Source organism: Pseudomonas sp. G(2018) (assembly GCF_005502415.1).
Taxonomy (GTDB): domain Bacteria; phylum Pseudomonadota; class Gammaproteobacteria; order Pseudomonadales; family Pseudomonadaceae; genus Aquipseudomonas.
In genome coordinates, this window is record NZ_SCOO01000028.1 from 1 (window position 1) to 56,447 (window position 56,447).

The 56,447-nt window shown below is 51.7% G+C and carries 55 protein-coding genes and 5 pseudogenes (1 of these 60 running past the window's edge); 43 read left to right on the top strand and 17 right to left on the bottom strand.

Annotation, left to right across the window (positions count from 1 at the left end; genetic code table 11):
- Positions 1-384 precede the first annotated feature (384 nt).
- The 4 genes from FFS64_RS22530 to FFS64_RS22545 all read left to right on the top strand — a co-directional run bounded on the left by FFS64_RS22530 (position 385) and on the right by FFS64_RS22545 (position 4,310).
- Positions 385-2,046: a DUF4942 domain-containing protein gene (locus FFS64_RS22530; RefSeq protein WP_137807234.1), complete on the top strand. Its 1,662-nt coding sequence runs from the start codon at positions 385-387 to the stop codon at positions 2,044-2,046.
- Positions 2,047-2,215: 169 nt separating this feature from the next.
- Positions 2,216-2,935 carry a MarR family transcriptional regulator gene (locus tag FFS64_RS22535; RefSeq protein ID WP_171017119.1) on the top strand — a complete coding sequence of 240 codons (720 nt, stop codon included), beginning with the start codon at positions 2,216-2,218 and terminating at the stop codon, positions 2,933-2,935.
- The gene (locus FFS64_RS22540; protein ID WP_137807236.1) at positions 2,932-3,636 is read left to right on the top strand and encodes a hypothetical protein; all 705 of its coding nucleotides are present in this window, start codon (positions 2,932-2,934) and stop codon (positions 3,634-3,636) included. Before FFS64_RS22535 ends, FFS64_RS22540 begins: the two co-directional genes overlap by 4 nt.
- Positions 3,633-4,310 (top strand): serine/threonine protein phosphatase, encoded by a 678-nt coding sequence (locus FFS64_RS22545; protein WP_137807237.1) that lies wholly within the window; start codon positions 3,633-3,635, stop codon positions 4,308-4,310. Before FFS64_RS22540 ends, FFS64_RS22545 begins: the two co-directional genes overlap by 4 nt.
- Before the next feature lie 375 nt (positions 4,311-4,685).
- On the opposite strand, the gene FFS64_RS22550 is transcribed toward FFS64_RS22545, so the two are convergent.
- Positions 4,686-4,913 (bottom strand): hypothetical protein, encoded by a 228-nt coding sequence (locus tag FFS64_RS22550; protein ID WP_137807238.1) that lies wholly within the window; start codon positions 4,911-4,913, stop codon positions 4,686-4,688.
- Positions 4,914-5,384: 471 nt separating this feature from the next.
- On the bottom strand, positions 5,385-6,032 hold the full coding sequence (locus FFS64_RS31460; RefSeq protein ID WP_202879040.1) for a hypothetical protein: 648 nt from the start codon (positions 6,030-6,032) through the stop codon (positions 5,385-5,387).
- Positions 6,033-6,238: 206 nt separating this feature from the next.
- Here FFS64_RS31460 and FFS64_RS22560 point away from each other — a divergent pair, with 206 nt between their 5' ends.
- From FFS64_RS22560 to FFS64_RS22570, 3 genes are all read left to right on the top strand, one after another.
- Positions 6,239-6,556 carry a hypothetical protein gene (locus FFS64_RS22560; RefSeq protein ID WP_137807239.1) on the top strand — a complete coding sequence of 106 codons (318 nt, stop codon included), beginning with the start codon at positions 6,239-6,241 and terminating at the stop codon, positions 6,554-6,556.
- Between the two features lie 1,683 nt (positions 6,557-8,239).
- Positions 8,240-9,142, top strand: a complete 903-nt coding sequence (locus FFS64_RS22565) for an ATP-binding protein (RefSeq protein WP_137807240.1) — start codon at positions 8,240-8,242, stop codon at positions 9,140-9,142.
- A gap of 531 nt (positions 9,143-9,673) precedes the next feature.
- Positions 9,674-10,288, top strand: a complete 615-nt coding sequence (locus FFS64_RS22570; protein WP_137807241.1) for a hypothetical protein — start codon at positions 9,674-9,676, stop codon at positions 10,286-10,288.
- Between the two features lie 117 nt (positions 10,289-10,405).
- On the opposite strand, the gene FFS64_RS22575 is transcribed toward FFS64_RS22570, so the two are convergent.
- A complete protein-coding gene (locus FFS64_RS22575) occupies positions 10,406-10,816 on the bottom strand; it encodes a hypothetical protein (RefSeq protein WP_137807242.1) in 411 nt (136 codons plus the stop codon).
- 773 nt (positions 10,817-11,589) lie between these two features.
- Between FFS64_RS22575 and FFS64_RS22580 the strand changes: the two genes are divergently transcribed.
- The 4 genes from FFS64_RS22580 to FFS64_RS22595 all read left to right on the top strand — a co-directional run bounded on the left by FFS64_RS22580 (position 11,590) and on the right by FFS64_RS22595 (position 12,954).
- On the top strand, positions 11,590-11,826 hold the full coding sequence (locus tag FFS64_RS22580; protein WP_137807243.1) for a hypothetical protein: 237 nt from the start codon (positions 11,590-11,592) through the stop codon (positions 11,824-11,826).
- 73 nt (positions 11,827-11,899) lie between these two features.
- Complete coding sequence (locus tag FFS64_RS22585) at positions 11,900-12,118, top strand: hypothetical protein (protein WP_137807244.1); 219 nt, start codon at positions 11,900-11,902, stop codon at positions 12,116-12,118.
- Positions 12,119-12,212: 94 nt separating this feature from the next.
- On the top strand, positions 12,213-12,527 hold the full coding sequence (locus tag FFS64_RS22590; RefSeq protein WP_238347424.1) for a hypothetical protein: 315 nt from the start codon (positions 12,213-12,215) through the stop codon (positions 12,525-12,527).
- A 13-nt stretch (positions 12,528-12,540) separates the two neighbouring features.
- Complete coding sequence (locus FFS64_RS22595; protein ID WP_137807245.1) at positions 12,541-12,954, top strand: hypothetical protein; 414 nt, start codon at positions 12,541-12,543, stop codon at positions 12,952-12,954.
- 197 nt (positions 12,955-13,151) lie between these two features.
- Here FFS64_RS22595 and FFS64_RS22600 read toward each other — a convergent pair whose 3' ends face one another.
- Positions 13,152-13,817, bottom strand: a complete 666-nt coding sequence (locus FFS64_RS22600) for a hypothetical protein (protein WP_137807246.1) — start codon at positions 13,815-13,817, stop codon at positions 13,152-13,154.
- A gap of 230 nt (positions 13,818-14,047) precedes the next feature.
- On the opposite strand from FFS64_RS22600, the gene FFS64_RS22605 reads away from it, so the two are divergent.
- From FFS64_RS22605 to FFS64_RS22640, 9 genes are all read left to right on the top strand, one after another.
- Positions 14,048-15,595, top strand: coding sequence for a phosphoadenosine phosphosulfate reductase family protein (locus FFS64_RS22605; protein ID WP_137807247.1), 1,548 nt, complete (start codon positions 14,048-14,050; stop codon positions 15,593-15,595).
- Positions 15,596-15,680: 85 nt separating this feature from the next.
- Positions 15,681-16,514: a thymidylate synthase gene (locus FFS64_RS22610; RefSeq protein WP_137807248.1), complete on the top strand. Its 834-nt coding sequence runs from the start codon at positions 15,681-15,683 to the stop codon at positions 16,512-16,514.
- Positions 16,474-17,127, top strand: coding sequence for a Pycsar system effector family protein (locus tag FFS64_RS22615; protein WP_137807249.1), 654 nt, complete (start codon positions 16,474-16,476; stop codon positions 17,125-17,127). The genes FFS64_RS22610 and FFS64_RS22615 overlap by 41 nt, the downstream gene beginning before the upstream one ends.
- Positions 17,124-18,470 carry an adenylate/guanylate cyclase domain-containing protein gene (locus FFS64_RS22620; protein ID WP_137807250.1) on the top strand — a complete coding sequence of 449 codons (1,347 nt, stop codon included), beginning with the start codon at positions 17,124-17,126 and terminating at the stop codon, positions 18,468-18,470. Before FFS64_RS22615 ends, FFS64_RS22620 begins: the two co-directional genes overlap by 4 nt.
- A gap of 46 nt (positions 18,471-18,516) precedes the next feature.
- The gene (locus FFS64_RS32245) at positions 18,517-18,714 is read left to right on the top strand and encodes a BPSL0761 family protein (RefSeq protein WP_372242181.1); all 198 of its coding nucleotides are present in this window, start codon (positions 18,517-18,519) and stop codon (positions 18,712-18,714) included.
- A gap of 346 nt (positions 18,715-19,060) precedes the next feature.
- Positions 19,061-19,393, top strand: coding sequence for a hypothetical protein (locus FFS64_RS22625; protein ID WP_137807251.1), 333 nt, complete (start codon positions 19,061-19,063; stop codon positions 19,391-19,393).
- Positions 19,394-20,301: 908 nt separating this feature from the next.
- The gene (locus FFS64_RS22630; RefSeq protein WP_137807252.1) at positions 20,302-20,985 is read left to right on the top strand and encodes a hypothetical protein; all 684 of its coding nucleotides are present in this window, start codon (positions 20,302-20,304) and stop codon (positions 20,983-20,985) included.
- 122 nt (positions 20,986-21,107) lie between these two features.
- Positions 21,108-22,022 carry a hypothetical protein gene (locus FFS64_RS22635; RefSeq protein WP_137807253.1) on the top strand — a complete coding sequence of 305 codons (915 nt, stop codon included), beginning with the start codon at positions 21,108-21,110 and terminating at the stop codon, positions 22,020-22,022.
- A 141-nt stretch (positions 22,023-22,163) separates the two neighbouring features.
- Positions 22,164-22,490, top strand: coding sequence for an HNH endonuclease (locus tag FFS64_RS22640; protein ID WP_137807268.1), 327 nt, complete (start codon positions 22,164-22,166; stop codon positions 22,488-22,490).
- Between the two features lie 344 nt (positions 22,491-22,834).
- Here FFS64_RS22640 and FFS64_RS22645 read toward each other — a convergent pair whose 3' ends face one another.
- From FFS64_RS22645 to FFS64_RS22660, 4 genes and pseudogenes are all read right to left on the bottom strand, one after another.
- Complete coding sequence (locus FFS64_RS22645) at positions 22,835-23,107, bottom strand: hypothetical protein (RefSeq protein WP_137807254.1); 273 nt, start codon at positions 23,105-23,107, stop codon at positions 22,835-22,837.
- 65 nt (positions 23,108-23,172) lie between these two features.
- Positions 23,173-23,763: a hypothetical protein gene (locus FFS64_RS22650; RefSeq protein ID WP_137807255.1), complete on the bottom strand. Its 591-nt coding sequence runs from the start codon at positions 23,761-23,763 to the stop codon at positions 23,173-23,175.
- A 664-nt stretch (positions 23,764-24,427) separates the two neighbouring features.
- Positions 24,428-27,328, bottom strand: coding sequence for an ATP-binding protein (locus tag FFS64_RS22655; protein ID WP_137807256.1), 2,901 nt, complete (start codon positions 27,326-27,328; stop codon positions 24,428-24,430).
- 219 nt (positions 27,329-27,547) lie between these two features.
- Positions 27,548-27,714 (bottom strand): annotated as a pseudogene (locus FFS64_RS22660) (transposase domain-containing protein); the annotation flags it as partial.
- A gap of 602 nt (positions 27,715-28,316) precedes the next feature.
- On the opposite strand from FFS64_RS22660, the gene FFS64_RS22665 reads away from it, so the two are divergent.
- The 5 genes from FFS64_RS22665 (at position 28,317) to FFS64_RS31800 (ending at position 35,999) form a co-directional block, all read left to right on the top strand.
- On the top strand, positions 28,317-30,050 hold the full coding sequence (locus FFS64_RS22665; protein ID WP_137807257.1) for a class I SAM-dependent DNA methyltransferase: 1,734 nt from the start codon (positions 28,317-28,319) through the stop codon (positions 30,048-30,050).
- Complete coding sequence (locus FFS64_RS22670) at positions 30,040-31,290, top strand: restriction endonuclease subunit S (protein ID WP_238347423.1); 1,251 nt, start codon at positions 30,040-30,042, stop codon at positions 31,288-31,290. Before FFS64_RS22665 ends, FFS64_RS22670 begins: the two co-directional genes overlap by 11 nt.
- Before the next feature lies 1 nt (position 31,291).
- A complete protein-coding gene (locus FFS64_RS22675; RefSeq protein WP_137807258.1) occupies positions 31,292-32,230 on the top strand; it encodes a COG2958 family protein in 939 nt (312 codons plus the stop codon).
- Between the two features lie 86 nt (positions 32,231-32,316).
- Complete coding sequence (locus FFS64_RS22680; RefSeq protein ID WP_137807259.1) at positions 32,317-35,448, top strand: type I restriction endonuclease subunit R; 3,132 nt, start codon at positions 32,317-32,319, stop codon at positions 35,446-35,448.
- Between the two features lie 251 nt (positions 35,449-35,699).
- Complete coding sequence (locus FFS64_RS31800) at positions 35,700-35,999, top strand: hypothetical protein (protein ID WP_232620239.1); 300 nt, start codon at positions 35,700-35,702, stop codon at positions 35,997-35,999.
- 141 nt (positions 36,000-36,140) lie between these two features.
- Here the strand turns inward: FFS64_RS31800 and FFS64_RS22690 are convergent, their stop codons facing one another.
- Positions 36,141-36,365 carry a helix-turn-helix domain-containing protein gene (locus tag FFS64_RS22690; protein ID WP_137807261.1) on the bottom strand — a complete coding sequence of 75 codons (225 nt, stop codon included), beginning with the start codon at positions 36,363-36,365 and terminating at the stop codon, positions 36,141-36,143.
- 674 nt (positions 36,366-37,039) lie between these two features.
- Positions 37,040-37,186 carry a hypothetical protein gene (locus tag FFS64_RS31325; protein ID WP_171017118.1) on the bottom strand — a complete coding sequence of 49 codons (147 nt, stop codon included), beginning with the start codon at positions 37,184-37,186 and terminating at the stop codon, positions 37,040-37,042.
- A gap of 177 nt (positions 37,187-37,363) precedes the next feature.
- On the opposite strand from FFS64_RS31325, the gene FFS64_RS32015 reads away from it, so the two are divergent.
- Entirely contained in the window at positions 37,364-37,564 is a 201-nt protein-coding gene (locus FFS64_RS32015) for a co-regulatory protein PtrA N-terminal domain-containing protein (protein WP_137807262.1), read from the top strand.
- A gap of 201 nt (positions 37,565-37,765) precedes the next feature.
- Here FFS64_RS32015 and merR read toward each other — a convergent pair whose 3' ends face one another.
- Positions 37,766-38,185: an Hg(II)-responsive transcriptional regulator gene (gene merR / locus FFS64_RS22700; protein ID WP_003160532.1), complete on the bottom strand. Its 420-nt coding sequence runs from the start codon at positions 38,183-38,185 to the stop codon at positions 37,766-37,768.
- Between the two features lie 71 nt (positions 38,186-38,256).
- On the opposite strand from merR, the gene merT reads away from it, so the two are divergent.
- The 12 genes and pseudogenes from merT (at position 38,257) to FFS64_RS22765 (ending at position 44,605) form a co-directional block, all read left to right on the top strand.
- Positions 38,257-38,607, top strand: a complete 351-nt coding sequence (gene merT, locus FFS64_RS22705) for a mercuric ion transporter MerT (protein ID WP_057977937.1) — start codon at positions 38,257-38,259, stop codon at positions 38,605-38,607.
- A 13-nt stretch (positions 38,608-38,620) separates the two neighbouring features.
- On the top strand, positions 38,621-38,899 hold the full coding sequence (gene merP / locus FFS64_RS22710) for a mercury resistance system periplasmic binding protein MerP (RefSeq protein WP_029380721.1): 279 nt from the start codon (positions 38,621-38,623) through the stop codon (positions 38,897-38,899).
- 12 nt (positions 38,900-38,911) lie between these two features.
- The gene (gene merC / locus FFS64_RS22715; protein WP_057977939.1) at positions 38,912-39,346 is read left to right on the top strand and encodes an organomercurial transporter MerC; all 435 of its coding nucleotides are present in this window, start codon (positions 38,912-38,914) and stop codon (positions 39,344-39,346) included.
- Positions 39,347-39,380: 34 nt separating this feature from the next.
- Entirely contained in the window at positions 39,381-41,063 is a 1,683-nt protein-coding gene (gene merA / locus FFS64_RS22720; protein ID WP_057977941.1) for a mercury(II) reductase, read from the top strand.
- A 20-nt stretch (positions 41,064-41,083) separates the two neighbouring features.
- Entirely contained in the window at positions 41,084-41,290 is a 207-nt protein-coding gene (locus tag FFS64_RS32020) for a hypothetical protein (RefSeq protein WP_082631585.1), read from the top strand.
- Positions 41,290-41,652 (top strand): mercuric resistance transcriptional repressor MerD, encoded by a 363-nt coding sequence (gene merD / locus FFS64_RS22730; protein WP_057977943.1) that lies wholly within the window; start codon positions 41,290-41,292, stop codon positions 41,650-41,652. The genes FFS64_RS32020 and merD (FFS64_RS22730) overlap by 1 nt, the downstream gene beginning before the upstream one ends.
- A complete protein-coding gene (gene merE, locus FFS64_RS22735; protein WP_057977945.1) occupies positions 41,645-41,881 on the top strand; it encodes a broad-spectrum mercury transporter MerE in 237 nt (78 codons plus the stop codon). Before merD (FFS64_RS22730) ends, merE (FFS64_RS22735) begins: the two co-directional genes overlap by 8 nt.
- A 115-nt stretch (positions 41,882-41,996) precedes the next feature.
- A pseudogene (locus tag FFS64_RS22740) lies at positions 41,997-42,254 on the top strand (DUF3330 domain-containing protein); the annotation flags it as partial.
- A 288-nt stretch (positions 42,255-42,542) separates the two neighbouring features.
- Positions 42,543-43,184, top strand: a complete 642-nt coding sequence (gene merB, locus FFS64_RS22750; protein WP_057977948.1) for an organomercurial lyase MerB — start codon at positions 42,543-42,545, stop codon at positions 43,182-43,184.
- Positions 43,181-43,540 carry a mercuric resistance transcriptional repressor MerD gene (gene merD, locus FFS64_RS22755; RefSeq protein WP_057977950.1) on the top strand — a complete coding sequence of 120 codons (360 nt, stop codon included), beginning with the start codon at positions 43,181-43,183 and terminating at the stop codon, positions 43,538-43,540. The genes merB and merD (FFS64_RS22755) overlap by 4 nt, the downstream gene beginning before the upstream one ends.
- Positions 43,541-43,586: 46 nt before the next feature.
- A pseudogene (merE, locus tag FFS64_RS22760) lies at positions 43,587-43,766 on the top strand (broad-spectrum mercury transporter MerE); the annotation flags it as partial.
- Positions 43,763-44,605 carry a patatin-like phospholipase family protein gene (locus FFS64_RS22765; protein WP_082631587.1) on the top strand — a complete coding sequence of 281 codons (843 nt, stop codon included), beginning with the start codon at positions 43,763-43,765 and terminating at the stop codon, positions 44,603-44,605. The pseudogene merE (FFS64_RS22760) and the gene FFS64_RS22765, both read left to right, overlap by 4 nt.
- 221 nt (positions 44,606-44,826) lie before the next feature.
- Here FFS64_RS22765 and FFS64_RS31805 read toward each other — a convergent pair whose 3' ends face one another.
- Complete coding sequence (locus FFS64_RS31805) at positions 44,827-44,952, bottom strand: hypothetical protein (RefSeq protein ID WP_256660518.1); 126 nt, start codon at positions 44,950-44,952, stop codon at positions 44,827-44,829.
- A gap of 307 nt (positions 44,953-45,259) precedes the next feature.
- Between FFS64_RS31805 and FFS64_RS22770 the strand changes: the two genes are divergently transcribed.
- Positions 45,260-45,736: an ATP-binding protein gene (locus FFS64_RS22770; RefSeq protein WP_238347422.1), complete on the top strand. Its 477-nt coding sequence runs from the start codon at positions 45,260-45,262 to the stop codon at positions 45,734-45,736.
- A 252-nt stretch (positions 45,737-45,988) separates the two neighbouring features.
- A pseudogene (locus FFS64_RS22775) lies at positions 45,989-46,706 on the top strand (inositol monophosphatase).
- Positions 46,707-46,737: 31 nt separating this feature from the next.
- Here FFS64_RS22775 and FFS64_RS22780 read toward each other — a convergent pair.
- On the bottom strand, positions 46,738-46,971 hold the full coding sequence (locus FFS64_RS22780) for a hypothetical protein (RefSeq protein ID WP_125919897.1): 234 nt from the start codon (positions 46,969-46,971) through the stop codon (positions 46,738-46,740).
- A gap of 357 nt (positions 46,972-47,328) precedes the next feature.
- Between FFS64_RS22780 and FFS64_RS31810 the strand changes: the two are divergent.
- Together FFS64_RS31810 and FFS64_RS22790 are read left to right on the top strand one after the other, a co-directional pair.
- Positions 47,329-47,538 (top strand): annotated as a pseudogene (locus FFS64_RS31810) (hypothetical protein); the annotation flags it as partial.
- The gene (locus FFS64_RS22790; protein WP_057977956.1) at positions 47,535-48,935 is read left to right on the top strand and encodes a DEAD/DEAH box helicase; all 1,401 of its coding nucleotides are present in this window, start codon (positions 47,535-47,537) and stop codon (positions 48,933-48,935) included. The pseudogene FFS64_RS31810 and the gene FFS64_RS22790, both read left to right, overlap by 4 nt.
- Positions 48,936-49,099: 164 nt before the next feature.
- On the opposite strand, the gene FFS64_RS22795 is transcribed toward FFS64_RS22790, so the two are convergent.
- The 4 genes from FFS64_RS22795 to FFS64_RS22810 are packed head-to-tail and all read right to left on the bottom strand — an operon-like array spanning position 49,100 to position 54,950.
- Positions 49,100-50,500, bottom strand: a complete 1,401-nt coding sequence (locus FFS64_RS22795) for a hypothetical protein (RefSeq protein ID WP_125919898.1) — start codon at positions 50,498-50,500, stop codon at positions 49,100-49,102.
- Positions 50,497-51,039, bottom strand: a complete 543-nt coding sequence (locus tag FFS64_RS22800) for a hypothetical protein (RefSeq protein ID WP_125919899.1) — start codon at positions 51,037-51,039, stop codon at positions 50,497-50,499. Before FFS64_RS22800 ends, FFS64_RS22795 begins: the two co-directional genes overlap by 4 nt.
- The gene (locus FFS64_RS22805) at positions 51,023-53,224 is read right to left on the bottom strand and encodes a hypothetical protein (RefSeq protein ID WP_125919900.1); all 2,202 of its coding nucleotides are present in this window, start codon (positions 53,222-53,224) and stop codon (positions 51,023-51,025) included. Before FFS64_RS22805 ends, FFS64_RS22800 begins: the two co-directional genes overlap by 17 nt.
- A 1-nt stretch (position 53,225) precedes the next feature.
- Complete coding sequence (locus FFS64_RS22810; RefSeq protein ID WP_125919901.1) at positions 53,226-54,950, bottom strand: hypothetical protein; 1,725 nt, start codon at positions 54,948-54,950, stop codon at positions 53,226-53,228.
- 1,022 nt (positions 54,951-55,972) lie between these two features.
- On the opposite strand from FFS64_RS22810, the gene FFS64_RS22820 reads away from it, so the two are divergent.
- Positions 55,973-56,447 carry the 5' portion of a phage head-tail adapter protein gene (locus FFS64_RS22820; protein WP_233081548.1) on the top strand. The gene runs 176 nt beyond the window's last position, so only the first 475 of its 651 coding nucleotides appear in the window; the start codon lies at positions 55,973-55,975; its stop codon lies beyond the right edge, outside the window.

The window sequence follows — 56,447 nt, forward strand, 5'->3', positions numbered from 1 at the left end:
CCAGATGAGGTTCGGTGATGTAGAGCATCTTCAAGAGACAAGAACCCACAAAAGCATGGTTTATTCGACATAGGTTGTACCTCCAGTTCACCGAGGCACCCCCACCCCACCGGGAGAGAGCGCCCGGTAGGCTTTAATCCAGCTCATGGCTGGTATCTGATCGCAGTCACTCACCTTGAAGGTAAGGCCGCGTACTTGAAGTGCTGACCAGGGTCAGCTCCCACAGAACGACAATCAATTGCTGTTCTGAATGGACGATAAAGTAGCTCTTCGCATCATGGGATTCAAGACATCAAACAAGTATCCGAATCACATTTGATGGTTGCAATTTTGAAGATAGTGAGACGGTAGGGACACACATTATTGTTTGCCCCAGGAGCCGACATGACTCACCAACACGGAGACCAGAAGTCCCTGCACGCCGTTTCGCATGAGGTCTTCCACCCCATCGAGGGCGATCTTGTTGACCCGTCCGAGAGATTCTTCGCACCGGTGCAGGCCGACCTTGTCGACAGGCTCCTTGGTGAGTACACAGCAACTCTCAACAACATGAATAGCGTTGTGGACTTCATGAGTGGACAAGACTTCCGATCCACACTTCACTATTTCATTGAGGGGAATTCGTTAGAACCTGGTCAAAGCGCGTCTGTATCGTCAGGTGGGCTTTTCAGCCTGGAAGGCGCTGTGGCATACCTGAACAGCACCTACTGGACCAAAGCACTTGCACTTACTGACGTATATGAGGCGATGCCCAAAGCAAGAAGGGATGAATGGGACAATCAGATCAAGAGTCGTCAGGCACCTGATTTTGAAGAGACGACTGTCCGTTCCACTCTAAATGCGCTGCTGTCTGATCGAACAAAGTTTTTTGCCGAACAAGTCGATGGAATTTTTAGAGCGTTGAGCGGTGATCACGTCACCAACAAGCCTGAGGGCTTTACAAAAATATTCATTATTAACCACATGCTCTATAAAGATGGCGGTATCAATTATGAGAATGCAGGATACATCCATGACCTTCGCTGTGTTATCGCGAAGTTCATGGGGCGATCCGCCCCACGATATGGCACGTCCGGGCCTCTCCTAGAAGCGATGCAGCGGGATTACGGAACCTGGCACATCGTTGATGGTGGGGCTTTGCGTATGCGCCTCTACAAACGCGGTACGGTTCACTGCGAAGTAAACCCGGATCTTGCGTGGTCGCTTAACAGCCTACTGGCTACTCTGTACCCAACTGCTATTCCTCCAAAATTTCGCACTAGGCCTAAGAACCCGCACAAAGAATTTCAGCTGATCGGCAAACCGTTGCCCTTTGAAGTAATCCACCTTCTTGCCGATATGGTCCATCCAGGTCGAGTTGGCAGGGATGAAATTACAGCGAACCCATACGCCTTAAGGTTTAAAAACTTCGATAAAAACGAGGCCAAAAAAGGCGCTGAGAACGTTCTCCACATGCTGGGCGGGGTTCGAATGAATATCAACGCCTTCATCTGGTATGAGTTCGATTACGACCCTAGATCGGCTCTGGATCGGATCATCATCAGTGGCTGCGTTCCGGATCAAAAATCGCATCAGTTTTACCCGACTCCAGACACTATGTCCGATGAAGCCGTTGAAATGGCCGACATTCAGGATGACGATGAAATTCTCGAGCCATCTGCCGGGCAAGGCGGAATCGCGTGCAAACTTCCAAAGTCTCAGACTACATGCGTCGAAATATCGTCATTGCATTGTCAGATACTGCGAGCGAAAGGGTTCAATACCGTAGAGGGTGATTTCCTCAAGTGGGCAGCAAGTACGACAAGGCGCTTTAGCTGCGTGATCATGAACCCACCGTTTTCGGATGGCCGCGCCCTCGCCCATCTACAGGCCGCCTCAGAACTTTTAATCGCCAGCGGTCGATTGGTCGCCATTCTTCCCGCAAGCCTGAAAAATAAGAACGTGCTGCCTGGTTGGACGCTTGAGTGGTCGAAGGTTTACTCAAACGAGTTTGATGGCACTGGAGTGTCAGTTGTTATGGTTAAAGCCATCCGAAGCGTCCACTAATCCGTCCGCCGAGACAACAGCACTGAGCTCGGCTGGAGCCCCCCTTGCGGCTGGAAATAAATTTGACACCTACAAAAACAGCGTGCGACATTTGTCCACGTTTTATGGAACGTGGACACGTAGAGGGCGGGTTATTTTGAAAGGTCAAGACATTTTACTGCTGTACAAAATGGCGAGCCTTCACGCGCAGGAAGAAGTGTCGCCAACAGGTCGCCAAACCGTGGCCTGGGGTGGCATTTCCTTCATTGACCTACTGCCGGATGATTATAGCCCCGAACCAACATTCATCACTTCCCCTCCGTCTGACGAAGCCAATGTCGACATAGGAGCTGCCGTCGCGCGAATCATCGATGCGGATTCGTTCAAATGGCAGGGTTGGGACGATGATGATATTGGCCAGACAAAGACTGTGGCGGAATGGAAAGATCGCTACACCCTAAGGGCACTCGCTGAATCCTTAGGCCTGAGCAAAAGTGAAATCTCAAACTCAATCGTTCGGTGTCGAGAGGCAGGGCTTGTAACGAACGACTATGAAACCTCCCTGCCCAAGGTGAATCGCCCTGCTCTTTTGAAGATCACTGAGCACGCCCTGAAGTACTTCTTCCCAGTAAAGCCTGGCGCCCTAGTAAGGGGGATTCCAACTGGCTTCGCATCTCCTGTGCTCACTAGGCACCTCAAAAGCGCAGGAGAAATTATCCATGTCTGGCCCGACCCTCAAGGAAAGGAGCGAGGCCAAGCAATCGAGCCTATCTACAAGACCGTTCCAGAAGCTGTAAAGAACGATCGCACCCTGTACCACTACTTAGCCCTAGTAGACTCCATCAGGCTGGGCGGGCCACGCGAAACCAGCGTTGCAATTCAACTCCTAAAGAAAGGTATGGGCCTTTGAGCATCGCCTCAGATCACAACTACGAAATGTTGAGCGCCGTCGCTGAAGGATTAGGCGACGAGCTTTTGAATGAGGTCGCCTTCGTAGGCGGCTCCACAACCTGGCTTCTTTGCACTGACGACATTGTGCTGGACGACATCCGCAGCACTGATGACGTTGACCTTGTGATCGAGCTTGGTGGCATAGCTGACTGGCAAAGACTTACAGAGCGCTTGGCGGCACAGGGTTTCAAGATTACCGCTGAGCACAGTGATGTGACGTGCAGGTTCAAGTTCAACGACGTCATTGTCGATGTGATGCCATCAGTAAAGGAGATCCTTGGGTACGAAAACAGATGGTTTGTGGATGGTTTAGCGAACGCAGAAACCATTACGCTTCCCAGCGGGATTGCGATCAAAATTTTCAAACCAACGTATTTTGTCGCGACAAAGCTCGAAGCATTCAAAGGTCGCGGCGAAGGCGATGCCTACCATAAAGATGTCGAAGATATCGTTCTGGTGGTGGACGGTCGAGAGAGCCTGCTTGAGGAGGTTACACAGGCTGATCAGGAGTTGCGAACGTATATCGCGGCCGGTATTGCCGGACTGCTGGCGCTCAACTCTCTTCAATACGTGATTGAAAGTTCGCATTCAGTCAGCGCAAATCCTGGTCGAGGCCAGATTATTTTTCAGCGTCTAAAACAGTTGAGCAACGTCAAATGATCCGGTACTCAACAAGGACCGTTAAGGGTCAGGATCGCGACGAAAATCGGGATCGCGTCGGGGCGGCATTTGATGGCGTTCGAGGTATTTTTGTCGTCGTCGATGGCACCTCCAAGCCCGGCAGCGGGCAATTGGCCCAGGCATTGGTCGATCAGATTTTCACAGGGTATCAGGCACGAATCGAAAATGGTGTTTCTGACTCGGGTCATGACCAGGTCGAGACACTGCTAAAGGATGTGCTCCAGGACGCACACTCCTCACTCTTCTCGGGCGGAGTCACAGGATCGGCAAGTTATCTCGTCGCAGTGGTTTCCGGTGAACTGCTTACCGTTGCATATGAAGGTGACTGTAGCGCAGGCGTAACGTCCCACACTGACCCCATCGCTTGGATCACTGCACCACACTGCCTCGCCAACTGGAGGCGTGATCGCAGTCATAGACAGCTGGCAACAGACAAAGGTCGGCACCAAATCAGCCGCAGTTTCAAAGCACGGAAGAAGCCAGATCCAGAATTCGTCACAAGAGCGGCCATCGCGGGTGAAACGCTGGTGTTTGCAACTGACGGTTTCTGGGCTGATTTGAGCGATGCAGCGCAAATTCAACTGCTTGGGCTCGATGCTCCCGATCCCACCCATGTCGATGACGACGTCACCTGGATAGTGGTGCAAATATGAAATATCCGAGAACGTTGCGAGGGACAGCGAACGGCTCCGTATCGACGGAAACATTGCTTCAATACGCCAAATACTTGGCCAGTGAGATTGTAACAATAACCAATGGGAATCGAACTTACACCGCCAGCATCATCGAGAACTGGCGATATCTTGATGGAGATTTCGAATTCACTTTTACGGAAGGGGCGCTTGAGTTCATTCAGGAGACAGACGACCCTCGGGGTGACATCGTCAAGGTGCTGTTCGCTGAGGTTGAATCTAAATAGCGCAACTGCCCATGCAAACTTCTAATAGTCTAAAGGTTATTTCCGCACACAGAAAAGCCCCCGCACTAAAAATACGGGGGCTCAGTATTATTGGTAACGCGTTAGTACCCTACTTGGAAACGACGGCCTGAATACCATCGTGACGATCTTCAGCACGTTTTGGATTAGGCACAAGTTTGCCATCTTTCCAAACATAGCGAGCCACAGCTTCCTTGGTAGGGTGGCCGGCGTCGTTCTTTGGATTACCGCTGCCATTGCCGCCATTACCTGCATTGGCGCCGGTTGCAGCGAACAGAGCGACGATTGCGAAACCTAATACAGTTTTTTTGATACCCATCGTTAAATCTCCTTGCGGCACTACGGCCAAATAATTACTTAGTTCTGCAAAGTCACATTTGCTTTGCTTACGAAACTAAATTAACCCCTAAGCGCCGACATGCAACGCCATACAAATCGTTTTTTTTCAAAAAAGCACAACTTTTTCAATGTTCTAAACGGACACTGATATTTCTTAATAATGCTTCTAAAGATCCCCCACATAAGACGGTCCACCAGTTCATGCCTGAACACTATAAAATTAAGTCAGGATCTATCACCCACGTGCGACCCTTACTAATAACGGCCGGCGGTCTCTTATGAAGGGCATAGACAAAATGACGAGTCGTGATTTTCCCACTTAGATAATGTGACAGAGCGCTAATCACATAACGCATTTATCCCTCCTTTGGACCTCATTCAGCACGAGCCCACAAGGCTGGTGAGCTGGCTTGAAAAGATTCTTTTGGTACGAGGAATAGAACCTCATCACCTAACCCTGACCGAGCAGATGCTGCGTCGCTCCCATCAAAAGCGAGTTGCATCGACGACCCAGCAAATCGGCAAGGATTTCAGCATCATTCGCCGCATCCACACAGTCACGATCCAGCGCGGACTTGAGGGCGCTTTTCAGCCATTCACTTACCGCCGGCGATTCAATCAATTTAGCTAAGGCTGACTCGACAAAGACAGGACCTTCAACCTTCCCTTCTACCTGCCGGAGTTGATTGTCCAAAGCGTCTTTCAAGAGAATGCAGCGCTGTTTCTGCTGCTCGCTCTCCTCCTCGGCCAGAAGTCGGAGTTCATGAGGCGTCAGGCCAGACGTACGCTGCAGGGTGACCACGATGTCGCCACCAACCGGATACATTGCACTATCAAAGCTGAGCTGAATGTAATTCTCAGGATCACTCTCATACAACTGCTGCCCGAGCAGTTCTGAAAGAAGGTGCGCGGCTCCGCCTGCCACCTTCGTAATCGGACTCCCGTAGGTTCGAACAAACTCAACCATCTGGCAGGCACTCACCATCTGTTGGCCAAGAAGTGTCCGAAGCTGAATGGTCTCCGCAAGCAAATCCTTGTAGGAGGGCAAATCGGAGTCGCTGGCTGGAGAGACGGCCGGTATGGAGTCACTGGTAGGCATAGGGAAACCTCTTCGGGTGGAAGAATGAGGCTATCCCCTACCGCCCTCCTGCCAGGTGGGTATTAGCCCCCGAATAGGGGCATGATTTAGAAGGATCAGAAATGTTTTTCGATTAAAGTCCGTTGCACACTAAATAGCCCGTCGATGCGGGCTTCAGTAGTCCGCAACGAAGAAATTTTCGGGTCATAACGTAAATGGAGAGAACAATGTTCAAGCCAAGCAACCCATTCACCCTGCCTGAGCTGGCAGAGCAAGAATCAATCTTTCCTCCGTCGATTCTGAAATCAGCTTGCACACTTGCGGCCCACTACATTGCGGCCCGTGAACGTAGCGATGTTGAAGCCGCTTCACGGATTGACGGCGATATAGGCGCCTTACTGAACGAAGAGTTCGACATGGAACAGTACAACGAACGAGGCCAGTTCAGGGCGCGTTTCATGGTGATGATTCACGATTGTAACGCTGCTTTTGGTCGGCTGGATTACAACCACACGCATTGGGCCTACGACACTTCTCGGGTGTAAGGGGGAACGGATATGAACAATTCTGAGGGCATGTTTGGAGTGTTCCTAATAATTGCGGCTCTGCTCACATTATTGATCTACCAGGGAGTTTATTGGCTGGCCTATCAAATCAATTGGTGGTTAGGCGCGTCGGGTTTTGAATCGCAAAGTCTGCAATTCAAACATGCATGTGTTGTCGTATCTTTTTTTCTAGCTATTGGCTTAATGAAGTTATGCATTTGGGTCCAGTCACTCCCAGCAGATCCATCGTATGGAGACCGTGACCGGCCGTAGAAAAGCCCGCCGAACCATCAGGAAGCCGTCGCGGCATTCGCAGCAATGTATCGAGACTATAAAAGCGATTGTGCGCCAGGCATTCAGGCGCGTCTAAGCCGCTCGGCACACGCGGGGCGAGGCAATCACTCCCTCATCTGACAGTTGCATATATCGGCTCTCGCACGCCGCAAGTCTAAATAATCCTGAATGGAAAACATCGGCGATTGCGACGACCTCACACCATAGGCTTTGAGGATTGGGAGAACGGCATCAGGTAGCGGGAGCACACGCCGACATTGCCCATAACGTAGACTATAAATCCTACATGGCCAGGAACGATGAATCATCAGATCTGAGGCATCCGGATAGGGTGTGGCTGCAACCATGGTCTGCATCGGCCGTCTATGCGCCTTAAACAGCGCTACGCGATTCTTCCCTTCCGTTGCTACGATCAGCGGCAATGAGCCTATCTGGCATGAACGCGGTGCAAATAGGTTCCCCAGCATTTCGCGGCATGCATATTCATCAGACCGGTCCATTGTCTGTTGGACGGCCATATCAGAACGCTCATCGTCTGTGTAGTAATTGAATGTTCCCGAGACAATCAACCGACAGTCGATTGTCATTGGCCGTGCCTTGCTGCCACTAAACAGGACGTCAGAAAATGGAATCGTCAGCTCTACAAATTTGCTGGGGAATGTAGCTGTCCACCCACGCTCGGGTACTGTCCATCCCTGCACCCTACGTTTAATCCGATCGAACCATCCACCAGGAATATAGGCTCTACCCTCGACATCAAACCGATCCTTCGAAGCAACAAATTCCGCCACTGCACTACTTAAAGCATCGCTCAGGACCTTCTCCTGCTCATATGGTATTCGCGCCATCGACGACCTCTCACAGTTCCCCCTCCCGGCATGCACTTTGCCTGATATTGATACTGACTGGCAGCCTGGCTGGCCAAAGAAAAAGCGCCAAAGCGGTACCGTTACGTTTCACCCTTTGCCACCGCGTGAAATCTTGATTTTTTTCATTGAGCCAAGCCGAACACGCAGTGGTGGCCAAGAGTCTTGCTGCCCACCAGCGTCCCCACATTTTTGGCACATGCTTCGAGAACCACGCATTCATAAGAAATCCCTCCTCTGTAGCTACTGTCGCAATTCGACTGCGTGCGCATGCCAACGAACGCCATGAATGCCATGTTCAACCTGAATTAAATCGTGCAAGAAGCCATTCCGCCCCTATAGAGGGTATCGCTGACCCTCACCAGGTATCGCGGGTAGGTAGAAGTACCAACTTCAGCTGGCTCAAGGCTTAGTTGCCTTAGCCAGTCATGCTCCCAGTTGCTTAATTTTATGCCTCAGGCATGATTGCCGTGAGCGTACGCCAACGCTTGCACGCCCACCTGGGCGAAGGCCGGATCAGGCCATGGCTTCAAAAACTTCCTTCGAAGCATTGCCTATCGGTAATGCGCCTTGTGGGCGTGGCGCTAAAGCCGAGCAGGAGATTGCTTTGTCCAACGAAACCCGATTCCCATCCGGCGCAACTATTGATCAAGTCAAGAAGGACGCCAAAAAGCTCGCCAAGGCTCAAGGTATTCCACTCCACCAAGCTCAGGATGCAGCAGCGCTTAAGCATGGCCTTGCCCTGCCTTGGAACCGAGTAAACGAGTGGCTGGCCGGCCAGAGTAGATCTGCTATCGCCAGCTTCACGCTGCCTCTTGATAATGGTGAAACCAAGACCGTCAACTTGACCTCCGAACAACCTCTCGTAATTGTTTGTGGGTGGGTCGGTTGCGGTAAATCGACGACGGCCCTTGTTCTCGCCGGCCAGGCCATGGCCACGACCAATGCCAGATTGTTTTTCCTCACATCAAAACCCGTTGGCTGGCCACCTGCAGTTTGGGATTCCCTTTACCGGGATTTCCCTGGTCGGTGCCTTGAAGTCGGTGATGTCCATAATTTCGATCTAGCTCAAATTAACCCCACGGCCGGCGACATCGTAATACTTGATGAGCGCTACCAAGGGGCGCGAAATCAAAGCCTTCAACGTCTAATTGAGCAGGCTAGATTATGGAAAGTTGGCCTTTTCGTCTGCAAGCAAGGCGGACCATCAGATATGGAGTTTGAGCTCACGAAATCTCACTATCCGGATCGTGGCATTCCACTGATAGTCGAAGGTAAAGGAGGGTTCATTCGCCATGGCGAACATGCCACTTTCACGGCGACTGGATTCGAACAAGCCAAGGCTTCTGGGCAACCAGACCGTACATCCTGGACTGGAAAATTCACCATCACAGTGTCCAAACCCAGCGTTCTTGCAAAAACGTAAGTCCTGGGAGAATGCCTCGCATGTAACCCCATCCGGATCACTGCGATGCACCTTTGCGAATCTCATACTACTGACACTGTCATCACCGCGGCGGCAACGAGAAATAGGTTGCCCCTACCTCCTCTCCATCCAAGTGGTGATGTCGTAGGCGAACTGCTCTCTGCGGTTGATGATGGGTGGTTCGAGTTACCTAAAGGCAGAAATCGGTGCTACACCCACAGGCAGTTTTCCCGGATATCAACTCTCGTCCAATCACTACCTGAGGTTGTCCAAGTACAGCAAAGATCCCGCACGTGGTGTGCGGCAAAACGAGTGGAACTCGGAGAGCGCTTTAGCTTTTTCTTCGGACTGCCCAACACTTTTCCCGACATCGTCCAACGAGCGACCTCCATTCCCTACGGAGGCCCGCGGCGACCTCGCGAATTCAGAGCGGGAACGTTCCAGGCAGTGAATCTTCTTCACTGCCTCCAAGATGCAATTTCAGCGGCCGCCCAACTAAACGATCTGATGGACGCACTGGACGCGCCAGACATGTTCAATCGCAATTCGAAAATAGAGTGTCAGGTTGCTCGCCTGCGCAAACATGGCCAGATGCATTACCTCGACAAATACATCTACGCCCTGCGTGGTAAGTTTCTTTGGAAGGAAGATCAGCAGTGGCTGCGCGATGTAAAGGAAGGTCGTATTTCAATGACTGACTTTGACGATCGCGTTGCTGCTAGGGAAGCGCGGAACGAACAAGCCAGCGTTTTGCATTGGAGGTCTGTCTACGCGTTGACACAGCAGTTGGCTGACTTCTTTGAGGGTGCAGGAACATACCACCACGGCACACTCACGAGGCGACTTAGAGAGCAATTTGGCAGACGAATAAAGCTTTTGCGCGAATCAGCATCCTGCGGCTCTGGATTTGTGCTCGAACTCGAAGACGGGCCGATAATTGGCAGCGGGAAAAAAATTGATGAAGGTTTTGTGTTTGTAAATTTTGTCATCGCCCTTGCGGGTGAGCTCGAGTCAGCTTCACCAGATGTCCACTCCTACTTCTCGGCTGTAGAGAGGGCATCGGAACGATCGACTGCGGTTGCATCGACACTGCGACGGGTTGTCCGGCGTATAGATACGCTTGAGCATCAGAGCGCTCGCTGTTAACTGAAGCGCCCACCAGGTTTCGGCAGTACTCGCGATTTGTTCATCACGCAGCCGTTGGACGCTGGGGGCGATTCAGTTAGCAGGACCCCAAGCCAGCTAAGCTTGGCTCATACGCGCTCACTTAACTTCAGTGGAAAGACGAATCCAATCTGACGCTGGGTTCTGGATTGCACAGTTTCCTGTCTCGCCTTGAAACCCCGGAAACTTAACAATTCCCAGGGAAGGATTCGTTTGGTAAAACTTGCCCAGACCGCATGGCCCGAAATCGACAGTGATGTCTTCCAGAGGCCGATCGTAGCTCATCGGCCTACTCGAGGGAGTGAGTGCGCCTTTGGCGATCTGGGCCTTGCCATTGACGTCCACACTGGCCATCTCAAAAGTCTTCTGCCCGTCCTGATCATAGATCTGAACGTAGTTGCCTTGCGTGGAGGGGAATTCAACACGACGGTGATCACTGGCTTCGCTTGCGTTGGCCAAGAGGGCGAGCGAGAGGGACAAAGACCCGAGTACGAAATGCATCTGCTTCATTGGTATTTCCTGGTGAGTGCGCTGACGACGGGATGTGAAAGCGCGTTAACTCATAAGATGGGGGCGACCTGGGGATATATCCAGTGGTTTGGAGATAATAATTTCCGATTGCAGTACCAGCTGACGTTTCCGAAATAGTTGCGACATCTGACTGTCGAAAGCCTCAATTGGCGGCTACACATTTTCGAAAGACCTGCGACTGCTGATGGCAATTCTTGCGACTGGCCTAACTCCTGTCGGTAATAGCTGCGACTCATGTGGAACTGTCCGTGAAGACCAGGGCGGGCCGGTGGTTAGAGCTCTCACACATCTCACCCTCTGCGCACTCAGGATCAAGCATAATTTCAATGCAACCCTGACAGTGAAGCCGACGGAAGCCCTACCATGTTGCGCTCAACTCTCGCAGGTCAATGCATACCTGCAAGATCGATTTCATCAGTTTTTGAACGACTAATTGCTCCTTTGAAAGGGGCAGTCTTTAGGCTTGCTTTTATTCTTCTCATGAGAAGATTGCGAAGGTTAGTCGATGAAGTTCGGTGCGTTGAACGCACTGGTGAATAACCGCCTTGGCTCTTTTCCCCACGACGGCAAACCAGTTGTCGCCGCCGAGCAGTAGGCCGAATACCAGGTGTGAGAGGAAATACCGAACAGCCCAACAGGGATGAATTGGAGATTGGTCTGGAGTACCGATTGCCTGCGATGGCCATGCCGCCAGATGGAAATCAAACGTCAGGCTGCTCTACCAATGCTGCAACGAACCAAAGGAATAATAGGTGAAACGAAACCCAATGGATGAGGCGATTTCCGCTCTCAAGGTTGCTCCGATTCAGACGCTAGGCATGTGCGTTAGCGCGATAGCCGCACTGTACCTGTTTTCTAATGATTCAAAGTGGTTCGGCACCACAGGGCTGGTCGCGTTGATCTTCACGGGGCTGGTCTGGATGGCTACACCGTACATTATCCAGGAAGCGAACAACCGCGCCAAAGCACGTCATCGCTATCCGTACTGAGTCCGAGGAAAACGCACCAGGTACACCCAAGTCACCCTGTCCACCACCAGCTCCACGAACAACGGAAATCGAAATGGCAACCAAGGATTTTGAATTCACAGTAGGTAAGGGCCATACGGTCTGGGCCGAGAAGTCCCACTATCCCGACCTGATTCGTCTGGTGATCCCAAAGGATCAAGCTCTTGAGCTGGCTCAAAAGATTCTGCGCGAGCTTCAGCACGTAAAGACCGATCAAACCCACTTGGGCGAAATCGCGCTTTTCGGCCAGCTTGAAGAATTTGACGACGAGTAAGCAGAAAACGCTCAGCTGCACCCTCAAGCCCGCATCGTGCGGGCTGAGGTCGTAGGAGAGGAACACTTCGTTCCCTCGAATCCGGAATACGACGATGAACAGTAATGAAATGAAGTTTCGGACGTTGGACGGCGCGAGCGTCACGCTGAATCCAACAGCAGAACTCGTGGAGCCTTTGACTCTAGATGATCCCGAGCGCGAACCCGGCACCGGTCAATTGGAAACCGGCAACCTGCTTCGCAAGGATGTCGAGAAGCTGATTCGCGAGTTCAGTGGTGAACCTGCGAAAGCTGCTTTGGCCATCTGCGTGATGCTCGATGATCATTTGGATCTTGCAGAAAACGGCTGGTTCGACAACGACGAAGTAGTCCAAGACGCAATCATTGCCGCAGATCCGCAAGACGACTGAGATGGTAGAGGTAATGAACACCATGAAACGACATTTGTCGCCGCCCCCAGTGATGCTGCCAACCCAACACCCCCTGCTATTGCTGCCCCTGATGCTCGCTATGCTCGCCGGTTGCAGCAAGCCAGTGCACACCGAAACAGGCACCGAGCCAGGTACAGCGGCAGCAGCAAAAGAACTGGCACCTAAATTCCTGTTGCAGATGTTCACCTTGGTTGATGAGCCGGTCATCGACGGTGAAACAGCAACCGTCAACGCAGTGATCTTGAACCAAAAGTGCGTGCTGACAATGCAGCGCACAAAAGAAACACCCTATGGCTGGTTGGTAAGCAAACAATCGTGTCTGACTACGAATCTCTCAACGCAAGGTGCGAACAGTCCAATCGTCACCGGTAAGGGTGCCCAAGTAGTCATCCATACGGACAAATAAGGGAAAAGTCGCTGAACATCCAGCCCGCCCAAATCGCGGGCTTTTTTTGTCGCAGCTATTTCCGAAATTTCGCATTTATTTCGGCAGCCGACACCTGCCCTACCCAGTGCGCGTTGGAACTTCGCACGTTCACTCTCAGAGGATGGTGAGAAGCGCGGCGAAGACTCAATCGCCACCAGGTGTTGCAAGCCGCCCTTTTAAATCACTATCACCTGCTCAGGATCCTTCTGCTCACTCCATTGGTGGGTCCGACTATCACGTGTCGTAAGCTCCGGTACGCGCGAGCAATCGAAGTAATTGAGTCCATTTTCATGGGCCAACGGCAAGTCGAGATGCTCACCAGGTAACGTGGACAGAATTCCGATCATTTCACGAGCTGTAACGACCGTACAGCGTGGCTCCTGCTCATTTAGTGTCTGTAAGGGATTCTCGATGCCAAAGCGCTTTCCTGCATTCTGAGCCGCGGTAGAGATTCGTGTTCGAAGGACTTCCTCTTCTGCAATTGATACTGCACCGTCCTCATGAAGAGATCCCGCCAACAGCCCTGCGCCAAGGATGCATTCGTACATGTCCTCCTCGGTCGCAGCTGCAGATAACGCACTCATAAAGTTTTCAAGCAATCTGAAATCATCAGATCGGTCGATACATTTTTTGGTCGAAAACCACTGCCGGCGGGCGGTTTCAGCTTTGCTGACCAGATCAGATCGGGTATCAGGCAGTACAAATCCCAGGTCCGTAATCGCTCGGATGTAGCCCTTGAGCTCACTTAGATGCTGATCTGCCTCAGCGGTGGTATCACAGCCTTCCATGTCCTTGATCACACCGAGCACGGCGGCCATCACCATTTCACTGTGTTCGCTCATCAAGACTCTCCCCTAATCGTACTGTCCGCAGATCGTTGCTGACGATTGCCCCTTAACGATAGTAACCGTAAGCGACGTTTCACAAGCTATCGGATGACAACTTGTCGAAATGAGAGAACGCGCCAGCACCATGAAGCTTGTCCTACGCCCAGCTCAGCTTCGTGCAATGGCTTGCATTTTTTTTCGTCCAGATACCGTGGAGGGAATCAATCAACTCCTAGGCCATCATGATGCAACTAATCGCCACTTCCCTCTTCCAGGACGCGACACCGGTGACCACCCCAGTGAAGGAGCCTTCATTTGACGAAAAAGTGGTCAACGCTGTGGAGGTGATTAAGAGCCTGATCCGCGCAGGCAAGCGGGTCGTTGCGGCTACATCCTTTGGAAAAGATAGTTCTGTGGTTTTGGCCCTCACCCTTAGAGCAATGGAAGAGCTCAAAGCTGAAGGTGTAGAAGTACCTGAGCTTCACGTTTTGAATTCTGACACGCTCATCGAAAACCCGGTGGTTCATGCATTCAGCAAGCAGGAAATTCGATCCCTGAAGGCCTACGCCGAGAGAAAAGGCCTTCCTGTGCGCATGTGGGTGTGTAGTCCCAACCTCAGTGAAAACTGGTTAATTTCACTGATCGGCGGCCGAACTGTTGCATCGATGCCTGGCAACTCGGCCAAGTGCACTATTCAAATGAAAAAGTCACCGATGGATCGCACCAAACGGCAAATAAAATCGATCATCAAGCAAGAGTTGGGGTCTGCTTTTTCAGATGACTCGATCGTAACCTTGATCGGTACCCGCCGTGACGAATCGGCGGTTCGCGGTCGCAACATGGCCTCCCGCGGCGAGAGCGCAATAGTCCCCGTGAACACAGCAAAAGAGGGGGAAAAGGCCAGCTGGATTTTGAGCCCGATCGCTGACTTCACCACCATGGATGTCTTCACATTTCTTGGGCGGGTTACGAACGGCCGAATCGAAACTTACTCGGATTTCTGCCAGCTGACTCAGGTGTATCGCGACTCTTCAGGCGACTGTATGGTCAACATTTTCATGCGAGACGGCGCGGCAGAACGTAAAACGTCGTGCGGTGCAAGGCATGGGTGTTGGATGTGCTTGCGGGTGAGCTCTGACAAAAGCATGGAAAACATGCTTGCTCAGGAGGACGGAAAATACTCTTGGATGGCGCCCCTTTCCTCCTTTCGAAATTATCTCAAGGCACGGCACTACGACCCAAGTGCTAGAAACTGGCTTGCACGTTCCGTCAACGCTGATGACGGCACAATCAAAATTGCGGCGAACGCGTATGCCCCAGATTTCTGCCTCGAGCTTCTACGCTATGCCCTGACCATTGATGCCAACGAGATTGAATGGGCGATGCAAAATCAAACGTCGCCCCGGTTCAACTTGCTTGGTATGAAAGAGGTTCTCGCGATTGATCTTCTGTGGGCTCGTCATAGCTACCAGCGCCCATTCACAGCCCTAGCTGAGTACAAGGCCATCTTCGAAAATGGGAAGCGCTACAGCATCCCAGAGGAGTACACAGAGTTTCTGCGTTCCGATCTGGACATCTCCCGTTCCGTCGAGCTGCCTTTCGTTGACTCTGAATTCCACGGAATATTTGAAGGCCTTCGCTCTGTTGACGATGAGCTTTCTTGCCAGTCCGTCATTTCTAAAAAAGGTGTTTACTACACCAACGTCAACGAAACAAATGAGTTCGAGCTCGATGATGAATCAGTGCATTTTGTGGACAACGCTAATCTAGTGTCATTTTCGCTGCTCGCCTGACCAACACTGCTCGTCTTTTGTTTTCAGCATCATCCTATTTTTTTTTAAGAGTCGCATTTACCTCGGCGACAGATCAGAGGCCATCATGAAAGCATATCTGGATCTCCTAACCGACGTGATCACCAATGGTGTGGTCAAAGGTGATCGAACTGGTACGGGCACGAAGGCGGTCTTCGCTCGACAGTTCCGCCACAATCTTGCCGACGGCTTCCCATTGCTCACGACCAAAAAGCTCCATTTCAAAAGCATTGCCAACGAGTTGATTTGGATGCTCAGTGGCAGTACCAATGTGAAATGGCTCAAAGAAAACGGCGTCAGCATCTGGGATGAGTGGGCGACGGAGGATGGTGATCTGGGCCCGGTATACGGTAAGCAGTGGACTGCTTGGCCAACGAAGGATGGCCGTACCATCAACCAGATTGACTATATGGTTGAAACCCTCAAGACAAATCCGAATAGCCGACGAATCCTCTTCCATGGGTGGAATGTCGAGTACCTTCCTGATGAGCGCCAAAGCCCGCAGGAAAACGCGCGCAATGGGCTACAGGCTCTTCCGCCCTGTCATCTCCTCTACCAGGCCTTTGTGCATGAGCGGCACCTGTCCATGCAGCTCTACATCCGCAGTTCCGACGTGTTCCTTGGTTTGCCCTACAACACGGCTGCGCTGGCGCTACTGACGCATATGCTCGCCCAACAGTGCGATCTGATCCCTCATGAGATTATCGTGACGACTGGTGACACTCATGCTTACTCCAACCATATGGAGCAGATCCAGGAGCAGTTGAGCAGGACACCAAAGAAACTTCCCCAGCTTAAAATCCTGAAGCGTCCTGAGTCTATCTACGACTATAAGTTCGAGGACTTTGAGGTGGTCGGGTATGAGCCGTATCCGAGCATTAAGGCCCCTGTGGCAATTTGATGGCAAAATACTGAGCGGTTTATATTTTATGAAATTGCAAGGGAATGTGGCGATGGATGAGCTGAAGGTAGAGGACAAGACGAAGTATTTGCTTGAAGTCCTAAAAAGGATTGATGGCTATGTCATGTCCACGAATGCCAAGTGTGCAATCATAATTTCTTACGCGGCGGCAGTAATTGCTTGGGTTTCGGTAAATCTCAATAAACTTGTCTCAGACGCCCAGTCACCACCGTTGCTAATCTTGATAACTATCGGAATTGTTGGTGTGATCGGCTCGTCCATCATTTGTCTTTGGATGGCTGTAAAGGTCATTTTGCCAATCACCACGAGCTCGGTCGAAAAGGATGTTGGTGAGTCAGTGATTTTTTATGGTGATATAGCCTCGACCCAGAAGGGGGCCGGAGGTTACGAAAACAAGGTGACGTCCTTGGCTTCCGATACCTTCCTGCAAGATTTGTCACAGCAGGTATTCACGCTGGCAAAGATAGCAAATATTAAATTTGGGATTCTGAAAAGACTCACGCTTGTTTTGTTGTACGGGAATTTTATTTCGATTGCCGTGCTCATGATTGGACTGCTAATGAATTCGCTCGTTCAGAGGTGCGCATTGTGAGTACTGCGTCAAAAGATGCCTTCCGCAGCATCATCAATAAAGCTCGTTCGAAGCCAATGATGAAGTCTAGTCACGTCGTCATGGACGGCATCGTGATGAATGAGAGTCGGAGCCTACCCAGGGTTGGAGAGGTGCATGAGCACGCTTTGCAGACTCGTATCCGACCGCAGTTTGGTAAGGGGGATATCAACCGGACTGTAATTGGTTGTCATCCGGATTTTAAGCATCTGGAGGGGACGGCTGATGTTGAATACCATCACGTCTGCTCTTTGTTCTTGGATATTAAGAACTCCACGCGGTTGTCCTTCATTTACACGCTGGAGGAGGTGTCATGGATCAAAAATTCCATACTCAAGGCCGCGTCGGAGGTTGTTCGTAGCCTTGATGGATATGTCCATCGATTCATGGGGGATGCAGTCCTCGCCTTCTTCGGGAACCATACCGACACAGAGGATGACACGATCGCTAACGCTTTAAATTGCGCTGCGGTGCTAGAGTCGCTAATGGTGGGGACTATTATTCCTGTCCTCGTCGAGGAGGGGTATGAAGCCAGAGATCTCGGGTTCCGGATCGGGTTAGATTATGGTTCAAATCAGGAGGTTTTGTGGGCCTCCTACGGCTACAGCGAAGTCTGCGAGGTAACGCCGACGTCATTCTATGTGGACGTGGCCGCTAAGCTCCAAGCAATGGCTCGAAAAAATTGCGCGATGTTAGGTGATAACTTACTTTCGAAAATTGATTTTCCGACTGCCTTTGTCGACAAAAAAGTTAGGATGGAGAATGGTGAGTCGGTCGAAGTAAATTACCTGGATAAGATTTATACCGATAGAGATGGCAATAAAAAATTCTATAAAGTGAGAGAGCTGAACAATCGAAAGTATCGTGATCTCTTGCCTTTTGATCCTTCAGAAAAGGCGACTTTTGATGGTTCTCGAGCAGTAGGTCAGCCTCATATTTCTTACAAGTGCTATGTAGATTTAAACGGTCAGCTTGAGGAATATCGCTCGGTCTCTCGATTTCTCCCTAAGTTTTCCAGTCTTCAGTTTCGGCTGGTAATCCAGCGGGGTGCTGAAGCCGCGCTACGCTTTCCCTTGGTAGCTTCATTTACCAAGTATAACCATGGGCATGAGGCTGCAACTGAAACATCTGCAGGAATTTATCCAAAGGGCACGTACAATTTTCTGATGAAGAGTCAGCCTGGTCTAAATTCCTTCTATGCCGGAGAGCGTTTCGATCTACCAGAATCCACCAAATATAGAGGATTGCATTGCATGGAAGTCGAGGTGAAGGATTCGTTAGGGGTCGTAGTCTTTCGAGATACTATCGGCGTATACATTTGTTGAAAGTTTTTAGCTTTGAAGCGACTACCCTGCCTGATGGAGAGATAAAATGACGAGGCCAAATGCACGTGTGCGATCGCTGATACAGACTCGAGATTTTTTAATTGACCTATCAGGTAATAATTTAGTTCCGGAATCCGTGCGTCTTAGCGCTTTTCAGTTATTAAGGCAATATCCCACTCCAAGTGAAATTTTGATAGCCGAAAAGTTTTACGACGGCAAAGCTTCGACCCCGGTCGAGCGCTGAGTCTGTCGCAGGTGAGGCATTCGGCAGGTTGCTGACCCTTCTTACCGATTTTTGCTAACGGTAGTAGAAAGAAATGGCGTCGCTTTCGCTTGCGAAAGGGTATCGCATTAGTGCGTAGTTCACGCTAGTGTAAACTCACGATAGAATTTACTCAGGGTGGTTAAAAGGATCTCTTGATCGCACCCAATTCAGCCGCATAGCTGAAAACGAGCTAGTTCGTCCATGACGAATAGATAGCGACCCATTCCATCGCCCTAGAGCTAATCAGAGGGGACTCGCTACTGGAGAAATTCGTCATGCTGATAGAATCGTACTAGCTACTCATAACATCCCCCTGAGAATTGGCATGAATCCAGAACTAACTGAAGAAGAGATGCGCCGGGCGCTTTTCGGTGCTGGCGAGCAGGTTGCGCAGGGCAGTGCGTCTCCAGTGCAAAAGCCTCTTCCGGATACCGTGATCACGCAGTCGGCAAAGGTGGCAAAGAAAAAGAAGGTCGCGAAAGCATATACACCTAGGCTGAGAGTCATGCTTCGAGTGGGGAATGAATTTGAAGGCAAAACGCACGAGATGTTCCATGAGGCTGATACGTTGAGTACCCTCCTAGCTGAGCAGCAAGCGACTAGGGTGGCTAGGAAAAAATTCCGGTTTGTGGAAGTGGTTTCGATCAAGTCGATGTAGGTGGATTTTCACGAGGCTGGCGGGCTAGGTGTTCAAATGAATTCATTTGGTGGCTAACCCGAACGGCATTTCTGGACAGGCCCCGGCCTGAAGTCACTGGCGGTAAATGGCCGATAGCCGTAAGTAAAGAAATATTGTCTTTATGGCTATATTTAGCACTTAAAGGAAACATTTCTTTTCCTTACTGCTGGCATTTTTGGACAAAGATGAAGCGCGGGACAACAATCGCACGTGCGACCATGAACCGTCACCGTTCAGCTTTGACCAACGCGCCTCGTATTCTCACCGGCAGAAACGCCCCAAAGGCCTAGGATATTGAGAGACGGTTTTATCCACCCTTTTTACCCAGCCTCCAGCACACTTTTTTTTCGTCGCCGAACCCTGCCTTCAAGCAAATTATGAATTTTTGCATAATTGCGCATAAAACCAACGATCTAGATTTTTCTGCTAATTACGAGGCGTGAATGGCAAAATTAATCTAAAAGACCTAGCCGTTAAACTATTCTGGTATTCGCCTTTTTGCTATTGCTTCACGTATTCAACCAATGCTCTGGCTACAGCAGCTTGTTTGGCCTATTTCATTGCCCTTCATGGCGGGCAGCAGTCGGTTAACAGCAGACGGTCGTGATCGGCAGAGAACGGCCAGGAGCGGACGGTGGACACAGTGATGACAAATGGGTAGCGTCATCGATGCTGCCTTCGAATCTTGAGGGCAGCAGGGCTTGCCGTCACCCGTGTCGTGTTTCTCTCTGGGCGATGTCGCGTTTGCCGCGACCACCTCTAGAGCTTATCCGACACGCCATCGCGATAAGAAACGCGACAGGGCATGTCGCCTAATAGTAGTTAGCCACCCCAACAGCCTACATTGCCCGGGACCTTAATAAGAATCTTTAAGGGAAAGTAACAAAATGGCCTTTACCGAACCTAACTTACACTCTCGAAACCTTAAGTTCATCTCAATGATGTTCATCGTGTATTGGGCATTAGGGCTCGCGCCCGCCGGTGATTCTATTCGACTGATATTTATTAATTACGAAATCACAAATCCAGCCGCACTCACCTGGATTGCCCACACTATCCTTTTATACTTCGCTTGGCGCTTTTATCTGAGCTCAAGAAATATGATCAAGCATGGTGTTATTAAAACAATTAACACCAGCCTAGGCGGAAAGCAAGAGTCCTTGCTCTACAAACTACTAGAGAAACGCGCTAGACAAGACTATGTAAATAACCAAAAAGACAGATTTCAGAAAGAACGAGATGATTATGCGCTAGAAAAAGGCATAAACACATACAACAACATTGACTTTGCCACCGTCCCACAAGAGTTGAAGTACGAATACGGGCAATTATGCTTGAGCTATCAAGCTTACTACAGGGAGCCGCGCTTGCCAGGAAATGACTTCAGAGGCTACACAATAAAATACAGATGGTTTCACTGGCTATGGTTTAAGGCCTGGAAAATAATTGAATTTCTAATAGGGAAAGAAGAAACTCCCGACTATTTAATACCATGGGTTCTTTTCTTGTTCGCGCTCCTAACGAGCGCTTTCAATGTTTTAGGGGTTACTGCCCGAAGTATACCGTGGTAGCGGCGACTAACAATGCGCTCAAACCGTTCGCTTCGCTCACTGGGACCGGCTAAAGCCGGCCCCTTAGCTTAATCGTTATGTGAGTATCCAAGAAATTAGATTACTCCCAGAAAAGGAATTCCATGATCAGCCTTAAGCAAAACTGCACCACCATCAACTTCAACAATATGGAGAAGACAAAAGAGAACTTCACTTTTCTCATGTACGGAACCATCGAAAAAGACAGAATCGATCAGGAGATTCAGCGTAACCAAGAAATGGTTGACGGCGGGTATGTTACAACCAACCAAATTCAGGATCAGCTTGATTATTTAAAGAGGCTTAAAGCTGACCCGAACTATCAAAACGGAAGCTTGCCTCGGGGAATTGAAAAAATAATTCTTCAGATTATGGAAAGCTATACATTTTGGCATTCCATAAATGAAGTTGATGCAGAATTTTTTCTAACTCAAGATAACTACATCCATAACCTAATAAATGTGAGCATTACATTTATGGTTAGCTGTGAACTAGCGAAGCTATTCAATAACAAGTCAGGCGACTTTTCATTGAATAATATTTGGAATCATGACGTCGATGAAATCAAAAAAGCCAAAATAGCAAGCGAAGATGAAATTGATTATATAACTGAACAATTTGCTCGAAATGAATCTACCAGAAACCAAGCAATAAAACGCTTCTTGGATTTTCGCAATAAGTCAGTTGCACACAATGAAAATAATACAGGCATGCAATGGTCAGATTTCGTAAGCACTATTAATTTTGTTAGCAGAGTCTGGGGTATTATCGATGAATATTACAGCCCGAACTGCTTTCCAAGGCCAATTCAACTATCAGATCAGCTCTATACACCACTGCAGCCGCATTTTACATTGCCACAGATTAAGCAAATGAAGGAGGCAAGATTAAAGCTCATGGGAGATATGTTCAAAGCCGCTTCAACTAATCTAGTAACCGGAGCTCAGGACAACATCAAACCATTTGGTGACTTAAAAATTACGGTAAAGATCGAATCAACAACGAAAGTAATTGGTTAGCAGCGCGCACACTGCAACATCACATAACAAGCCGCTCAACCACGCTCACTTCGTTCGTTGGACTCGCAAAAGCTGCGCTTTTGCTCGCCGGTTAGCCTAATCGTTAGGCGCCTCGTAACAGATGCCGCAAGGAGGCTCACTGTGAACAGATGGAACATCCCGGACTGGCTCGAACAAGAGGTGTTGGCGCGAGATACTGCCTGTGTTTACTGCGGCGTGGTTTTTTTGCTTCCGGCCCAAACTCGCGGCACCACGCCCTCTTGGGAACACATCATCAACGACGCCAGAATCGTTACCCGCGAAAACATCGCCAGGTGCTGCATGTCCTGCAATGCGAGCAAAGGAGCCAAGGAGCTAAAGGTGTGGCTTCAGTCAAAGTACTGCAGGCGTAAAGGCATACACGAAGAATCTGTTACTCAGCTTGTGCGAAATGCACTATCAAGTCCCGAAATCGATGCGAGCGCCTAACCCTTCAATCGAGAGGACGTTATGAATGTCTGCAAAGGGTCAATTTCGGTCAGTCGCGACAGGCAGAAATCGACCCAGGCTGTGTGAAAACGTTTTAGAGCGAGTTTGGCAGTCAGAACCGCAACGAAAATCGCGCGCCTACGCAAATTTCAGGTCTACTGACTAACCAAACGCTGCCAGATTTTATGTAGCAACGCAGACTTCAAAACGATACATGCGTTTTCACACAGCCTGGACCCATTGCGGACGCTGACTAACGTTGTGATTGAGAGGCTGGCCGGAAGCTGGCGAAGCCAGCTTTTGGACAGTCCCACTCGAAGCGTTTGTTAGGCAAGGCAAACAGTTTATTTACAACTGAATTGAACTTCGGCACCAGCATACGAAGAGTAGGGGTTATATGGTTTCGCAGCGGAGCTTTGTACAGAAAGCACCTTACCTTGTTTTTTACAAAACGCAGCAGCCTCTTTTAGTATCTCTACCTTCACTGAGCTACCGTTATAGGCCATCGCATCCTCCTTTTCATAAACGTAGTTGCCTCCGCCAAGGTCAACGATTCCAGAGTTCGTCGCGCAGCCGGACAACGCGAGCAGAACAACTGTAGAGATAACGATTCGCATATTTCTCCCTCAAAAATTTAATGGCCTAACTTTAAGTAGACGACACATCTGGTGTAACCACTGGTTCATCTATAATTTTCAAACAGATCTGCGTATGACTGCCAGAGCGCTGAATAGCACTGCCAGTCGGTGGCCCCGCTCGAAACCTTCAATTGAATGCTGGTTTTTTCTCCCATCGATAGGGGCTTCATGAGAATATCGTTAGCAAGGTCGAAGTAGTTCAGAAGCTTGTCATCAGTTGCATTTCTAGGAGTGGGATAGCGGCCAGACCACACAAGAGCTGCCTCGTAGAAAGCCATAAGGCGCTTACGCTCGTCATCCATTTCAACGCCCAGAACTTCATGCAGTTTCACGAAGGAATGTGTCTCGACCTTTTGCGGTAGTGTGCCTCGTCTGACAAGAACGGCTTTGATAATGACTTCGAGAGAAAGCCCGCAAAGCATGTGATAGACGGACCAGCATGCTACCCCCATGCGGTAGCCAGGTGCGTAGCCCAATTCCTCTGCGATGGCCGCGTCTTGCGACCCCATGGAGTGCCACAAAACGCCGGCAGACGCCTTCAAGTCAGCTGCGCGGTTTCGCCAGTGATTAGGGTGGCTTCTGTCTTCTGTGAGGCTTGGGCGGCTCGCGAGCCAGCCTTCGTAATCTTCTTCCATGTACGCAGCCCTGATCATAAGATTGCTCAGAATCTCACGGCGCGGGCGCGTGGGCAATGCGCCATCACCTAGGTAAGCGCCCCCACTCTCCCGCCGTATCCCCGAATCGGGGTGCGGGGGAAACTACCGGCACGTATTGTCCCCTTCCATCTGGCCATTGATCTCCATCCAGCACAGACACCAGCCGGTCACACGCTGTCGGCTGCGTCACCGCGCTAAGGTCGTCGAAGCGGAGTCTGAGTTTTAGGCGGAAGAGCCAGCAGACGCTGGCTGGGTACGACCGTCGGCTTTTGGCCGTTTTCTGCCTCTCGCAACGGGCAGAAAACGGCCCAGAGTGTGTAAAAACACTTCGCCAAAATTGAAGTGTGCGCGTCTACGTTAAATCTGAAATTTGTCGGCATGTCAGCAGATGTGGATTTTGCGTAGAAGCGCGATTTTCAGTCCGGTTTTGAGTACCTGTCGCGCTGAAAAACGTTTTTACACAGCCTCGGCCATGAGCGGTCATTCGCGATAGACCGCTTCCGGTGGATAACAGTAAGCGTCCGCCCTTCGCGCTGTTGTGGTTTCTGCTTTCTCATGCCCATGTACCCAACGCTATATCAGTTTGAGCTCCGACGAACATCTCACCCAACACACCCTGCGCCCCTGGCGCCCCAAGCTTTTATTAGCCACCAGCGGCCAACGCTTCTTCATCCCCTTCAGGCGGAGGTTCACCAGGCAGCCCTTCGTCCTGATCTCGCAAAGCGATACTTGCAAGGCAGCGCTCTATGAAGTGGAGTTCCTCATCCAGTTCGGCGGCACGTTTTTCCAACGCCTCCAATGCGGCCTGCCGCTCCTGCTGCACCGTCGGCGGTGCCTTGGCAAAACTTGGCATTTTCTTTCGGTTCCACTCAATCTTGGCGTTGAGTTCCGCTAGGAATTTCTGCCCGGACTTCTTCTTTCTCGCCGTAAACAGCTGGCACTCCAGCAGACGAATTGCATCATAGATCCTGACAATTTCCTTGCTGGTCTTTGAGTGGACGAAATTCAGGCTTCCCTCGTCGAAGGCATGATGTTCCTGGTTTTGCCCTCGCCAGTTCACAAGGTCATTCTTGATAAAATCAAAGTGTGTCAGGTCATAGTTGATGTGAGGCTCGATGAGGGTAAACGTCTTCTCAAGACTGATCTGAAGGAACATATTGTTCTTCACGCTCAGCTTTCCAAACTGAGCAGTTATAGAAAGGCCCTTCTCGATACAAAACTCAAGCACCATAGACTCGAACCAGATACGGCAATACACCAACGCCTGGCGCACGTCGTAAACTGATAGTGCCATATGGACTTTCTTCTGAAAGCCCGCTGAATAATCAATGACCACAATGCCTTTATTTGTGTAGGTCAAGACATTGCTGGCAATGTTATCGGCTTGGGTATGGCGATCGGCAATGATGCAAAATCGCTCCCAGAAGAGGCGATCATGAGTCGTCACCACCATTTGGACTCGACTCAGATAAGGGTCATCAAAAAAAAGATCAATGATGTTCGACCGGTGATCACTGTCAATGGCATTGACCACGTCATCGAACACAATCAGTGGATAATTATTTTTTTGAGCCATCGCGAGCAATAACGACAGCCCCAGAGCTCTCAGGTGCCCCTCGCTTAGCACTGCAAAGGCGTCGAGAGTGGAACCATTGACATCAGTTATTTTGATTCTGTAGGCGTTGCCATCTTTCTCGAAGTTTAGCGACTGGATCTGCTCATGCTCCTCATCATGATTATTGATCGACCTGTAGTATTCAGCAGCTTTAGCTTCGATGCCTGTAATTCGTGACTTTTCCAGTCCTAACTTAAAGTCCTGCAGATCACGATAAAGATTGGCGTACTCAGCCTCTAGATGGTGCAGCAGGTGGTTGAAGTGACTGTTATCAGTGGCATCGTTCAGCAGCGCCTCTCTTTTCCTTGAGAGATCCTCCATTTTATCGTTGACGACCTCGAAGCTGTTTTCAAGCGCCCTTTTTTGATTGAAGAGCTGTTCGAGCGTTTCGCGTACCTGCTTCAATCCGGCAGCTTCGCTTTCAAGACGCGTGGCTTGTGCTTCTGCCTGAGTCACTTCCTCATGCTTGATATGGCAAGCATGAAGATAAGCCTCTATAGCCGAGGACTGACTCATATGCACCGTGACGAACAGCCCAAGGACGCTCGCACCGACCTCGGCCCGGTCAGTTGCCGAATGAAAATTGCCGAGTTCAGTGCTCAGCGCATCCATAGGCACATCGCACGGCACGCCTGCTTGCGAGTTTGATTTTACGGTGGCTACGGCTGTGGCGACTGCCGCCGCTAGGCGCGCTATGCGGGTTTCGTTTCGGCGTTTTGATTGTCTGAGTTGCTCCAAGGTGCTCAGCTCTTGAAGTTCATGCCGTGCACGCTCAAATGGATTCTCAGCAACTCGATCCAGCGGAGTCAGACAGGCCGGACAGGTATCACCTGAGCTATCAGGCTCAATCGCTTGCAGGGCGAGATAAATTGCCTGGTAATTGACGTCGCTGGCCCGCTTAATGAATTCGGCTTCGATTGAGGCTTTCCGGGACAGCAGGCGCTCGGCGATGGCTCGGATACGCGTAGCTTGCCGGAGGGTAAAAACTACCGGCGCTTGAGCGACACGCAGCCGCTCCGCTTTTCGTATCCTGGACTCAGTCAGCTTCGACAGTCTGCGCGTCCTGAATGGCACGTCGTAATCTTGATCAGTCCGCAACCCCAACAGCTGGCACACCTTCGCTACACATGACTTGAGATCAGCACCGTGCGTTCGCCGCTGAAAGGCGAATTTTGATCGGTTGTGCTCCAAGTCTGCGAGTTCATCTGCTCGATCAGCACGCCTGTAGTCCTTGAGCACAAAACTTTCAGGGCGAACAAAGCGCGAGATGACCTCTTGTAGCTCCTCTAAACCGAACAACGTGGCCACGACATCGCCCTCGGCACTGCCCGTGTCCTTGGAGCCCAGCAGCGAAAATTCCTGAAGCCGGTTGCGGTCGATGAAGCAGCTAGACCATGTCAGACTTTGTGTGACTTTGGCTTTATTCGTACCCATGAGCGTTAGCACGGGCCGGTTGGAACCGCGCGCGATGTACTGCTTGATCTTGGTCTTACGTCGGAGCGCCTCTTTGATCGTTCCGGTTGCGCCAATTTCCAGCGCCTCGCATAAAGATGACTTACCCCCGCCATTTGGGGCGAAGAAGATATTCTTGAGCTTGCTGAAGCGAAGCGTAGTTCCTTTATCATCAGCGCCAAACTCGCCGAATCCCCGGAAATTTTTTACCCGCAGATAGTCGATTGGACTTAGGGCAGAGGGCGCGACCGCATCCAGTTCCGGCCTGTTGTCGAGCACTTTTTTGAAGCGCGCAGCTGCACGCTGGTAATCACGGCCTAGCAATGCGTCAGCCGCTGTCGAGATATGGTTTTTGATGTGGTCAGAGTAGCGCCCCTTACCCTGATAGGCCTTGTACATACACCAGAGCAGCACGAGATAGGCGTCCGAGCGCCCTTCAAGATTCTGTCTGGCGAAACTCAAAAGGTACTGACTCATCGGGCCTCCTCCATGATGCGAGCCAGCGTAGCCGGACTGAAACCAGAAAGCCATCATCGGGAGCTTAGTGCCAAGGACGCCCAGTTACCTTGCCACTGCGCGTCTCGCCTGAAGCAGTTGTTTTGCCTGATTCACCTCCGTGTGTCTTGCCGCCAAGGCGTATGCTTCCGGGCATCACGCCTTGCGTGATTAAACAGGTTGCCACTTATGCGATAGCAACTAATCGATCTCACTCGCCCGCTGTCGGCAGGCGCGTGAACACGTCCTTCAAATAAGCATATGGATCATGCCCATTCAGTCGCAGACTGGATCAAACCCATGATCGCCGCTGCCTGTTTACCGCTGCGCAGCGATCCGGCGAAGAGCCAACTCTTACGCCCCAGAGCTATGGATGGCCTTGGGTATCGGACTTTGCAGTCTGTCGGTGGCCATTGCGCTCAAGGCTGTTGGTGGTTGCCGGCACGGGCAGGCCATAACTGAATGATCTTCATATGAACGCAGGAAGTGATCAACGTGCGTTTAAGGATGGTTGCTGTTGTATGTGCTGACCGGCCGTTTCTTGCCAATTTCGCAGAAAAAAAATTAGGTGAAACAGCTCTGTATCGAATGTCTTCATCGTGTCGAAAACAGGCAGTGGTGACAAAGCCCACTATGGGCCGGAGGCAGAGATTGCCCCGAGGTATCTTTCGGCGAAAAGCGGACCCAGGTGCCGCAACCGGCCAAAAAAGTCATTTTGATATCGGGAGAGATGAGACGAACAGACCCGCACGACAGCCGCTCGGATCGTACAGCTGCATTCCCATCGCGACTGTTTTGAAGGAACTGTGCGGCGAAGGATTCGAGTCTTTCAAACATCTACCCCCACCGAGGAAGTCAGACGAAATACTCTATAGCCGTTATCATGCAGCCCATCTTCGCCCGGACCTATATGGCCGATTTTTCATTTTTTACTGCGCAATTTATCTGCGTCGAATTTAGGGAATAGTCCATGACGGATCAAAAGGGTGCCAAACAGACCGCCGGCAGTCTCGCTGAACAGGCGCTCCACCAGGCCCGTGCCCGTTATGTGCCAAACGAGGCATCCGCCAGCGCAGAACCTGTGCCTCTGAAGAAAAAGTCGGGACGTAAAGCCGTCGTCAACCCAACCAGCAGCACCCTGCAGGATATGCAGAAAACCCTCTGGGCCACCGCTGACAAGCTGCGCGCCAACATGGACGCCGCCGAGTATAAGCACATCGTCCTCGGCCTGATCTTCCTCAAGTATATTTCCGACAGCTTCGCCGGCCGCCGCGCCGAGCTGGAACGTCGTTTTGCCGATGCCGGCGATGACTACTACCTGGGCAGTGAGGACGCCGAACTGCTGGCCAGCGAGCTGGAAGAGCGCGACTACTACAAAGAAGTGAATGTGTTCTGGGTACCGGAAGTGGCGCGCTGGGAGTCGCTGCGCGCCGCCGCCAAACAGGTCGACATCGGCAAACGCATCGACGAGGCCTTGGCCGCCATCGAAGTGGAAAACCCGCGCCTGAAAAACATCCTCGACAAGCGCTACGCCCGTGCTCAGCTACCCGACGGCAAGCTCGGCGAACTGGTCGATCTGATTTCCGTCATTGGCTTTGGTGGCGATGCTAACCAGGCCCGCGACCTGCTCGGCCAGGTCTATGAATACTTCCTCGGCCAGTTCGCCAGCGCCGAAGGCAAGAAAGGCGGGCAGTTCTACACCCCAGCCAGCATCGTCAAGACCCTGGTCGCGGTGCTCAACCCGCACCATGGCCAGGTCTACGATCCCTGCTGTGGCTCCGGCGGAATGTTTGTGCAGTCGGAAAAATTCATCGAAGCCCATGGCGGTAAGCTCGGCGATGTGTCGATCTACGGCCAGGAGTCCAACCCGACCACCTGGCGCTTGGCCGCGATGAACCTGGCGATTCGTGGTATCGACTTCAACCTCGGCCGTGAACCGGCTGACACCTTTATCCGTAACCAACACAGCGATCTGCGCGCCGATTTCGTCCTAGCCAACCCGCCGTTCAATATCAGCGACTGGTGGCACGGCAGCCTCGAAGGCGACCCGCGCTGGGTCTACGGCACACCGCCGCAAGGCAATGCCAACTACGCCTGGCTGCAGCACATGCTGTTTCACCTCAAGTCCAGCGGCCGCGCCGGCATCGTCCTGGCCAACGGTTCTATGAGCTCCAGCCAGAACACTGAAGGCGATATTCGCCGCGCCATGGTCGAAGCGGATGTGGTGGAAGTGATGGTCGCGTTGCCCGGCCAGTTATTCTTCAACACGCAGATCCCGGCCTGCTTGTGGTTTTTGACGAAACAGAAAGCCGCCCGCCCATGCGAAGTGCTGTTTATCGACGCCCGTAAACTGGGTACGAATGTCAGTCGCGTGCAGATCGAGCTGCTCGACAGCGACATCGATCGAATTGCGCAAACCGTCGCCAACTGGCGCGGGGTTCCGCTGGATGTCGGCGGTGAGATTGCCGAATACTCTGACGTCCCTGGCTTCTGCCGCAGCGTACTCCTCGCAGAAATAGCCGAGCACGGCCATGTGTTGACTCCGGGGCGTTATGTTGGTGCCGAAGCGATCGAGGATGATGATGAAGCCTTTGCCGACAAGATGCAGAACCTCACGGCTCTGTTAGGGGAGCAGTTGGCCAAGGGCGCAGAGCTCGACCAGTTGATCCGGCAGAAACTGGGGGAGCTGGGCTATGAGTTCTGAGTGGCGAAAAATGACGTTTGGCGATTTCGTTGCTATCCAACGTGGCCATGATCTACCAGATCAAGATCGAAAGTCAGGTTCAGTCCCTATTCTCGGCTCATTCGGCATCACGGGCTATCACGATACTGTCAAAGCCAAGGGCCCCGGCGTGACAATTGGTCGAAGTGGCGCATCGTTTGGCGTGGCGGCATACTCGGATCAGGATTACTGGCCGTTGAATACTGCGCTGTACGTCACCGACTTTAAGGGAAACCATCCGAAGTTTGTCTTCTACTTTATGAAGGCATTCGATTTTTCGGGGTTTAACTCTGGTAGCGCCCAACCATCTCTAAATAGAAATAACCTGTACCCAGTAGCTATTCGTGTACCTTTGCCGAGCGAGCAAAGGGCGATGGCTGAGATGCTCGGTGCCCTTGACGATCGCATCACCCTGCTTCGCGAAACCAACGCCACCCTGGAAGCCATCGCCCAGGTGTTGTTCAAGTCCTGGTTCGTCAATTTCGACCCGGTGCGTGCCAAAGCGGAAGGGCTCGAACCAGAAGGCATGGACGCGGCCACCGCCGCGCTGTTTCCCGACAGTTTAGAAGAGTCCGAGCTAGGGTTGGTGCCGAAGGGCTGGGCTACACGACCTATCTACGATATGGCTTCTTACATCAATGGAGCAGCTTACAAAGCATTTGAGCCCAATGCGGAGCGTCGCGGTCTTCCAATCATCAAGATTGCGGAGCTGAAGGCTGGAGTTACCTCGCAAACGGCTTTTTCAGACATTGTCATGCCGGATAAGTACGTAATTAAAACAGGGGACATACTTTTCTCGTGGTCTGGTAATCCAGATACATCCATTGACACTTTCGTCTGGGGGCATGATCCGGCATTGCTCAATCAGCACATTTTTCGTGTTTTGCCACATATTCCCAGTGAGCGCTCATTTGTTCTCCAAACGCTCAGGAACCTAAAGCCAGTATTTGCTGAACTCGCGCGGAACAAACAGACAACAGGGCTTGGTCATGTAACCGTGGCCGACCTGAAACGACTCCATGTTGTTAATCCACCGGCATCGGTGATTGAGCAGTTCAATAATTTTGCCGAAACTATTCATCAGATGATTTTTGGTAATGAACAACAAGCCCAAACCCTCGCTCAGCTCCGTGACACTCTGCTACCGCGGCTGATCTCCGGCCAGCTGCGCCTGCCGGAATCGAAAGCCTCCATCGAAAATATGTTGTCGGAGGCTGTCTGATATGGCTCTGAACCTGCGTCAACGTTTCATCGAGCGCCTGCAGAACCTGCCAGATACCCAGCAGACCGCTCGCGAAATGGCACAATGGATATTCGAGCAGTTTCCTGCCGAATGTGCGGTCAAGAAAGCGGGCAGTGCCAGTTACATCCAGACTGACAATGACTTGGTACAGCAACTGGTGGCGGAAATTTCTGGTTCACGCCCGCGCTGGCAGCAGATGCACCCTCAACTGAAAACGACGGAAGGAAGGCCACGTCACTATTACTGGTCGGACATGGATGCCAACGATGAGGTGGCGGCAGCCGAAGGAGTAACACTCGTACCGTCAGACCTGCCTGAACCCTCGCCGTTGCGTGAGCATGCGCTCTATCCGATTCTGGCGGAATACCTGCTGACTGATGAGCAGCGGGTGTACGCCATGCGGATCAACGAAAAACGTTCATCCAACCGTGCTGGCAGCGGTGGCAACGAATGGTTGCATCCGGACCTGGTAGGCCTAGAAGACCTGACTACCGACTGGACGCTAGACTTGCGTGACTGCGTCCGCGTGTCGGGCGAGCGTCGAGCTCGACTGTGGTCGTTCGAGGTCAAGCTGCTGCTCAATCGCTCCAATGCACGCAAGAGTTTTTTCCAGGCCGTGTCCAACTCCTCCTGGGCACATTTCGGCTACCTGGTGGCAGCCACGGTGGAGGGCGACGGTACGCTCAAAGAGTTACGCATGCTGGCAGCAGCTCATGGTATTGGTGTGATTCAGCTCGACGTACAGAGCCCCACGGAAAGCCAGATTCTGATCCCAGCTCGCGAACGCAGCGAAATCGATTGGGATATGTGTAACCGACTGACTGAAGAGAATGGCGACTTCACCGAGTTCATCGGCAGAATACGTCGCTTCCACCAGACCGGCGAAGTGTCGGCCAGAGAGTGGGTGGCCAGCGAATGATGACACTCAAGTTAATGCATGATGGATTGGCAGGCGGTCCTGAGCCCAAAACTGGCTGGTGAGTTGAACACAGGAAGTGAAGCGGAATGACCGAAGACCAATTAGAAAAGGAAACCCTCGGCTGGCTGACGGAGGTGGGCTATACCCACCTGTATGGGCCGGATATCGCTCATGATGGAGAATGTCCTGAGCGCGATCATTATCGTCGAGTGGTCTTGGTTGAGCGCCTGCGTAGCGCCATAGCCAAGCTCAATCCCAAGGTACCACTGGCCGCGCGCGAAGATGCGCTTAAGCAGGTACTCGAGCTGGGCCTGCCCGTACAGCTATCGGCCAACCGCCTGTTCCATCGTCTATTGGTCAGCGGTGTTCCGGTGCTGTACCAAAAAGACGGCGAAACGCGGGGAGACTTCGTTCGCTTGATCGATTGGGTCGAGGTGAAAGCTAACGATTGGATGGCCATCAATCAGTTCAGCATCTTGGGGCCGAAACACACCCGACGTCCGGACATTGTCCTATTCGTCAACGGCCTGCCGCTGGTGTTGCTGGAGCTGAAGAACCCGGCCGATGTGAAGGCCGACCTAGGGAAAGCCTTCGACCAAATCCAGACCTATAAAGAACAGATCCCGGATCTGTTCCAATACAACGAAATCCTGGTGATTTCCGATGGCAGCGAAGCCCGCATGGGCTCGTTGTCGGCTGATGCCGAACGCTTCATGAACTGGCGCACCATCGACGGCGAGGATCTCGATCCGTTGGGTCAATTCAACGAACTGGAGACCCTAGTGCGCGGTGCTTTGGCGCCGAAGATGCTGCTAGATTACCTGCGCTACTTCGTGTTGTTCGAGGATGACGGTCGCTTGGTAAAGAAGATTGCCGGCTATCACCAGTTCCACGCCGTGCGCGCCGCCATTCAACAGGTGGTTAGCGCTTCGCGTCCCGGTGGGACGCATAAGGGAGGGGTTGTCTGGCACACCCAGGGGTCGGGCAAGAGCATAACCATGACCTGTTTCGCTGCCCGTGTGATGCAGGAAGTGGCGATGGAGAATCCGACCATCGTCGTGATCACAGATCGCAACGACCTGGATGGCCAGTTGTTCGGGGTCTTCTCGCTATCCCAGGATCTGTTGCGCGAACAACCCGTCCAGGTGGAGTCACGGGGTGACTTGCGCAGCAAACTGGCGAACCGGCCGAGTGGCGGCATCGTCTTCGCCACAATCCAGAAGTTCATGCCGGGGGTGGATGAAGACACCTTTCCGGTGCTGTCCGAGCGCGCGAACATCGTGGTCATCGCCGATGAAGCGCACCGTACCCAGTATGGCTTTGGCGCGGAGCTGAAAACCTCGGAGGGTACACAGTCCGGCGAGAGCCAAACCCGTTACCAGGTGGGCTATGCCCAGCACCTGCGCGATGCACTGCCGAACGCCACTTTTGTGGCTTTTACCGGCACTCCGGTGTCCAGCGAAGACCGCGATACCCGTTCGGTGTTTGGTGAATACATTCACGTCTATGACATGCAGCAGGCCACCGAAGACGGTGCGACCGTCGCCATCTATTACGAATCACGGCTGGCCAAGTTGTCCTTGAAAGACAGCGAGCTATCCACGATCGACGATCAGGTCGATGAACTGGCCGAAGATGAAGAGGACGACCACCAGTCGCGGCTGAAAAGCCGTTGGGCCGCACTGGAAAAGGTGGTCGGGGCCGAGCCGCGGATTCAAAGCGTGGCGGCCGACCTGGTCACACACTTTGAGGAGCGTAATCAGGGGCTGGTAAGCATGGGGCAGATGCCCGGCAAGGCCATGGTGGTGGCCATGAGCCGGGAGATCTGTGTGCACCTGTACAACGAGATCATTGCCCTGCGCCCGGAGTGGCACGACGAAGATCCGGAGAAAGGCGCGATCAAAGTCATCATGACCGGCAGCGCTTCGGACAAGGCTTTGTTGCGACAGCACATCTATTCTGGCCAGCTTAAAAAGCGCCTAGAAAAACGCTTCAAGGATCCGCTCGATCCGCTCAAGCTGGTGATCGTCCGTGACATGTGGCTGACCGGCTTCGATGCGCCCTGCGTCCATACCCTGTACGTGGACAAGCCCATGAAGGGCCATAACCTGATGCAGGCCATTGCTCGAGTCAACCGCGTGTTCAAGGACAAGCAGGGCGGCCTGGTAGTGGACTACATTGGTATCGCCAATGAGCTGAAAGCCGCGCTCAAGGAGTACACCGGCAGCAAGGGCAAAGGCCGACCGACCGTGGATGCTCATGAAGTCTACTCAGTGTTGGAGGAGAAACTCGACGTTTTGCGCAGCCTGCTGCATGGCTTCGACTACAACGATTTTCTCACTGGCGGGCACAAGCTGCTAGCCGGGGCCGCCAACCATGTATTGGGCTTGGAAGATGGTAAGAAGCGCTTTGCGGACACCGCGCTGGCCATGAGCAAGGCCTTCACCCTGTGCTGTACCTTGGATGAAGCCAAAGCCGTCCGCGAGGAAGTGGCATTTTTCCAGGCGATCAAGGTGATATTGATCAAACGTGAAGTCAGCCAGCAGAAAAAAACCGATGAAGAACGCGAGTTGGTCATTCGCCAAATCATCGGCAATGCCGTGGTCTCTGGCGACGTGGTGGACATCTTCGAGGCGGTGGGCCTGGAAAAGCCCAATATCGGCCTGCTCGACGACACATTTCTCGCCGAGGTACGCAATCTTCCAGAAAAGAACTTGGCGGTCGAGCTGTTGGAGCGTTTGCTCGAAGGCGAAATCAAGAGCCGTTACAGCACTAACCTGGCCCAGGAAAAGAAATTCTCCGAGTTACTGGCCAATGTGATCAAACGCTATCAAAACCGCTCCATCGAAACCGCCCAGGTCATCGAAGAGCTGATCGAAATGGCCAAGAAATTCGCCGCTGCCAGCCAACGTGGCGATGCTCTAGGGCTCAATGATGACGAGCTGGCATTTTACGATGCCTTGGCCAACAACGAGGCTTCGGTGCGGGAGCTAGGCGACGAGATCCTGGCCAAAATTGCCCATGAACTGACCGCTAGCCTGCGAGCCAACGTGAGTGTCGATTGGAGCAGCCGTGAAAGCGTGCGGGCCAAGCTGCGCATCTTGGTGCGGCGAATTCTGCGCAAGTACAAGTATCCGCCGGATCAAGCAGAGGAAGCGGCCCAGCTGATACTCAATCAAGCAGAGACGCTTTGTGAGGCGTGGCTATATGCGGCTTAAGCTCCGCGAGCCTGTCAGCGAGACAGATTTACGGACCATAGCCAATGAATACAGAGATCTTGGCCTGTCGCATAAACGGAAAGGCTATGGCAAAAAATTCTCCGAGTAATCTAAAAAAAAAACGTGGCCGGCCTCGGTTAGAGACGCTGTTCGCTCGGTATGAAATACAGATCATAAGCTGGGATTTTAGCTGGTCGTTCTACCTATCCAGGCCTACGGACCGGTGGCAAGGGAAGAGCCACTTTAAGGAGATGGCCACCTTGACCTTGGAGGGGCGTGTTACTGATCCAGAGGAATTCAAATATCCAGAAGCACGTTTGCGTTTGGTCGCCGATCCATGGCTGGATACCTTGGTAGAGCAACCAGCGGCCATCGGCTCGCTACACATCAATGACAAACAGTTGACGGGCTATGTGTGTATTCCCAGCCATCAAATGCCCATGCTGGTGAGCGCAGCAAATCGATTGTTATTTATCGAGCTCAATGGAACACCGTTGCGGTATCGCAAAGCTCTAATCAGAGATCTCCATTTGAGCACGGCTCCTGAATAACTGACTCCCTCCGAATTTGGTTCCACCTATCCAGGCCGATTCCATCGCTGCGACGATTATAGAGCTGCTTGGTACGGGTCAACGATGGGAAACCATCGATTCCACAATCGGTAGAGCCGCACGAAAGAGTCTGCGATCAATTCAGCGATACTCAGGGCCTGGCGGTAGAAGTGACGCTGGATCACACTCCAAGCTTTCAGCTATCTGAAATAGCTTTTCTACGGTGATATTCACCTCACCACGCTCGATGCGACCAACGTAGCTGCGATCAATCCTGCAGACCAAGGCGAAGACGTCTTGGGATAGCCCCTTGGCTTTCCTTTGCGCTCGTATTTTTAGACCCAACTCTTTTGCCAGATCTCTCATAACTGCCTCGTACCCTACGAGGCGAAACTATCCTTGGTTTGCGGACTAGTCGGCCACGGACTATAATCCGTATTTTGTTCTAGCATTTCTGTGGGGCCTGCATGAAACCGGATTTATTCACTTTCGACAGGCATCTATTTGACCTGCTTCGCCACTCCAAACTGCAATTCACAACCCGTGAGCTTCGCGATGCCTATGCTCAAATACTCGTTCCCGGCACCTTCAGTCTCAGTGATCTGAGGAGGTATGTTTACGAGCACATTCGAAAGATGGTTCGGGTACATTGGGCTGTGAAGGATGCGGAGCGTCGCCCGCGCGACCAGGTCTACCACTTACTTGCGTTCCCCGACCATCTCAATCTCCACCTTGTAGAGGACGGGTTTGAGGCTATATACGATTCCGCTGCCACGGATGAGCAACGGCTCTCTATCGCTACCTCTTCCACTGATCCGTTGGAAGTTGCGAAATTGCACCCCACTTGACCACCCATTTGCATTCCATTTGACCAGGCGTTTGCATCCGACCTGACCACATAATTGCATTGGTTGTGACCAATGAAATCTATCCGTGCCCCTTCCCACCTTGCTGAATTGCGCCGGTTGCCACCGACGCGGCAGCAGCTAAAAGAAGATGCACCAAACAGACTCGACAAAGACTGCACTGATTCCGCTTGGCTAGGCGTTGATGTTGGTCTGGCCGATGTCATCACCGAAGATCACGAGAATGTTGGATTTTTCGGCTGCCCCGGCAATTGCAAAGATCGCCATGACCGAGGTCGTCACCAGGGCGAGTTTCGATAACCACTTGCGTATAGGGGTCATCTGGCTTGCTCCTTTGCTCGCTGGGGTTTGGGGAGCAACGGAACAGAAAGCGCACGTAAGCCCTACCATCTTCTCTCAGCACCATAATCTAGGCTCACTTCAACTTCCTCCTTGATTCCGTACTTAACTACGGAGATAGAGTCGACTCGTGGGTAGAAAACCCGAGAGGAGGCTGTTATGAAATACCTAAGACTACTGCTGATAGTTGGTTCGACTCTGCTGTCATCCATCCTATGGGCCGAGGGCGGGAGCGATCGTGCGATTGAGCGGGCCGCTTCTATGCACGACAAGGCGGCCTTGGTGGTGAAGATTGAGCAACGAGGGGCCACGGCGGCTAGCCGTGTCGAAGAGCAGCCCGCCTGTTCACCTGCAAGGTAGGACATGAGCGACCGCTGCACGCTCCGCTCGACCAGACTCAGCGTGAGTCTGTCCTGATAAGGCGCGAGCGTAAATGTCAGATTACCCATCTGTGGCCTCTGCAAGTGCTCCTTTGGCCATTCAGCGGCGCTCATTGAGCGCCGCTTTTTTTTAAGCTCCAGCCGACAAACAGGGGCGCCTTACGGAACTGCTGATCGTAGGTCAGCGCGGCTCTTTGTTCCTATGCAGCGAAACGATCAGCGGACAGGAAACAGTCCCGTGGCTCGCACAACAGTCGTGAACCAGTTGCTCCAAAACTGACTCGATCCGTCGCAGATCCGCGAGCTTGCCACGCACGTCCTCGAGCTTCTGCTCGGCGAGCACGCGCGCTTCATCACAGTGAGCGCCGTCATCCAACCTCAACAGCCCGGCCACTTCTTCGAGGCTAAAGCCCAGCCGTTGCGCGGATTTTACGAATTTCACCCGTGAGACATCCGCCTCGCCGTAGCGGCGAATGCTGCCGTAGGGCTTGTCCGGTTCGGGCAACAGCGCCTTGCGTTGATAGAACCGGATGGTTTCCACGTTGACCCCGGCCGCTTTGGCGAAAGCGCCGATGGTCAGGCTTTCCAAATTGTTTTTCATACCGCTTGACTCCGTACATGACTACGGGATTAACCTTAAACCATCGATCAAATGCTCGAAAGGAGAAATGCATGTCTGAACCATCAAACGGGCGCGCCCCTCTTGTCGCTGGGGTGCTTGCAGCGATTCTCGCCTCGACTTGCTGTCTTGGGCCCTTGGTACTGATCGCCGTGGGATTCAGCGGGGCCTGGATCGGCAACCTGACCGTGCTGGAACCTTACCGACCGGTCTTTATCGGCGGGGCGTTGATCGCGCTGTTTTTTGCCTACCGGCGCATTTTTCGACCACCACAAGCTTGTAAGCCGGGCGAAGCCTGCGCCGTGCCCCAGGTACGCACCACCTACAAGCTGCTCTTCTGGGTGGTTGCGGCATTGACGCTGATCGCGCTCAGCTTCCCTTACATCCTTCCCTTGTTCTACTGATCAGGAGTTCACCATGAGAAAACTGCTTGCATCCTTAGCCCTCGCCACTCTCGTCGCCACACCTGTTTGGGCGGCCATCCAGACCGTTACCCTGTCGGTGCCCGGCATGACCTGTGCTGCCTGCCCGATTACGGTGAAGAAGGCGCTGACCAAGGTCGATGGCGTGACCAAGGCTGAAGTGAATTTCGAGAACCGCGAAGCCGTCGTCACCTTCGACGATACCAAGACTAATGCCCCGGCGCTGACCAAGGCGACCGAGGACGCCGGCTATCCGTCCAGCGTCAAGCAATAGGAGGGAGTTCTGATGGCAAATCCTCTCAATCTGTTCACTCGTCTCGGTGACAAAGCCGGATCCGTCGGCGTGCTGATTTCTGCAATGGGCTGCGCCATGTGTTTTCCCGCCCTTGCTAGCCTGGGGGCCGCGATCGGACTGGGCTTTTTGAGCCAGTGGGAAGGCCTGTTCATCACCACGCTGCTGCCCCTGTTTGCTGGACTGGCTCTGCTCGTTAATGCCCTTGGCTGGCTCAATCATCGGCAGTGGCGACGGACTGCGCTCGGCCTGATCGGTCCTGCCCTGGTGCTGGCAGCGGTATTTTTTATGCGAGCGTACGGCTGGCGGAGCGGCTGGCTGCTCTATATCGGCCTAGCCGTCATGTTTGGGGTGTCGATATGGGATCTGGTGTCGCCCGCTCAGCGCCGTTGCGGGCCTGATTCCTGTCCGACTCCGCAGAAACAGTGATACCGAAAAGTGATCCATTTGAAGGAGTAACGCTATGACTGAATTGCAAATCGTTGGCATGACCTGCGCATCCTGTGTCGAGCATGTGAAAGAGGCCTTGGAGAAGATCCCCGGCGTGCATCGGGCGGATGTTTCCTACGCCAGCGGGAAGGCCGAGCTGAAGGTCGACGAGAGCGTAAGCCGTGAACAAATGCAGGCCGCCGTCGAGGCCCTGGGGTATCGAGCGGCGTTCGAAGATGCCACGGCACCAGTCCGTCCCGTCCTGCTCGACAAGGCACGGGGCTGGCTGAGCGGTAGCACTGACGCCGGGAAAGAGGGTGACAGGCTCCACGTCGCGGTCATCGGCAGCGGTGGCGCCGCCATGGCGGCCGCGCTCAAGGCGGTGGAAGGCGGTGCGCGCGTCACCCTGATCGAGCGCGGCATCATCGGCGGCACCTGCGTCAACGTGGGCTGCGTGCCCTCCAAGATCATGATTCGCGCCGCGCATGTGGCCCATCTGCGCCGCGAGAGTCCGTTCGATGGCGGATTGTCCGCCACGACGCCGACGGTCCTGCGCGAACGGCTGCTCGCGCAGCAACAAGACCGTGTCAACGAACTGCGCCACGCCAAATACGAAGGCATTCTGGAGAGCACCCCAGCCATCAGCGTGCTGCGTGGCACCGCGCGTTTCCAGGACGGCCACACGCTCAGCGTGGAACTGGCCGAGGGTGGCGAGCGCATCGTAGCCTTCGACCGCTGCCTGGTTGCCACCGGCGCAAGCGCGGCCGTTCCGCCGATTCCAGGGCTGAAAGACACGCCGTACTGGACCTCAGACCAGGCACTGGCGAGCGACACAATCCCTAAGCGGCTCGCCGTGATCGGCGCCTCCGTAGTGGCGGTGGAACTGGCGCAGGCTTTCGCCCGGCTGGGTAGCGAGGTCACGATCCTGGCACGCAGTGCGATGTTCTTCCACGAAGACCCGGCCATCGGCGTGGCGGTGACGGAGGCCTTCCGTATGGAGGGCATCGAAGTGCTGGAGCAAACGCAAGCCAGCCAGGTGTCCCACACCAACGGCGAGTTCGTACTGACCACCAACCATGGTGAGTTACGTGCTGACCAACTGCTCATTGCCACCGGGCGCTTGCCGAACACCCAGGGCATGAATCTGGACGGCGCCGGCGTGAAGCTGGACGAGCGCGGTGGAATCCAGATCGATCAGGGCATGCGCACCAGCGCAGCGGATATCTATGCGGCCGGTGACTGCACCGACCAGCCACAGTTCGTCTATGTGGCGGCGGCGGCTGGCACCCGTGCGGCAATCAACATGACCGGCGGCGAGGCAACGCTCAATCTCGACGTCATGCCGGCCGTGGTGTTCACCGATCCGCAAGTGGCCACCGTAGGTTACAGCGAAGCCGAAGCGCGCCGCGCCGGCCTCGAAACCGACAGCCGCACCTTGACCCTGGACAACGTGCCACGCGCGCTGGCCAACTTCGATACGCGGGGTTTCATCAAGTTGGTCGCCGAAGTGGGCTCCGGCCGACTACTGGGCGTGCAGGCTGTGGCCCCGGAAGCGGGCGAACTGATCCAGACGGCGGTGCTCGCCATCCGCAACCGTATGACAGTGCAGGAACTGGCTGACCAGTTGTTCCCCTACCTGACGATGGTCGAGGGTCTGAAACTCGCCGCACAGACCTTTAACAAGGACGTCAAACAATTGTCCTGCTGCGCAGGGTAATGAGAGAGCGAGGTTGAAACATGAGCAACACGGCAGACGATCTCGGTAGGTGCGACAGCCTACGCAAGACATGGCAGATGATCAGCTTCTGGGGACTGCCTGCCGTCGTGTCCAGGCTGCTACTGGCTCTGGGTGCAACACCGTTACTCATCTGGCTACCTGAGCGCCTGGCTGGAAGGAAATATCTGAGCGCCCCAGTTTGCGGTGAAGACCGGGAGTGTCGGTAATGAATGTCTACAGCATATCCAGATTGGCCAAGGAGGCGGGCGTCAGCGTCCATATAGTCCGCGATTATGTGCTGCGCGGCTTGCTGCATCCCGCGCGACGCACGGAAAGCGGTTACGGCATTTTTGATGAGCAGTCCCTGGCGCGGCTGTGCTTTGTGCGTGCCGCCTTCGAGTCCGGTATCGGGCTCGACGAATTGGCGCGGCTCTGTCGAGCGCTCGATGCAGACGATAGTACCGATGTGATCGGGTGTATAGACCGCTTGCTAGGGCAAATCGCGACACGGTTGGCAGCTTTAGCCGCAGTGAAAACGGAGTTGGTCGGGCTGACCCATCGCGCCGTCGAAGGTCACGCCCATGCGTAATACCAACCAATCCGAATCAATCAAGATACCCCGCTGGCGCGCCTACACGTGGGGTGTGCTTGCCGCGCTCACTTGCCCCTGCCATTTGCCGGTGCTGGCATTGCTGCTTTCGGGGACTGCGGCCGGGGCCTTCGTCAGCGAACATTGGAGCCTCGCTGCGCTCGTGCTGGCGGTTCTCTTCATCCTTTTCCTGAGAGCGGCATTACGGGCCTTTCGAGTGCGGCAGTGACCATCTCAGACACTGCGCAGTCTTCGCTGCCGAGTTGCGGCAGGCTTGGGAGCGTTGGGAATTTTTGCTGCACCACCAACCGCAGGTCGATCTGCGCACAGGTTCGATCACAGGTGCGCAAGCGTTACTAGGTTTTCTTGGACGATGGAGGAACCCCATCATGAACGCAAACGACACCCCCACCATCAGCTGCTGCGAATGTTGCAAGGAAATTTCCCTTGACGCCGCGCTTACGCCGGAAGGTACCGAGTACGTCGTGCACTTCTGTGGCCTGGAGTGCTATCAGCGTTTCATGTCTCGCGCGGATAAGAGAGCGGCATCCGAGGCTGATCCCCCCGGCACACCAAAGGTAAGTACCCGTCACGACAACTAATTCGCGTTGCCTCTGGAAAGTGGCTCTGGTTAATTGCAGAAAGCGTGAGCCCATTGAAATTAAATGCAAGCTCGCTCGTAGCTAATGTGAGCCCGGGGGCTTCGTCAGTCGCGGTTAATCTGAGCTGGAAATGGTATCGATTGCGAACCCGGCCGATTTCAAACGCGAGCCGTTACACCAATCTGACGATGGTCGAGGGCCTGAAGCTCGCCGCGCAAACCTTCACCAAGGATGTGACACAGCTATCCTGCTGCGCCGGATAAACAGCAATGAAATAGGACAGGAACCATGGAAACCACGCTGTACATCACCAAAATCGTTGAAAGCCTCTCGTCTGCCAATAGCACAGATGATTTCGCGGACCTCTTCGTTGCTCTTCTTCGCCAGATTGCCTTGGGAAGGCCAGTTTCACGAGAGACACTTGGAGCCGCGCTCGGTTGGTCTACCGAAAGAGTCGCGGCGGCACTTGACCAGATACCCGGCGCTGAGAACGACGAGGAGGGGAACATCGTCGGCTATGGCTTGACGCTGCGCAAGACGCCTCATGCCTTCGAAATCGATGGCCGACGCCTCTACACCTGGTGTGCGCTGGACTCCTTGATGTTCCCCGCGGTAATTGGCAAGGAGGCGCTCGTGCTTTCGCGCTGCCCCGCGACAGGGGCGCCAGTGTCGCTCATCGTGACACCGGATCAAGTCAGCCATATTGAGCCTGCGGAAGCAGTGGTATCGCTGCTGCTGCCGGATGAATCGTCCGACATCCGCTGCTCCTTTTGCTGCCATGTGCATTTTTTCGCTTCTGCCGCTGTGGCCGACAAGTGGATGTCGCAACACGGCGAGACGGTGATTGTTGTGAGTGTTGAGGAAGCATTTCGTCTGGGGCACGCGATCGGTTGCAAATTGTTAGGTCCTGCCGGACCAGCCCCATCGTGAATGTCTACACCATATGCAGATTGGCCGAGGACGCGCGTGTCAGCGTCCACATAGTCCGCGATTATGTGCTGCGTGGCTTGCTGCATCCCGCGCAGCGCACGGAAAGCGGTTACGGTATTTTCGATGCACAGTCGCTGGCTCGGCTGCGCTTCGTGCGCACGGCCTTTGAGGCTGGCATCGATCTGAGGGAGTTGGCGCGGTGGTGTCAGGCGCTAGACGGTGGGGGCGGCGACATCGATGAGTGTCGGGCGCATCTGCGTTCGTTGATCGCGGCGCGACGCGAAACCCTGGTGGCACTGGACCGGCAACTGGCGGCCGGGCTTCCTCACGCTGAACAGGAAAGCCGCCATGCGTAGCCCTGCCAGTTCGCGCCCAGCACACCGCTGGCGGGCTTACGCCTAAGGAGTGCTGGCCGTGCTCACCTGTCCTTGTCATCTGCCGGTGCTCTTCATTGTGTTGGCTGGCACGACCGCCGGCGCTTTCCTCTGCGCACATTGGGGCATCGTCGCAGTGGCGCTGATCACCGTATTCAGCGTTTCTGTTGTGTTGACCTGGCGTGCTGTACGTCCAGAGGACTCATGAACGTCGAGGCTTCTTCGGCGCATACCGCACTGGTCTTGTGTGGGGGTGGCGCACGAGGTGCGATGCAAGTTGGCTTCTATCAAGCAATCATCGAACTGGGATTGTCGTTCGATCTGGTGGTAGGGAGTTCGGTAGGGGCTTTGAACGGCACCCTGATCGCAGCCGGCATGCCGCCGGCTGAGCTGGCGCAGCTATGGCGAGGCCTGCGAAAACCTGATGTCGTTTCCTGGAACTGGCGGGGATTACTAGGCGAAACAGGTGGTTTTTATACATTCGCCCCGCTACGACGCCTTCTCCATGAGGTGCTGCTCATCAGGTGCTTTGAGGAGCTCAAGCATCCGCTGGTCATCACGACCACCAATCTGCAGACCGGTCAGCCTTGCTATCACGAAGGGCACGGTGACCTGATCGAACCGATAATTGCCAGTATGAGCTTGCCCGGTGCTTTCCCGCCGATTTGGATCGCGGGGAATCAGCATGTGGATGGCGGTGTAGCCGATAACGTGCCGTTCGATAAGGCACTGGATCGCGGTGCTCACGAGATACTGATGATCTCATGCACCTGTTGTCCACGGGATTCGACTGCGCTGGTTTCGCCGCTGAAGATACTGCTACGCAGCTTCATGATTGCCCTAGACACCAAATACCTGTGCAGTTTGCAACAGCACAGGACGCGAGGAATCGGCATACAGCTTGTACGCCCGCACTTTCAGCAACCAGTCGGGTTGCTCGACTTTAATCAAACCGATGCATTGATCGAAGTGGGATACAGAGAAACACTTGCGGCATTCCGCAATCTACGCTCGAACCGTGTGCCTCCCGCATCGCCACTCCCTTAAAGAGTACCGTGCGTATCCAACAGCTGGAAAAGCACTCGGAGACCCTTGAGGGCCAACTGAAAGAGGAGCACCAGGCATCTCAGCAGGCCCAGCAACAGCTATAACAGGCTCAAGTTGAGAATGCACGACTGCTACAGGCCAAGCAGGATCTGGACACTCGCCTAGCGGATCGTGACGAGCAGATCCGCTCACTGGAGGAAAAACACCAGCATGCTCGTGATTCACTCGAGCACTTCCGGCGCACAAGCAAGGATCAGCGTGAGCAGGAGCAGCGCCGGCACGAAGCGCAGGTTCAGCAGCTGCAAATGGAGGCGCGGCAGCTGCAGCAGACGTTGATCGTCAAACAAGATGACATCACCCAGTTCAACCGAGATAACGAGCGCCTGCTCACTGAAGCCCGACTACTGCTGAAGGGACAGGCGACTCAGCAAGATCGGTTGGAGCGACAGACTGGCGAGCTTGCAGTGCTGAAACGTCAGCGGGCCCAATCACAAACAGCCAGGAACACCCTACAGGGGAGCGCCTCGACGCTTTGCAGTCGGAGAGCGCCGAGCTACACAAAACCGTTTCGACGCAGAGCCAACGCGCACAAAGCTTACAGATAAGCCTTGCCGAGGCTACGACAGCCGTTGAAACTGCTGCGCCAATACGGTCATGACGTTAGGTGAATGCGAGTGGTTGAGGCGGCGACAGAACATCATTATTACTGGTGCGACCGGTACCGGGAAGACCTGGCTAGCATGTGCCTTTGGAAACCAAGCCTGCCGGCTTGGGTCACACACGGTTTACCGTACGGCGACGAAGCTGTTCGAGGAAATATCCCTGTCGTACGCGGACCACTCGCTCCCGAAACTTCGCCGGCAACTGATCCGGGCAGAACTCTTGATCATTGATGACCTTGGAATCGGCGGGATCGATGCACAGCTTGGCCCCTTTCTCCTCGATGTCATTGATCAGCAGTCACAAAACGGCTCCTTGCTCATTACCAGCCAGTACCCAAAAGAGAAGTGGTACGACTTGTTCGCTGACCCAACGATAGCGGACGCGATTCTTGACCGTATCGTCCACAAATCTCACGTCATTCAACTTAAGGGCGAGTCGATGCGTAAGGTCAAAAGTCGTAAGCGGTGATGTTCCTGATACGGTGACGGCTAGATATGAGACACGACATCGAGTGGCTGGGTGGTCAAACGCAATGCAACTGGTCAAGTCGAGTGCAAACGCCTGGTCAGATGCTATGCAACCGGTTGTTTTACCTAAATTAATTGCGCTTATTGAGGCAGCACCCACCAGGATTGACATCCTGAGTTTTGGCCTTAATAGTGCGTTACCGCCCTCCTGGAGACCGTCCGGAGGCGACATCTACCAGCGCCGAGTGTCGCTATGCCTAACCCTGTTCTTTCCGAGCTGCTCGTTCAAGTTACTGATCTCGTAGAGCGCGGAGGACTTCTACTCTCGGCAGAGTGGAGTCGTCCAGGTGGGCCGCATGGTCACGGGGACAAAGCAGACGTTGATGCCGAAATCGAACGCATTTTACGGCACGAACTACTCAGTTTGTTCGCCTGTGATTTCTGGAGTGAAGAGACGGGGTATGCCCTAACAGGACATGCTTGGTGCTGGGTTGTATGCGCAAGTGACTCCCGAAGGCATTCCTGATTCCGTTGATTGGGCAGAGGGCATGCCCTATCTGATTCGCAATGGTCGTGCTGCGTACTCGTATGTCGCAGATGAAGAGCTATCGAGCGAGAGCACGGTAATGGTCAGCGCCGCAGCTGTGGACAAGGCGGAGCTCAATCGAGAGCTGTGTGCTCCAGGAGACTTCCATCCAATGCCCTCCATTGCTTACAGGTTGGCAAGAGTCGCTGCGGGAGATGGGATTTGCGGCATTTCTCTTTACGCAGTTTCGGCTCATGAAGTTGTGGCCGGACATGCTCTATTGAGAGGTGCAGGAGGTGTTTTTTTAGATGAAAACGGAGCAGATATACGCTACGTGACAGACGCGGAAATGAGGACTGTTTCGCAACGCTGCTTCGGTGGATCACCTTCAGCGTGCCGCGAATTGCTGACCCATGACTGGGATCGAATCATCACCGACCTCTAATATTCCAGGTCGCAAACCCGAGCAGGAATTATCAGAATGGATCAGGCCCCGGCTCCACACCTGTGAACGTAATCTCCAATGGTTCACCATCGCGTTGCCATGCCAGTTGGTAGATCAGCCATTGGTATTCTCCCTCGCGGCGATCCGCCACAAGCAACAAGGTCCATCCCGCCCTCAGCAATCGATTGGCGTTTTCTTCGCTACGAGTGCTGATCAATCTCTTCGTCTGGTCGATGCCCACGATAAATGATCCTTCATCGGCCATGGTCAGGAAGATCGATTTGAAGGATTCTGTGTTGGCTTTTTCAGTTGACGCCAACCCCGGCAGAGTGTGCTCTTCAGCCCACGTAAGGGCGCCGAATACAAACCCCTACTTGCTCCAACTGCTTTCATAACTCCCCACCGAACGAGCTCGAATCCCCATCGGTCATTGCGCGATCCTCAAATGTGCCCACTGACCTCAGATTACGCCGAGACAAATTCCTGTGCCAGCCCGCTCATCCACGGTTGGCAGATCAGTTCAGCTACTCGTGGTCAGGTCGGATGCAAACGCCTGGTCAAATGGAATGCAAATGGGTGGTCAAGTCGATGCAATTACACAGAAGTCATCCGAAACCCTCAAGATCATCTCGAGAAGCTGCTAAAGGAAATCCGCCTCGATTTCCTCTCATCAGTAGGAGAAGTAGAGCGTTACAAACAACTATTCGATGAAATGCCAGAATTAAGAAGTCGAATGCAGAAAAACTATGTTGAAGCTCGGGACCGCAGCTCACGCCTCTTAGGTCACCTACGTGCAGTCGAACGAACGCTAGAGACGTTTGCCTCAGCATGAGAGCTTTCTTGAGAACCTGGCAGTCCCAGTGCATTTCCTTGGCCTTAGAGCATTACAATCAATCGCCCCATTTTTTTTGCCAAGCGACTCCCGGCGCGGGAAAAACCAGAATGGCAGCCGAGCTTGCAAAACAATTGTTAGGCAAGGGGCTGATAGATTTGATCCTTTGCTTTGCTCCGTCATGCCAGGTCGTAGATGGTTTTGAAGTAACCTTCTCTAGCGTTTTAGGTCGGCGAATGGACGGGTTGATAGGCGCAATCGGATCGGCATGCACCTATCAAGCTATGGAGTACCAAAGTGAATCATTTTGGAGGCTTTTTGATGACTATCGCGTCTTCGTTGTCTTCGATGAGATCCATCATTGTGCAGGCCACGATGTTCTGTTGAGCAATGCGTGGGGCCAACAAATTCTTCAGCGCATACAGGACCGCGCCGCTTTCACGCTCGCACTTTCAGGCACGCCATGGCGCTCTGATCATAAAGCCATAGCCTTGGCACGTTACTCCACGCCGGAAGGAAATCTCATATGCGACTATCGATATGGGCTGAGGGAAGCGATCTCTGATAGTGTCTGCCGCTCGCCCCGTATCACCGTTCTGGATAACCAGATGGTTAGGCTCACAGAGGCGTTGGATAGTGAAAATACGGTCACGCTGTTTTCTAACATAGCGCAACTGCTGGGAGAGTCTCCGGTTACTTACGAGGATCTGCTTCGCCATAATGATATTTTACACCAGTTAATTGGACTTGGTTGTGAAAAGCTGGACGAGATTCGGGTTATGAAGCCGGATGCGGCAGGGTTAATCGTAGCCACGAGCATTACACATGCCGCACAGATCGCTAAGACACTCGAGGTCATGGGCCAGACTTGCACGGTTGTCACAAACAAAACTCCTGATGCTCAGCAGGTAATTAACGATTTCAGAAAAAGTGATGAAAGATGGATCGTAGCAGTTGGGATGATTAGCGAAGGAACTGATATTCCTAGACTTCAAGTGTGCTGTCATCTAAGTCGTATCCGTACAGAGCTTCACTATCGGCAGGTTCTTGGGCGCATTCTTAGACGCACTGGAAACGACGATAATCAAGCATGGCTTTTCGTGCTAGCAGAGCCGGCGCTTCAACGATTCTCTGAAAGAGTTGCCGATGATCTTCCGGACGACTATTCAGTCTTGCGACATGTTCAGACATCGGCTAATGACCAAGTTCTGACTGGGGTGCCATGTACTGATAACGACTGGGCTATTGATGCGCCTGGGGATTTTCTGTCAAGAATAGATCCTGTTATTGATATAGGTGTTGGCATTAATATTGCTGATGCTGAGTCGAAAATTACGCCTGCCTATCATCTCAGCTTTTCTGAGAATTATCGAAAGCAACTGCTTAGCGTTTACTGAATAATTCGGAGCAAGCAAGGGGGGATGAGCTGGTAACTAACTTTCCCGAGGTTTCCAACAGTACCTATAGCGCCCTGTACACGAATGGACACTTTCACGAAAAATAAGCGCCTAAATATTTACAGTTATTCGGGGTGGCGGTGACGTAAAGAACGCAGTTTGTATTACTGGTTTTTATAATCAATCAATCCACGATCTAAAAACTCTTGTAGTATTGTCTTGACGAATGTTGCAGCGTCGGGTAGGTCTTTATATTTTTTTGATTTTAAAAGATGTGGTAGTTCATTGAGCTCCTGTAATACCGCATCCGCAGCCTGCAGTGCATCTATGGCATTGTCGATGCTTTCCCACATATCCATCGATGCCCATGCTATCGCAACATACGGCCAAAGCGAGTTTGGATCTGCGTGACCAGTTTTCAGTGATATACGTTTCAAGAGTGCAAAAATTGCGCTTTCGGTCAGCATGTCACGGGTCGCACCCGAAGTCGACATGAACTCCCTGAGTGCAACTATCACTTCACGTGTGATAAACCGGTGTCTGAACATGGACATGCAAACGCGATGCTCGTTGAGCCCTGATACCGTTTTCAGGCGATAAAATTCCTTTGTTAGAGACGTGACCTTCAAAGGAGAAAGATCCGCGGTCAACAGCAACGCATCAAGATTCTTGATAATCCCTTTATTATTCAGAAGATTAATATACGAACATCTCGCGCGAAGATATCTGGAAAAACGAAGAGCATCAGTAGTCGTAAGAGGCAGTGTCCGAATGACAGGTTTATCTCTGCGACGTTTCATCGTAGGTAGCTGTACCTTTCTTGTTTTGAGAGGGTCGGTATTATCTGCAACGGAACACTCGACAAGCTCACTTGGTCGTAACCCGAATCGCTTGAGCATCCAAATGCTGAAAGTACGGCGCTCGTACAGATACTCTGAAAAAATATTCTGCTCAGGAGACTCTTGTCTATGGCAAGATCCGATATGATTCTCAAGAATAGAAATAGTAGAATCAGAAATAGGGAACTTTTCACTTTCAGGTACGGATTTCGGCGGCATGCATTCATGTTCGATATGGGAACGTCTCGTTTTATGATCGTTAGCTATTTTGATGTTTATTGCTGCACTACTACTAGCCTCACCAATTAGCATGAAGCCATCAGGTAGGGTGGTATTGGTTTGCACCCAATTGAGAAACATAAAGCACCTCTGTAAAATACCTCTGACCGTATTGTTATTACGGTTTCGTTTGCCAGTTTGATCTCGGGTTAAAAGCCTGTCTGTTAATTCGAACATGCTATCATTGGTAAGGTCCAAGAAATTTAGTTTGTTGTCGTGACAATATCTAACTAAAAATGAAATTTGAGAAGCATAAGTCCCTACCGTATTGCCCGTAGTGGTCTTAGCGATATGAGATAGCCATTCGTTCACCAAAAAACACGGCTTGCCATTGGGCCAAAACACCAACGAATAATGTTTTAATTTCATTGTAATCGACTTAATTACTGGTCCGCTCGAGTAGTTTCGATGCGTCTCGACATGGTTATAGTTTATAAAAATTTTCATGATTTTTGCGCTCTTACAATTTTGAGCTCTGGCTTGGACAATTCGTGGGATCTGAGCCTTTCCAATTGACAGTTTGCTTTTGCTATTAATCGGACTAATTTTTGTTCGTCGATCGTGTCGGTTAAATTCGACTGTTTGCGGAAAATTTCGAGCTGTTTTAATAGCCAAGAAAAATGTAAGTAACATTCATTTGCCATGAGATGTGCTATTTTCAGTTGTTGCAAGAGGGTGTGTGCTGATAAGTCAAAAGGGTTGTGGGGTTCGTTATTGAGTGCATTCAGCTTGGCATGTGCTGATTTCGTCAGTTCAATGAAGACTAGCCAGCCATTCTTCTCAAGAGTGGGAGTGATTATCCTATGGCAGTTATTTTTCAAACTGTTTAAAGAAATAGATGTAAACTCACCCTCTAAGGAAAATTTGCAAAAATTTCTCATGTTTGATAGGTGTGGCATAAACTTTGTATCGCATATTTTTCCTGAGGTTATTCGTTCTAGCCAGGATTTTCGATTTATAATATTTTGATTAGTTAATTTGGTCATGGTGCTCTCCAAAGATCACCGCTATCTCATACTGATCTATTGTATCGCCCGAATGAGATGAGACTAAAACCGGCTTTATACTAAAAGCGCCAGACGACTTTAAATCGGTCAGGTAGCGGAAATATTCTCTTTCTGGAACACTTTCAATATGGTCTACATTAAAGTTTTCACAAACTTTTCTATAAAGCGCGCTGAGTCCGGGGTTTTCTTTTTCGTTAATAAGTCCCGATTCCAATTTTATTAGTCGGTCATCAATATATTCTGCCTCAATTTGTGAGATTTCATCTCCCATGATATCAGTCACTATATACTCTGCAGTGTGTAGAGTAGAGGAATGACCGGCTATGAATCGTGCGGCTTCAAGGCTGCTCAGGCTGCCATGCCAATATAATGTGATAATAAATAGCTTGCGAAGTTCATGTGTGCGGGCGTACCAGCGACGACCATGCTCGTCAATTGGGGATTCCACAACGTCGCAAAAGATATCCAGGTAAATGTTGACTGAATTGGTGTTTGCATCTTTCTCAGGTAATCCCCACTGCAACCCTATGGGTAGATAAAAAAGTTTATCGCTGCTACTTGGTGTAATGCCGAAAATCCGGCCAGTCTCATTGCCTAGTTTTTGTAATAAACGTACTGTTCTCGCCGCTACTTCTGGAATAGGAGATTCTGCCTGCTGGTTGTGCCCTAATTTTCCAGATTTCCCCAGAGAATGCCGTAGCCAATAGCTAACTTCTGTTGAATCAAACAATGTGGCGGTAAAAATGCATTTTCTGGGAAGTTCTCTGACCTCCTGATAGCGAGATGGCTTCAAGAATGCGAGCAGGTATGCCGCAGCGCCCAAGAGCGCGTGCAATAATCGTTTCAGTGAGGTTGGTACATTCCTGTGGCCGTTTTTTGTATTTCGGTGGGTGATAGGTAACTCTTTGTATGCTTGGTAATGATCATCACTGAACTCAGCGCATGCTGCGTCTAGCGCTGCGTTAAGCTTATTGGAACGATAATAAAACGAGTCTTCCTTGTAACTGTTCGAGTTCCTGTATCGCTCTGAGCGCTCGGTGAAAGAAATACATACGTTTACGATATAGTCTCCGTACTGAAGTATCCATTTCATCGCTTTATCGAGTAAGTATAAGCCAGTGCCAATTGGCATCAAGTTATGATGAGACCGTGCTTTTGTACTGCTAACGAATGGCTGTGCGAGCTTTTGTATGTCAAGTGTCGAAGGGGCTCCTATAGAAGCTTGTACTTTTGATATATTAGCTAGTAGAAATGTTAAGCGTTGCATGTGAGATATATATGTATGATGTGATGCGTGATTTGTGAGGCATTCGGAGAGTAATGGGCAGTTTTGGCTAGGAAACAGAGTGTGCCTTTGGAAAGTCAGCAGCAAAGTTGGATGAATAAGAGTTGGCTCGAACTGCCTAAGAAAGGTGCTAAATCTATACGATCTATTAAGCACTGACTCAGGAATATGTGTGATCGACGCTAGCCAGGAGCGAGAAACTAGTTCGGTTTTTTCAGCACCATAAAAAGTTCTGTATCCATCATTAGTGCGGATCGCAGCTGTGATGTTTTCGATAATGGAGACAGGTAAATTGTTCAGAGCTATATTCTTAACCGCTTTGTCAGAAATATTCGCTAATCGGAAGAGATGACCAGCAATTTGGCCCGTTGCATCAAATATCTCTGCCCAACTATCACGTGAGAGCTGTTCAAAAAAATAGCTAATAATGTCCTCGTTTAGGTTTTCGAATCCTCTATCATCGAAAAAAAGCTCTTCATCGTTGTTTTTTATCCACCACATGAAGCGCATAGCCCAAGTGGTGCTTGATTTCCAAGTTTGAGGACCTTGTATTGTCTGTAACACACCTTGTCGTAGAGCGAAAGACCAAGCCTGAATCAGATTTAGTAAACGTTCGTTGACTGGTGAGAGGAGATTTGTCCCATCCGGAAGAAACAGATCAAAGTTAACGTCCATGGTATTTCTCCATTGGCCGTTGCTGAATCGTTCTTTTCCTCCGTTTTTCGTGATCCAAATAGGACTTCCCTGCTCGCCCTCGAGAAGCCAGTCAGCTTTCATTTGCTGAGATACCGATGGCCTTAGCGCATCGGCTCTAGATATAAGAGCCTCTAATATAGCTTCATCAGATGCGCTTGAAAGAATCTTGCTTTTGCTAGGCATGTCAATAGTTAATTCTAGTTTTATTCTGAAGCAATGCTAGCGCTTCAAAGTGCATTGTTTTGAAGTCAGTAAAACTATCTCCTTGGATCTTAGTCCGAATGGCGGAATCGACTGTCGACAGATCAGTATGGTCAAAAACATCTCTTATAAGATAAGCAAGGGAACAAATTGCGTGCTCAGGTACAGAAGACTTTTTTAGATTGGTATTGTCTTCCGTGAATGAGTAAATGGCATAAAGAGAATTTGCAGAAAGCTTGAGCAGCATCCCCTGCGATATCTCTCGTGGCGTCGTGCCAATTATTGGTCCCAACCGACTTTCTATCAAATCTCCTAAAGGATCTCCCGTTTTTGACTCATTTACAACTGATCGGACAAACTGTAGTAACTGTTTTTCATCTTTGAAGTCTGAAGCCTCCAATAGCCAAGGCGATTTATATGCAGCTAGTAAAATAAGGACCTGTTGATATCTGCGAATTGTTCGTTCATTCCATTTTCGTATCAACCATGCAGGAAGATAGCTACGCAAGACAACAGCCGGAGTGTTGCAGAGGCAATTTGCCATAGCCTCTACGGATCCTTTTTTTAGCCAGGCAATGAGTCCCAGAGAATTCCTGATCTTACCTAGACTGATAGTGTCCTTGGAAAATGAAACCTCAACGTACCTACTAATGATTTCATAGAGTGAAAGCTGCAACGGAGAGTTCATTAAGCCAATCACGTTTGTAGCTGCACCAAATCCGTTCTGGGTTGCGGTTAAAAATAAACGGCGGTGAGCGAGTCCCAAACTTTTTAAACCAATACGTATTTCTTTTGTTGCTTCCAATACATCTTGGATTAACGATAACGAATTTTCCGTTAATGTAGCATTGACACGTTTCCCTGCACGGGGTTTACTCGAACTGAGAATTTGACGTTTGTTTTTGTTCGCGCTGTATAGAAAATATTTTCCTCGGCTACTGGTGATGTCTGCATTTACAATTGACATGGGTGTCAGTCCGGGATGTTCGGATATCAGGAGAGTTGCTATGCATGCGCAGTCCCTCGCGTGTAATAGGCCAAGTAACTTTGCAAGAAATTCTTGTCGAGAGATATCAAGAAGTACATCCTGAGGGCGAACCTCATCGATCTTTTGCTCTAGAATCTGGTAGATGCGGTTTTCTGATACATTAATATTTGCAAAGAAGGAGCTTCGGGCAATGTCGCGAAAGCTTATGTTTAAGCTTAAAGGGTTGGGACCGGTCAGAATGTGCGTGAGATATTTGAGCAACCATGCCATTCCTCTGTCTGTGTTGATCAAGTGCTTAGTTTCACCGGTTTCAGTTTTGTAAAGGTAGTGGCCAATTTTTATCTGAGCCAGAAACTCATCATCAGATACCTCAGAAGCTATTGTTTTTCCAAGTTCGTGGTAACTTTTGATGTTTTTCCAATATGCTCTGGCGCCGTCCTGAATTACTTTAATCCTAGCGATTATGGTGGACTCCAACTTTTCGAAAAAATCGTGGCTATCTAGCGCATAGGTGATGTCGACGCAATACGCGGGGCTATCCCGAGATTCGAACTCGCTTGGATCTGTTATGCTTTCGCCAACCACATAGTTTTTAGACTCACTTGTTGCTGAGTAGATGCCGCTATTAATTTTCGCTCTCGGTATTATCACTGAGTTCGGAATTATTCCATCAAGTTTTAGCGTTAATAATAGTGAGCTACAATTTGACCAAGAGTTCATGCGCGTTTTCAATGAGGCTTCGCTATAAGACATATCCGTTAGAAAGAACTCAAAGAAGTCGCAGACCCAAGTCTGCCAGTTTTGGCATGATTGTAGAGTTAGTGATTTTTTTTCAACAAATCATATTGCGGCTTTCAACCCAATTGAGCTTGTACGAATGGTTGAGATCGGTTGCCCAGCGATAGTTCGTAACCATGCGGATACTAATATTTGCAGGTCATTGTTAGAGATGAGGTTGGAGAATCCTATTTTTAACGTCGTGCTCCCAGTTCGCATGTATGGATCCGAGAAAATAATCGAAACATCCGTTTCGCTTCGCTGGTACGAATTTTTAGGGGAGTGGTCCATTTGAGCAACCTCGCATACGGCGCTGGTTCGAGAGGTCAACCGTTTTATGGCATAGAAATGTTAGGGATAGACCATTGACCACGGAGCCGCAAGGTCGGTGTCAATAAAACAGGTATCAAAAAAATAGGTTTTGAATATAACCTTCAGTATTCATTCAGGATTTTTTTGCCACATTTGATACTGTCCGGAAAAGTGCCATTTATTCTATGAATTCGAGCTCGATCGGGCGCTTGAATACTACGGTCCCCACACGGACGTTTACCCCTCCCAGGCCGTGCACTACCTTCTTCGGTTTGGTGTCGTGTCCATCAAAAAAGGCGGGCACTCTGAGTGGGACAGAATGCTGAGAATTGGTAACCAGCTTCATCGTTTAGGGCTTCGAAATATTCTCAACGATCCGGATGCACTGATCGAAAAACTGCTCCACCAATCCCATGATCCGCGCTCACAAAACAGCCTGGGGGTTAGCACCTCTCGCTTATCCCCCCTGAAGGATCATGGACAGTTGCAGTTCAGTTTTTAACTCAGCTTTACGACCGACCGGTTTGCCCCTACTGGAGGTTCAGACTGAAGGCAATCAATAACGCCCTCGTGAGAGAGTTCTCAGATCGGCTCAGACCAGTTACCAGTGCATTCGGGTACCAACAGCTATTTAAACTGCCACCAGGACGAACATGCTCAATACCTTCATAACCTCCGCCGGCGAGACTATTACCCTTGACCTGAATCAAGCAGGTCACACCCTCATCACCGGTACCTCTGGAAAAGGAAAATCGATCTTTACGGAGCGGGCAAAACGGGAGGCTCGCGCTGCCGGCCGCTTATTCGTCGACGTGAAGGCATATCGCGATGAGAAGGGCTCGGGATTAGGGCCATACGAGTACGAGATTGCCAGGCGCCACTCTGAGGGGCTTGCAGGCCTTCTTCCAAGAGCTCTTCGAAAGAAGCGCTACACGATTTCCTCGCCTGTCGCATATACCGATGCACCTAGCCGGCGGAGCAAGCATCTGGTCAGAACCACGAATGGGGCCGTACTGAGCCGTGAGCTCGTACACCAAGCGAAGGAACAGCTCGAGTCGATATCCGGTATTCGGCTCAATCAGCCACAGCTCTTAGAACTCATGAGTGAAAATGGCATCGACAAAACAC

Coding starts and splice junctions, on each gene's coding strand:
- FFS64_RS22530 (WP_137807234.1), top strand. CDS start 385: ATGACTCACCAACACGGAGACCAGAAGTCCCTGCACGCCGTTTCGCAT.
- FFS64_RS22535 (WP_171017119.1), top strand. CDS start 2,216: ATGGCGAGCCTTCACGCGCAGGAAGAAGTGTCGCCAACAGGTCGCCAA.
- FFS64_RS22545 (WP_137807237.1), top strand. CDS start 3,633: ATGATCCGGTACTCAACAAGGACCGTTAAGGGTCAGGATCGCGACGAA.
- FFS64_RS22550 (WP_137807238.1), bottom strand. CDS start 4,913: ATGGGTATCAAAAAAACTGTATTAGGTTTCGCAATCGTCGCTCTGTTC.
- FFS64_RS31460 (WP_202879040.1), bottom strand. CDS start 6,032: ATGCCTACCAGTGACTCCATACCGGCCGTCTCTCCAGCCAGCGACTCC.
- FFS64_RS22560 (WP_137807239.1), top strand. CDS start 6,239: ATGTTCAAGCCAAGCAACCCATTCACCCTGCCTGAGCTGGCAGAGCAA.
- FFS64_RS22565 (WP_137807240.1), top strand. CDS start 8,240: ATGGCTTCAAAAACTTCCTTCGAAGCATTGCCTATCGGTAATGCGCCT.
- FFS64_RS22570 (WP_137807241.1), top strand. CDS start 9,674: ATGTTCAATCGCAATTCGAAAATAGAGTGTCAGGTTGCTCGCCTGCGC.
- FFS64_RS22575 (WP_137807242.1), bottom strand. CDS start 10,816: ATGAAGCAGATGCATTTCGTACTCGGGTCTTTGTCCCTCTCGCTCGCC.
- FFS64_RS22585 (WP_137807244.1), top strand. CDS start 11,900: ATGGCAACCAAGGATTTTGAATTCACAGTAGGTAAGGGCCATACGGTC.
- FFS64_RS22590 (WP_238347424.1), top strand. CDS start 12,213: ATGAACAGTAATGAAATGAAGTTTCGGACGTTGGACGGCGCGAGCGTC.
- FFS64_RS22595 (WP_137807245.1), top strand. CDS start 12,541: ATGAACACCATGAAACGACATTTGTCGCCGCCCCCAGTGATGCTGCCA.
- FFS64_RS22600 (WP_137807246.1), bottom strand. CDS start 13,817: ATGAGCGAACACAGTGAAATGGTGATGGCCGCCGTGCTCGGTGTGATC.
- FFS64_RS22605 (WP_137807247.1), top strand. CDS start 14,048: ATGCAACTAATCGCCACTTCCCTCTTCCAGGACGCGACACCGGTGACC.
- FFS64_RS22610 (WP_137807248.1), top strand. CDS start 15,681: ATGAAAGCATATCTGGATCTCCTAACCGACGTGATCACCAATGGTGTG.
- FFS64_RS22615 (WP_137807249.1), top strand. CDS start 16,474: ATGAGCCGTATCCGAGCATTAAGGCCCCTGTGGCAATTTGATGGCAAA.
- FFS64_RS32245 (WP_372242181.1), top strand. CDS start 18,517: ATGACGAGGCCAAATGCACGTGTGCGATCGCTGATACAGACTCGAGAT.
- FFS64_RS22625 (WP_137807251.1), top strand. CDS start 19,061: ATGAATCCAGAACTAACTGAAGAAGAGATGCGCCGGGCGCTTTTCGGT.
- FFS64_RS22630 (WP_137807252.1), top strand. CDS start 20,302: ATGGCCTTTACCGAACCTAACTTACACTCTCGAAACCTTAAGTTCATC.
- FFS64_RS22635 (WP_137807253.1), top strand. CDS start 21,108: ATGATCAGCCTTAAGCAAAACTGCACCACCATCAACTTCAACAATATG.
- FFS64_RS22645 (WP_137807254.1), bottom strand. CDS start 23,107: ATGCGAATCGTTATCTCTACAGTTGTTCTGCTCGCGTTGTCCGGCTGC.
- FFS64_RS22650 (WP_137807255.1), bottom strand. CDS start 23,763: ATGGAAGAAGATTACGAAGGCTGGCTCGCGAGCCGCCCAAGCCTCACA.
- FFS64_RS22655 (WP_137807256.1), bottom strand. CDS start 27,328: ATGAGTCAGTACCTTTTGAGTTTCGCCAGACAGAATCTTGAAGGGCGC.
- FFS64_RS22665 (WP_137807257.1), top strand. CDS start 28,317: ATGACGGATCAAAAGGGTGCCAAACAGACCGCCGGCAGTCTCGCTGAA.
- FFS64_RS22670 (WP_238347423.1), top strand. CDS start 30,040: ATGAGTTCTGAGTGGCGAAAAATGACGTTTGGCGATTTCGTTGCTATC.
- FFS64_RS22675 (WP_137807258.1), top strand. CDS start 31,292: ATGGCTCTGAACCTGCGTCAACGTTTCATCGAGCGCCTGCAGAACCTG.
- FFS64_RS22680 (WP_137807259.1), top strand. CDS start 32,317: ATGACCGAAGACCAATTAGAAAAGGAAACCCTCGGCTGGCTGACGGAG.
- FFS64_RS31800 (WP_232620239.1), top strand. CDS start 35,700: ATGGCCACCTTGACCTTGGAGGGGCGTGTTACTGATCCAGAGGAATTC.
- FFS64_RS22690 (WP_137807261.1), bottom strand. CDS start 36,365: ATGAGAGATCTGGCAAAAGAGTTGGGTCTAAAAATACGAGCGCAAAGG.
- FFS64_RS31325 (WP_171017118.1), bottom strand. CDS start 37,186: ATGACCCCTATACGCAAGTGGTTATCGAAACTCGCCCTGGTGACGACC.
- FFS64_RS32015 (WP_137807262.1), top strand. CDS start 37,364: ATGAAATACCTAAGACTACTGCTGATAGTTGGTTCGACTCTGCTGTCA.
- merR (WP_003160532.1), bottom strand. CDS start 38,185: ATGAAAAACAATTTGGAAAGCCTGACCATCGGCGCTTTCGCCAAAGCG.
- merT (WP_057977937.1), top strand. CDS start 38,257: ATGTCTGAACCATCAAACGGGCGCGCCCCTCTTGTCGCTGGGGTGCTT.
- merP (WP_029380721.1), top strand. CDS start 38,621: ATGAGAAAACTGCTTGCATCCTTAGCCCTCGCCACTCTCGTCGCCACA.
- merC (WP_057977939.1), top strand. CDS start 38,912: ATGGCAAATCCTCTCAATCTGTTCACTCGTCTCGGTGACAAAGCCGGA.
- merA (WP_057977941.1), top strand. CDS start 39,381: ATGACTGAATTGCAAATCGTTGGCATGACCTGCGCATCCTGTGTCGAG.
- FFS64_RS32020 (WP_082631585.1), top strand. CDS start 41,084: ATGAGCAACACGGCAGACGATCTCGGTAGGTGCGACAGCCTACGCAAG.
- merD (WP_057977943.1), top strand. CDS start 41,290: ATGAATGTCTACAGCATATCCAGATTGGCCAAGGAGGCGGGCGTCAGC.
- merE (WP_057977945.1), top strand. CDS start 41,645: ATGCGTAATACCAACCAATCCGAATCAATCAAGATACCCCGCTGGCGC.
- merB (WP_057977948.1), top strand. CDS start 42,543: ATGGAAACCACGCTGTACATCACCAAAATCGTTGAAAGCCTCTCGTCT.
- FFS64_RS22765 (WP_082631587.1), top strand. CDS start 43,763: ATGAACGTCGAGGCTTCTTCGGCGCATACCGCACTGGTCTTGTGTGGG.
- FFS64_RS22770 (WP_238347422.1), top strand. CDS start 45,260: ATGACGTTAGGTGAATGCGAGTGGTTGAGGCGGCGACAGAACATCATT.
- FFS64_RS22780 (WP_125919897.1), bottom strand. CDS start 46,971: ATGGCCGATGAAGGATCATTTATCGTGGGCATCGACCAGACGAAGAGA.
- FFS64_RS22790 (WP_057977956.1), top strand. CDS start 47,535: ATGAGAGCTTTCTTGAGAACCTGGCAGTCCCAGTGCATTTCCTTGGCC.
- FFS64_RS22795 (WP_125919898.1), bottom strand. CDS start 50,500: ATGAAAATTTTTATAAACTATAACCATGTCGAGACGCATCGAAACTAC.
- FFS64_RS22800 (WP_125919899.1), bottom strand. CDS start 51,039: ATGACCAAATTAACTAATCAAAATATTATAAATCGAAAATCCTGGCTA.
- FFS64_RS22805 (WP_125919900.1), bottom strand. CDS start 53,224: ATGCCTAGCAAAAGCAAGATTCTTTCAAGCGCATCTGATGAAGCTATA.
- FFS64_RS22810 (WP_125919901.1), bottom strand. CDS start 54,950: ATGAACTCTTGGTCAAATTGTAGCTCACTATTATTAACGCTAAAACTT.